The 57671-nt window shown below is 54.7% G+C and carries 47 protein-coding genes and 1 rRNA gene (1 of these 48 running past the window's edge); 31 read left to right on the top strand and 17 right to left on the bottom strand.

Annotation, left to right across the window (positions count from 1 at the left end; all coding sequences use genetic code 11):
• The 9 genes from AC6T8Q_RS03175 to AC6T8Q_RS03135 all read left to right on the top strand — a co-directional run.
• A protein-coding gene (locus AC6T8Q_RS03175; protein WP_500677699.1) for a COX15/CtaA family protein crosses the window boundary here: on the top strand, window positions 1-539 show its 3' portion. 469 nt of this gene lie to the left of the window's left edge; 539 of the gene's 1008 nt are visible here — the last part of the coding sequence; its start codon lies off the left edge, out of view; it ends in the stop codon at window positions 537-539.
• Entirely contained in the window at window positions 536-1444 is a 909-nt protein-coding gene (gene cyoE, locus AC6T8Q_RS03170) for a heme o synthase (RefSeq protein ID WP_500677698.1), read from the top strand. Before AC6T8Q_RS03175 ends, cyoE begins: the two co-directional genes overlap by 4 nt.
• Before the next feature lie 126 nt (window positions 1445-1570).
• Window positions 1571-2593 (top strand): cytochrome c oxidase subunit 3, encoded by a 1023-nt coding sequence (locus AC6T8Q_RS03165; RefSeq protein ID WP_500677697.1) that lies wholly within the window; start codon window positions 1571-1573, stop codon window positions 2591-2593.
• Window positions 2594-2630: 37 nt separating this feature from the next.
• Entirely contained in the window at window positions 2631-3098 is a 468-nt protein-coding gene (locus AC6T8Q_RS03160) for a cytochrome C oxidase subunit IV family protein (protein WP_500677696.1), read from the top strand.
• 56 nt (window positions 3099-3154) lie between these two features.
• The gene (locus tag AC6T8Q_RS03155) at window positions 3155-4096 is read left to right on the top strand and encodes an ABC transporter ATP-binding protein (protein WP_500677695.1); all 942 of its coding nucleotides are present in this window, start codon (window positions 3155-3157) and stop codon (window positions 4094-4096) included.
• Between the two features lie 100 nt (window positions 4097-4196).
• On the top strand, window positions 4197-5081 hold the full coding sequence (locus AC6T8Q_RS03150) for an ABC transporter permease (protein WP_500677694.1): 885 nt from the start codon (window positions 4197-4199) through the stop codon (window positions 5079-5081).
• On the top strand, window positions 5078-5716 hold the full coding sequence (locus AC6T8Q_RS03145) for an SCO family protein (protein ID WP_500677693.1): 639 nt from the start codon (window positions 5078-5080) through the stop codon (window positions 5714-5716). The genes AC6T8Q_RS03150 and AC6T8Q_RS03145 overlap by 4 nt, the downstream gene beginning before the upstream one ends.
• Before the next feature lies 1 nt (window position 5717).
• Entirely contained in the window at window positions 5718-6218 is a 501-nt protein-coding gene (locus tag AC6T8Q_RS03140; protein WP_500677692.1) for a DUF420 domain-containing protein, read from the top strand.
• Between the two features lie 15 nt (window positions 6219-6233).
• On the top strand, window positions 6234-6530 hold the full coding sequence (locus tag AC6T8Q_RS03135; protein WP_500677691.1) for a hypothetical protein: 297 nt from the start codon (window positions 6234-6236) through the stop codon (window positions 6528-6530).
• Here the strand turns inward: AC6T8Q_RS03135 and AC6T8Q_RS03130 are convergent.
• Window positions 6494-6931 carry a DUF983 domain-containing protein gene (locus tag AC6T8Q_RS03130; RefSeq protein WP_500677690.1) on the bottom strand — a complete coding sequence of 146 codons (438 nt, stop codon included), beginning with the start codon at window positions 6929-6931 and terminating at the stop codon, window positions 6494-6496. The two genes, AC6T8Q_RS03135 and AC6T8Q_RS03130, sit on opposite strands and share 37 nt — an antisense overlap.
• Window positions 6932-7031: 100 nt before the next feature.
• Here AC6T8Q_RS03130 and AC6T8Q_RS03125 point away from each other — a divergent pair, with 100 nt between their 5' ends.
• Window positions 7032-7199, top strand: a complete 168-nt coding sequence (locus AC6T8Q_RS03125; RefSeq protein ID WP_496921762.1) for a hypothetical protein — start codon at window positions 7032-7034, stop codon at window positions 7197-7199.
• 18 nt (window positions 7200-7217) lie between these two features.
• Here the strand turns inward: AC6T8Q_RS03125 and AC6T8Q_RS03120 are convergent, their stop codons facing one another.
• Complete coding sequence (locus AC6T8Q_RS03120; RefSeq protein WP_500677689.1) at window positions 7218-8585, bottom strand: HD-GYP domain-containing protein; 1368 nt, start codon at window positions 8583-8585, stop codon at window positions 7218-7220.
• Between the two features lie 565 nt (window positions 8586-9150).
• Here AC6T8Q_RS03120 and secA point away from each other — a divergent pair.
• Together secA and AC6T8Q_RS03110 are read left to right on the top strand one after the other, a co-directional pair.
• Window positions 9151-12831: a preprotein translocase subunit SecA gene (gene secA, locus AC6T8Q_RS03115; RefSeq protein WP_500677688.1), complete on the top strand. Its 3681-nt coding sequence runs from the start codon at window positions 9151-9153 to the stop codon at window positions 12829-12831.
• 37 nt (window positions 12832-12868) lie between these two features.
• Window positions 12869-14212: a 3-deoxy-D-manno-octulosonic acid transferase gene (locus AC6T8Q_RS03110; protein WP_500677687.1), complete on the top strand. Its 1344-nt coding sequence runs from the start codon at window positions 12869-12871 to the stop codon at window positions 14210-14212.
• Between the two features lie 183 nt (window positions 14213-14395).
• Here the strand turns inward: AC6T8Q_RS03110 and AC6T8Q_RS03105 are convergent, their stop codons facing one another.
• Window positions 14396-15262, bottom strand: coding sequence for a hypothetical protein (locus tag AC6T8Q_RS03105; RefSeq protein ID WP_500677686.1), 867 nt, complete (start codon window positions 15260-15262; stop codon window positions 14396-14398).
• Between the two features lie 179 nt (window positions 15263-15441).
• On the opposite strand from AC6T8Q_RS03105, the gene AC6T8Q_RS03100 reads away from it, so the two are divergent.
• The 5 genes from AC6T8Q_RS03100 (at window position 15442) to AC6T8Q_RS03080 (ending at window position 21067) form a co-directional block, all read left to right on the top strand.
• Window positions 15442-16464 carry an ABC transporter ATP-binding protein gene (locus AC6T8Q_RS03100; protein ID WP_500677685.1) on the top strand — a complete coding sequence of 341 codons (1023 nt, stop codon included), beginning with the start codon at window positions 15442-15444 and terminating at the stop codon, window positions 16462-16464.
• Window positions 16465-16528: 64 nt separating this feature from the next.
• Entirely contained in the window at window positions 16529-17344 is an 816-nt protein-coding gene (locus AC6T8Q_RS03095; protein WP_500677684.1) for an ABC transporter permease, read from the top strand.
• A gap of 4 nt (window positions 17345-17348) precedes the next feature.
• Window positions 17349-18170: an ABC transporter permease gene (locus AC6T8Q_RS03090; protein ID WP_500677683.1), complete on the top strand. Its 822-nt coding sequence runs from the start codon at window positions 17349-17351 to the stop codon at window positions 18168-18170.
• A gap of 8 nt (window positions 18171-18178) precedes the next feature.
• Window positions 18179-18841 carry a hypothetical protein gene (locus AC6T8Q_RS03085; RefSeq protein ID WP_500677682.1) on the top strand — a complete coding sequence of 221 codons (663 nt, stop codon included), beginning with the start codon at window positions 18179-18181 and terminating at the stop codon, window positions 18839-18841.
• A 165-nt stretch (window positions 18842-19006) separates the two neighbouring features.
• Window positions 19007-21067 (top strand): prolyl oligopeptidase family serine peptidase, encoded by a 2061-nt coding sequence (locus AC6T8Q_RS03080; RefSeq protein WP_500677681.1) that lies wholly within the window; start codon window positions 19007-19009, stop codon window positions 21065-21067.
• A 224-nt stretch (window positions 21068-21291) separates the two neighbouring features.
• Here AC6T8Q_RS03080 and AC6T8Q_RS03075 read toward each other — a convergent pair whose 3' ends face one another.
• The 3 genes from AC6T8Q_RS03075 to AC6T8Q_RS03065 all read right to left on the bottom strand — a co-directional run bounded on the left by AC6T8Q_RS03075 (window position 21292) and on the right by AC6T8Q_RS03065 (window position 25311).
• Complete coding sequence (locus AC6T8Q_RS03075) at window positions 21292-22659, bottom strand: purple acid phosphatase family protein (RefSeq protein WP_500677680.1); 1368 nt, start codon at window positions 22657-22659, stop codon at window positions 21292-21294.
• 294 nt (window positions 22660-22953) lie between these two features.
• Window positions 22954-23874, bottom strand: a complete 921-nt coding sequence (locus AC6T8Q_RS03070; RefSeq protein ID WP_500677679.1) for a PEP-CTERM sorting domain-containing protein — start codon at window positions 23872-23874, stop codon at window positions 22954-22956.
• A gap of 57 nt (window positions 23875-23931) precedes the next feature.
• Window positions 23932-25311: a PEP-CTERM sorting domain-containing protein gene (locus AC6T8Q_RS03065; protein WP_500677678.1), complete on the bottom strand. Its 1380-nt coding sequence runs from the start codon at window positions 25309-25311 to the stop codon at window positions 23932-23934.
• Between the two features lie 233 nt (window positions 25312-25544).
• On the opposite strand from AC6T8Q_RS03065, the gene AC6T8Q_RS03060 reads away from it, so the two are divergent.
• The 6 genes from AC6T8Q_RS03060 (at window position 25545) to AC6T8Q_RS03035 (ending at window position 31339) form a co-directional block, all read left to right on the top strand.
• Complete coding sequence (locus AC6T8Q_RS03060) at window positions 25545-26768, top strand: right-handed parallel beta-helix repeat-containing protein (protein WP_500677677.1); 1224 nt, start codon at window positions 25545-25547, stop codon at window positions 26766-26768.
• A gap of 38 nt (window positions 26769-26806) precedes the next feature.
• Complete coding sequence (locus AC6T8Q_RS03055; protein ID WP_500677676.1) at window positions 26807-27769, top strand: DUF1559 family PulG-like putative transporter; 963 nt, start codon at window positions 26807-26809, stop codon at window positions 27767-27769.
• A 114-nt stretch (window positions 27770-27883) separates the two neighbouring features.
• Complete coding sequence (locus tag AC6T8Q_RS03050) at window positions 27884-28210, top strand: hypothetical protein (protein ID WP_500677675.1); 327 nt, start codon at window positions 27884-27886, stop codon at window positions 28208-28210.
• A gap of 130 nt (window positions 28211-28340) precedes the next feature.
• The gene (locus tag AC6T8Q_RS03045; protein ID WP_500677674.1) at window positions 28341-29240 is read left to right on the top strand and encodes a hypothetical protein; all 900 of its coding nucleotides are present in this window, start codon (window positions 28341-28343) and stop codon (window positions 29238-29240) included.
• An 88-nt stretch (window positions 29241-29328) separates the two neighbouring features.
• Entirely contained in the window at window positions 29329-29754 is a 426-nt protein-coding gene (locus tag AC6T8Q_RS03040; protein ID WP_500677673.1) for an OsmC family protein, read from the top strand.
• 784 nt (window positions 29755-30538) lie between these two features.
• A complete protein-coding gene (locus AC6T8Q_RS03035) occupies window positions 30539-31339 on the top strand; it encodes a hypothetical protein (RefSeq protein WP_500677672.1) in 801 nt (266 codons plus the stop codon).
• Between the two features lie 104 nt (window positions 31340-31443).
• Here AC6T8Q_RS03035 and AC6T8Q_RS03030 read toward each other — a convergent pair whose 3' ends face one another.
• From AC6T8Q_RS03030 to holA, 8 genes are all read right to left on the bottom strand, one after another.
• On the bottom strand, window positions 31444-31716 hold the full coding sequence (locus AC6T8Q_RS03030) for a hypothetical protein (RefSeq protein ID WP_500677671.1): 273 nt from the start codon (window positions 31714-31716) through the stop codon (window positions 31444-31446).
• Window positions 31717-31826: 110 nt separating this feature from the next.
• Window positions 31827-33002 carry an ABC transporter permease gene (locus AC6T8Q_RS03025; RefSeq protein ID WP_500677670.1) on the bottom strand — a complete coding sequence of 392 codons (1176 nt, stop codon included), beginning with the start codon at window positions 33000-33002 and terminating at the stop codon, window positions 31827-31829.
• Between the two features lie 47 nt (window positions 33003-33049).
• The gene (locus tag AC6T8Q_RS03020; protein WP_500677669.1) at window positions 33050-34210 is read right to left on the bottom strand and encodes an ABC transporter permease; all 1161 of its coding nucleotides are present in this window, start codon (window positions 34208-34210) and stop codon (window positions 33050-33052) included.
• Window positions 34207-34926: an ABC transporter ATP-binding protein gene (locus tag AC6T8Q_RS03015; RefSeq protein WP_496921803.1), complete on the bottom strand. Its 720-nt coding sequence runs from the start codon at window positions 34924-34926 to the stop codon at window positions 34207-34209. The genes AC6T8Q_RS03020 and AC6T8Q_RS03015 overlap by 4 nt, the downstream gene beginning before the upstream one ends.
• A 24-nt stretch (window positions 34927-34950) precedes the next feature.
• Window positions 34951-36231: an efflux RND transporter periplasmic adaptor subunit gene (locus AC6T8Q_RS03010; RefSeq protein ID WP_500677668.1), complete on the bottom strand. Its 1281-nt coding sequence runs from the start codon at window positions 36229-36231 to the stop codon at window positions 34951-34953.
• A gap of 149 nt (window positions 36232-36380) precedes the next feature.
• Window positions 36381-37856, bottom strand: coding sequence for a Gfo/Idh/MocA family protein (locus AC6T8Q_RS03005; RefSeq protein WP_500677667.1), 1476 nt, complete (start codon window positions 37854-37856; stop codon window positions 36381-36383).
• A gap of 82 nt (window positions 37857-37938) precedes the next feature.
• Window positions 37939-39357, bottom strand: a complete 1419-nt coding sequence (locus AC6T8Q_RS03000) for a hypothetical protein (protein ID WP_500677666.1) — start codon at window positions 39355-39357, stop codon at window positions 37939-37941.
• A 106-nt stretch (window positions 39358-39463) separates the two neighbouring features.
• A complete protein-coding gene (holA, locus tag AC6T8Q_RS02995; RefSeq protein WP_500677665.1) occupies window positions 39464-40561 on the bottom strand; it encodes a DNA polymerase III subunit delta in 1098 nt (365 codons plus the stop codon).
• 431 nt (window positions 40562-40992) lie between these two features.
• Here holA and AC6T8Q_RS02990 point away from each other — a divergent pair, with 431 nt between their 5' ends.
• Window positions 40993-42336, top strand: coding sequence for a matrixin family metalloprotease (locus AC6T8Q_RS02990; RefSeq protein ID WP_500677664.1), 1344 nt, complete (start codon window positions 40993-40995; stop codon window positions 42334-42336).
• 413 nt (window positions 42337-42749) lie between these two features.
• Here AC6T8Q_RS02990 and AC6T8Q_RS02985 read toward each other — a convergent pair whose 3' ends face one another.
• Entirely contained in the window at window positions 42750-44417 is a 1668-nt protein-coding gene (locus tag AC6T8Q_RS02985) for a hypothetical protein (protein ID WP_500677663.1), read from the bottom strand.
• 377 nt (window positions 44418-44794) lie between these two features.
• On the opposite strand from AC6T8Q_RS02985, the gene AC6T8Q_RS02980 reads away from it, so the two are divergent.
• Complete coding sequence (locus tag AC6T8Q_RS02980) at window positions 44795-45079, top strand: hypothetical protein (RefSeq protein ID WP_500677662.1); 285 nt, start codon at window positions 44795-44797, stop codon at window positions 45077-45079.
• 410 nt (window positions 45080-45489) lie between these two features.
• Window positions 45490-46767 carry an ATP-dependent Clp protease ATP-binding subunit ClpX gene (gene clpX, locus AC6T8Q_RS02975; protein WP_500677661.1) on the top strand — a complete coding sequence of 426 codons (1278 nt, stop codon included), beginning with the start codon at window positions 45490-45492 and terminating at the stop codon, window positions 46765-46767.
• Window positions 46768-47090: 323 nt separating this feature from the next.
• Here clpX and AC6T8Q_RS02970 read toward each other — a convergent pair whose 3' ends face one another.
• Window positions 47091-48734 (bottom strand): NAD-dependent malic enzyme, encoded by a 1644-nt coding sequence (locus AC6T8Q_RS02970; RefSeq protein WP_500677660.1) that lies wholly within the window; start codon window positions 48732-48734, stop codon window positions 47091-47093.
• 280 nt (window positions 48735-49014) lie between these two features.
• On the opposite strand from AC6T8Q_RS02970, the gene AC6T8Q_RS02965 reads away from it, so the two are divergent.
• Window positions 49015-50310 (top strand): adenylate/guanylate cyclase domain-containing protein, encoded by a 1296-nt coding sequence (locus tag AC6T8Q_RS02965; RefSeq protein WP_500677659.1) that lies wholly within the window; start codon window positions 49015-49017, stop codon window positions 50308-50310.
• A 4-nt stretch (window positions 50311-50314) separates the two neighbouring features.
• Here AC6T8Q_RS02965 and AC6T8Q_RS02960 read toward each other — a convergent pair whose 3' ends face one another.
• Window positions 50315-50905, bottom strand: coding sequence for a type II secretion system protein (locus tag AC6T8Q_RS02960; protein ID WP_500677658.1), 591 nt, complete (start codon window positions 50903-50905; stop codon window positions 50315-50317).
• Window positions 50906-51075: 170 nt separating this feature from the next.
• Here AC6T8Q_RS02960 and AC6T8Q_RS02955 point away from each other — a divergent pair, with 170 nt between their 5' ends.
• From AC6T8Q_RS02955 to AC6T8Q_RS02940, 4 genes are all read left to right on the top strand, one after another.
• Window positions 51076-52182, top strand: a complete 1107-nt coding sequence (locus AC6T8Q_RS02955; protein ID WP_500677657.1) for a hypothetical protein — start codon at window positions 51076-51078, stop codon at window positions 52180-52182.
• A gap of 310 nt (window positions 52183-52492) precedes the next feature.
• Window positions 52493-53944 carry a diguanylate cyclase domain-containing protein gene (locus AC6T8Q_RS02950; RefSeq protein ID WP_500677656.1) on the top strand — a complete coding sequence of 484 codons (1452 nt, stop codon included), beginning with the start codon at window positions 52493-52495 and terminating at the stop codon, window positions 53942-53944.
• Window positions 53945-54039: 95 nt separating this feature from the next.
• On the top strand, window positions 54040-54450 hold the full coding sequence (locus AC6T8Q_RS02945; protein ID WP_500677655.1) for a hypothetical protein: 411 nt from the start codon (window positions 54040-54042) through the stop codon (window positions 54448-54450).
• A gap of 663 nt (window positions 54451-55113) precedes the next feature.
• Window positions 55114-57671, top strand: a 23S ribosomal RNA gene (locus AC6T8Q_RS02940); the annotation flags it as partial.

Raw genomic sequence — 57671 nt, 5'->3', positions numbered from 1 at the left:
ACGCTGGACAGATTGAAGCAACCCCTGGCAACAAGAAATTTTTAAGGCTGGCCGTGCTGACCACCGTGTTGGCTTATGCCCAACTAGTCGTCGGGGCCCTCGTGCGGCACAGTCCGCATTTGACGAATCCCTCTGCCGCGGTAGTTTTTCAAGCGGCTGTGTATTTTCATTTGCTGTTGGCACTGGCGATCACCGTCCACGTGGGAATGCTCGCTTGGCAGGCATTTCGCAATAGACTGGAACGTGGACGGAGTTTAACACTGGTCACGTTGATTCTGGTGCAGGTGCTACTTGGGGTTTCGACCTGGATGGTGAAATATGGTTTGCCACGCTGGGCTGCATCGCTGTTGGGTGATCCGCAGTTTGTGAACACGGCCGACAATGCTCATCAAGCGGGAATCGTTACGAGCCACGTGGCCGTGGGATCGTTGATCCTTGTGACGGCGCTGGCGATTGCCATACGGGCCGCGCGACAGCTTCGCGTGGGCTTGCCGAAATTATCGTCACCCGTGAATGCAACAATGGAGGTGGCGCTATGAGCAATCCTTCGATTCTTGTTGCCGAGCGTTCAGAAAACACATCGCTCGCGCGGTTGGCAGACTATCTGGAATTGACCAAGCCGCGGATCGTGTTGTTGGAATTAATCGTGGCGAGCGCAGCGGCTTGTTTGGCCGCGCCGCACGCCCTCGATATGCGTGTGTTGCTGTTCGCCTTGGCAGGGACGGGGTTGGTCGCCGCCAGTGCGAGTATCGCGAATCAATGGCTCGAGCGCGTGAATGATGCTCGCATGCCGCGGACAGCCAATCGGCCACTGCCCGCGGGCCGAGTCACAAGCCATGAAGCCATTGTGCTTTCGGTGTTATGTTTGCTGGCCGGGATGGGCTTATTGCTCTGGCAAGTGAATATGCTCACCGCCGTGTTGGGCTTGGCGAGTTGGATTCTCTATGTGCCGATTTACACTCCGCTCAAAACTCGCAGCACGTTTAATACAACCGTGGGGGCAGTAGCGGGGGCGATTCCGATTCTCATGGGTTGGACCGCCACGGGAGCACCGCTTAACCTGACGGCGTGGTCGTTGGTCGCCGTGCTGTTTTTATGGCAGTTTCCGCATTTCATGGCGATCGCGTGGTTGTATCGTCATGATTACGCCACCGCGGGTCACAAGATGCTCACGGTCGTTGATCCCACGGGGATGCGTGCCGGGGCGCAAGCCGTGATTGGTGCGGCGCTGTTGGTGCCAGTGAGCTTGATTCCCGCGATTGTTCCGACGGGGGGAAGCCCGCTGTTGTATTTGACTTGGACGTTCGCCCTGGGCGCGGTTCAAGCCGCCTTGGCGATTCGCTTTGCCATTTTTCGGGACACGCTATCCGCACGATTGTTGTTGCGGGCTTCGATATTATTTTTGCCGGCTTGGCTGGCGATGTTATTAGTGGTGACACTTTAGTAAGAACGGAATGGAACGCAGATAAACGCTGATTTGGCAGATTGTCGCAGATAAGAAAATGATTTTACTCAGTGACAATCTGCCAAATCTGCGTTCATCCGTGTTCTATGAATTGAGTAGCTAATTATGAGCGACGATCATCACGGGCATGGCCCGACATTCGACTATCAACCGGCGTTGCCGATTTCCAACGGCAAGACGTTCATGTGGTTGTTTTTGTCGACCGAAATTATGTTTTTCGCTGGGCTGATCGGCACGTATATCGTGCTGCGATTCGGTGCGATTTCTTGGCCGTCGACGCACGACGTGCATCTGGCGGAAATTTGGGGCGCGATCAACACGTTCGTGCTGATCTGTTCCAGCGTGACCGTTGTGCTTGCGTTTGAAGCCGCGAAGAAAGATCAATCTTCGACCGCCAAGGGATGGATGCTGCTGACGCTGCTGTTGGGATGCGTGTTTTTGGGCATCAAGATGTTTGAGTATAACGCGAAGTTTTCGCATGGTATTTATCCCATGAAGCCGCACAGCCAGATTTTTGAAAAGCCGGACGTTTACTACGCCCAGGCCGTCCGCGTGCGATTGACGGCGATGAAAACCGAGATTGAGAACAAGAAAGAACGCACCGACACGGATAAAGATCGCCTGGCGATCCTCGATGGTATTTTGCGGCAAGTGGACGACGCCGAGGTGACGTTGCGAGATAACCCGGATTCGCCGGAAGGCCGGATCAAGATTGGGAAACTCGCCGATGCGATTTATCCGCGGGCGAGCGTTCACGAACATCATCCGGGCGGCCATGTGTCGACTAATACTGAGTCACCGTTCCGGTTGGTTGCCACGGTGAGCGACGGAACGGGCGATGCTTATGAGCTGGGCGAAGGGGACGATCATCCCGTGGGCCTCAACGATCAGCATTACTGGTTGAAGCTGCCGATCATGATTCCCGGCGGCAACATGTGGGCGAGCACTTACTTTTTGCTCACGGGTTTTCACGCCTTGCACGTTGTGGTTGGTTTGATTGCCTTTGGGTTGGCACTGACGATGACGCTCAATCGGGCCTCTGCGGGAACAATCGAGAACATCGGCCTATATTGGCACTTCGTCGACTTGGTTTGGATTTTCTTGTTCCCATTACTTTATTTGTTTTAAATCCCGGCCGGTTTACGGCTCAGTGGAGATTGAATATATGTCCCACAACGATCAACAAACCCAGCACGCACATCATGGCGAGCACGAACACGAGCACCACGGCGGCAATGGAATTTACATTGCGGTCTTTCTGGCGCTGTGCGTGCTGACTTCATTTTCGTTCCTCACATACTTCGATTTCTGGCGGAGCAATGTCCCCACCGAGGTGAGCCGCGCGTTCATGATGGCCGTTTCGTGTACGAAGGCGATGCTGGTGATCATGTTCTTTATGCATCTCAAGTGGGAAGCCAACTGGAAATGGGTGCTGACCGTGCCAGCGAGCATCATGTCGGCGCTGTTGATTTTCGCCCTGATTCCCGATGTTGGCTTGCGGATGCGTTTTGCCTCGTTCGATCGCTTGCGATTCACGGCGGAACGACCGGCTCAAACTCAGAAGATTGAAGACGACGTGGATCTTCCCCTGGAAATGCAAAAAGAGGGGTACGAGATCAAGCCCACGACGTGAGTTGAATTTCCTTTCACCATCAAGAGCGGCCGGCAACTGCTCACAACTTTTAAACCATGCCAGCCGAAACCGCGATTGATGTCTCCGGAGTTTCGCACCGTTATGGATCGCGAACGGCGGTTGACGGCCTGTCACTTAGTGTGGCGAGCGGCGAAATCTTTGTCTTTTTAGGCCCCAACGGCAGCGGCAAGACAACCTTGTTTCGCGTGCTGTCGACTTTGATCCCCCTGCAAACGGGCGAGATCACGATGCTGGGCTACAACCTCCGCACCAACGCCGCGGCGATACGCAGTCGGCTCGGCGTTGTGTTTCAAGCGCCGAGCCTCGACAAGAAGCTGACCGTGGCGGAAAACCTGCACCATCAGGGGAAACTCTACGGAATGACCGGTGCGGCGTTGCGAAACCGTTCCGAAGAAATGCTCAACGCGCTGGGGATCGCCGACAGGGCAGGGGATCTCACCGAGACACTCTCCGGCGGCATGCGACGCCGAGTGGAACTTGCCAAGGGATTGTTGCACCGTCCGCAATTGTTGTTGCTCGATGAACCGTCGACAGGGCTTGATCCCGGGGCGCGCTCGGACTTGTGGAAGTATTTGCAGCAGATTCGCGCGACCGACGGCGTGACGATTGTGCTCACGACGCATTTGCTCGAAGAAGCCGATCGCGCGGATCGGATCGCAATCATGCACAATGGCAAGTTGGCCGCGCTCGATACGCCCACGGCACTGCAAGCCTCGGTGGGGGGCGATTCGATTACGATTCGCACGGCACAGCCAGCGGAACTCGCGGGGGCGATCAAGAATAAATTTGGTTGCGAAGTGATCGTGCTAGAGAACCAAGTCCGCTTGGAGCAACCCGACGGTCATCTGTGGATCGCGCGGTTGGTCGAGGCGTTTCCCCATGAGATTCAATCGATCACGCTCGGCAAGCCAACGCTTGAGGATGTGTTTATTGATCGCACGGGACATAAGTTTTGGAACATAGAGAATAACGAATGACGAAAGATCGACTTTTGCAGATTTTGAAACCACGAATCGGCACGAATAAGAATAAGAAAGACTAACCGCTCATGATCGCTAATAAAACGCTTATGAATCCATGAGCGGACATGAGCGTGGATCAGCGGTTTTAATTCTTTCTTCATTCGTGTCATTCGTTCTATTTGTGGTTAAAAATGCACCCGTTAAGATTTTAATTTCCATGAGCTACTCAGTAACAGTGCCGGCTTTGCCCGTGATTATGACGCTCGCGCAGCGTGAGCTGGTGCGGTTCTTCCGTCAGCGAAACCGCGTGATTGGTGCGCTTGTGCAGCCGGTCATGTTTTGGGCGCTATTCAGCTTGGGCCTGCGGAGCAACGATCTGGGGTTCGCGTTTTTCTTCCCCGGCACGATCACGATGATATTACTGTTCACGGCGATCTTTGCGACGATCTCGATCATTGAAGATCGCCGCGAGGGATTCATGCAATCGGTGCTGGTGTCGCCCGCGCCACGCTGGGCGATGGTGTTGGGGAAGATCGTCGGCGGGGCGGCCATTGCTACGTTGCAAGCGTTATTGTTTTTAGCGTTGGGGAGCGTGACGCTTGGTGCGCCGGGGTCATTGGCCGAAGTGCTGCAAGCGATCGCGCTGATGGCGGTGATTGCCGTGGCACTTACGGGCCTTGGTTTTTTTATCGCTTGGCGTATGGAATCTTCTCAGGGATTTCACGCGATCATGAGCGTGTTTCTGTTCCCCATGTGGCTGCTGTCGGGGTCATTGTTTCCCGATGATCCAACGAGCTGGATTACGTTTCTCTCGCGGTTTAACCCGCTCACGTACGGGGTTGCGGGTTTGCGACACTATTTGCACTTTGGCGATCAGAGTATGGTGGAAGTATTGCCAAGCTTGCCGGTCTGCTGGGCCGTGTCAGTGGCCTTTGCCGTGGTGACGGTCACGTTGTCGTGGAAAATCGCCGGCACGCGGACGACGGGAGATCTCTTATGAACAATTCGACGCTGCCGTATTGGCTGTCGGTGATGGTGCTGTTTTTGGGCGCTTATGGCGGTTGGAAATGGTATCAAGTCAACGAGCGAGTGCGCGAATTTGAAGCAAGCCGCGAGGTGGGCGGGATCACATTCGATGGCCCGCCGCTGGAAGAGTTTGAACTCACCGAGCGGAGCGGCGAGACATTTTTCTCGGCCGACATGAAGGGCCGAGTCTGGGTGGCGAGCTTCTTCTTCGCCAGCTGCCCTGGCCAATGCCCACGGCTGAACGCCAACATCAAGCAGCTTCACGATCTGCCCGAGCTAAAAGACGTTACGTGGGTGAGTATCACGGTCGACCCCGACAATGACACCGAGGAAGTACTGCAAGACTATGCTAACCGCTATCAAGCGGACCCCAAACGCTGGCTGTTTGTGCGCGGGCCGTTCGATTATATCAAACGGGTTGGCGAAGACATCATGAAGCTCGAAGTTACCTGGCGGGGGCATAAGGATTACGCCATCGTGATCGACCGCGAGGGCAAGGTGCGTGGGATGTTTGATGCCACGAGCATCAGCCAATCGAAGAAGTTGCGATTGCTGCTTTTGGATTGTTTGGCGGAAAAGGGCGCTAAGCCGCAAGCGGCTGAGAATTGAAATGGCGAACTTGATATTTGCTTTTGACGCGCATCCCCTTGTTCATTTGAACGCCGGGCTCAATGCGCTGGCGACTTGTTTGCTGGTCGCGGGTTACGTTTTGATCAAACGCGGGGCGAACCGGGCGCACGGCTGGGTGATGCTGTCGGCATTTGTCGTGTCGTGCGTGTTTCTGGTGAGTTATCTGACCTATCACTGGTTGGCGGGGAGCGTGAAATTTACGCATCCTGGCGTTGTGAAAGTGATTTATCTCGTGATTTTGCTCACCCATGTTGTGCTGGCGGCAGCAGTTCCTTTCCTGGCGATTGCTTCAATCAGCTACGCCCTGTTGGGGCACGGTTTTGGTGGTGCAGCGGAATTGCCTGCTGAGAAGCAATTGGGCTATCTCGCCCGCCACCGGCGGATTTCGCAGTGGACGTTCCCGATTTGGTTGTATGTTTCCATTACGGGGGTGGTGGTCTACGTGATGCTCTATCACATCTGGCCTCCCACGACCGGTTGAGGGTAGAATAGCAATATGAACTTACCTCGCACGAAAAAGCTGATTGCCCTGTTGCTGCTGTCAGGTTTTGTCATCGTGATAACGACAGGCGAAGCATGGGCTTGCCCCACGTGCAAAGACGGCATGTCGGGAAGCGATCCGGTGTCGGTGGCTCGCGCGACGGGCTACTTCTATAGCATTCTGTTTATGATGGCGATGCCCTTTGTGATTATCGGCACCTTTGGCGGAGCGGCGTACCTGTCGATCAAGCGTGCCCGCGAGCAACAGGCTCAAGCTCAAGACCGATCGTCGGCGAGCGTCACGCGCGGCTGAGCCTTGTCGGCCAACTGGCGGCGTTCTTCTTCATTAGGCCAGGGATCCCAGCGCTCGTCGAACGCAATCCACAGCGCGCGGCCATAGCGAAAAAACCAGATCGGAAACAGCAGGCTGAACGCCGTGAGAATCCACAGCAGTTCCCGGCTATTGAACGTTTTTGTTAAGTAAAGTGAGAAATAGATCACAACGACCAGCAGGGCGGTCACGCCGTAGTTGAAGTAGATCGACCCCAAGAGATAGCCAGGGGCACGGTCAAACTTGCGGCCACACTTGGGGCAGGGATCGTTCATGCTGATCCAATTGCGGAACAGCTTACCTTCGCCGCAGGCGGGGCAGCGCAGTCGCAAGGCACGGCCGATGAGAGTTGCGTAACTTGGTTTTTCGAATGGGTCTGACATTGTTTCCGCCATGATAATCACATCGTAAGCCATGCACAGTATTTATGCTATTGGCCTGTGGCTCCTTGCAGGAATTACTTCGGGTCGGTAGTTTCGGGTGATGCAACCACTGGCCCGATTCCTGCAGTTCATCGGCTTGACGATCCCGCCCTTGGCGATGATTGCGCAGCTGGGCAATCATATTAGTGCGGGGAAGATGTTGCAGTTTCTGCTCGTGGCGGTCGGCGTGTTCGTGCTGGGTTACACGCTGCAACGATTCAGCAAGTGACCTATTCCCAGAGCAGCTCTATTCCCAGAGCAGATCGGTCGTCGATGGGTCGGCAATTCGTTCTTCTTGCCGCGTGGGATGGGGCAGCGGCGCGGTGACTTTGAGTTCCGACTGCGAAAGATCGACAATCGACGAATGCCCCTTATCCATGCGCAGACGCCGGTCGGCACCGACGCGCTGTACGACCGGCGCGGTATACGGACCGTTGCCGCGGCGAATCACACGGGCCTCGGAACCATCGCTGAGTTGTACGTGGCTGCCAATCGGAAATAGGGCCACGACGTTGAGCAACGCCCGTACGGCATCGATGGAAATGCTTTTGGTTTTGACCTGGCTCAATAGGTACACCATCACATCGTAGGCAATAAAGGCGGGGCGGCCCCAGGTTTCTTCGGTGAGTGAAACATACGCATCGGCAACGTGCAGAATCTTGGCGTAAGGGTGAATCTGATTGTCTTTCAAACAACGCGGATAGCCGGAGCCGTCGAGTTTTTCGTGAACCTGCGCCGCCGCAATGCGAACGCTGTCGGAGAGTTCGTGCATCTTTTCGAGCATCTCGAACGTAAAGAGCGGATGCTGTGCCATTTGTTCACGGGCATCATTCGTGAGCGTTGAACGTTGGGAATGAATTTCTTTCTCTAGGCGGTACATGCCCCAATCGTGGACGAGCCCGCATTGCCCCACTTCGCGTACCAAGTGTTCATCCCAGCCCATTTCAATGGCAATCGCCATGGCCAGCACCGAAGTACGCACGGCGCGTTCCGTGATTTCAGGATTGCGAGAGACTTCGGCCGACGTGGCGATAGTGTGGTCGGGGTCGTGGATCAACTCCGCGGTGGCGCCATTGGCGACCACGCGGACTGCGCGGGTGTCTTGCGAGAGCCCCGCGATCGCGTGGCGGATCATCGTATCGAGCAGTTTCTTGGTCGTCGCGAATTGTTTGGTGAGGCGTTCGCGCTGTTGCGGATCATAGGGTTCGCTTGCCACGCGCCGCTGGCGATTCTTAAGCGGCGGATCCATGTTGCTAACGCTCAGCGAAACTCGCGAGGCCAAACGCGCAACCTGTTGGTTCAACTCGGCTACTGATTTGGTGGATGCCAAGGATGGTCTTGGCGAGACAGCGGAGGGCAGTGTGCCTTTGGGCTTTGAGGTCGCCGTAACATCAGATCGCTTAGGCTGAGGAGCAAGCATCCGTGCTGCGTCTTGCGGATGGAGATAAACCGCTTGGATGCCCCGGTCGATGAGCCGTTTCTTGATCGGATCGGTGATTTCCGTTCCAGCGGCCAGGAGCAGTAAGTCGTTGGCATCCAGAATCGAATGGGAGAGCCGGCTGCCGCTGCGAAGCTCGTCGATGCTCAGTTCTACTGAACCAGGAGAGGGCGGCATGGCGGATCACTTATTCAAGGCGAGAACTCCGGGGCGATATCGTGCACCCGTAAGAGTTTATCGGAAGCTATCAGCCTAAAAACAGAGAGATAAGTGTTAGGTTTCGAACTTGCGACTAACCACTGGCACGATGTGATGGGCTATTTTCGCGGGCCGAAAATACAGCTTGCTGGTCGACTTTCGACTGTTTCTGGCCTTAGCTCAGGGTCTTGTGTTTTTGACCTAAGTAGCCAACCTGTGCGTCGTTGACTCCCGCACTGAGAGTACTGAAGGATTTGTCATCCCTGGCGGGGCGGGTACGCGCCTTAACTTGTTGGGCGGATTGATATTAGGGATACGGGGGCCCTTTGTATCTGCCTTGACCCTTGGGCAAAATCGCAATAAACTTTTTGCTGCGAAAATCTTACGTAAATTGCCGTAACGTACCTAAGGGTGGCGGCGGTCGTTGTGTGCCGATTTGGCTGTCGTGAACAGGTCAGCCGGGCCTATCGAGTTGCCGGTGGAGCCGTCTTGGTGATCACCCGAGGTTATCTTTTGCCTGATTGAAGGGGTCGTGTAGTTAGCGATGGAAGTACTGGAAAGAATTTGGGAAATCCTGAGCGGGTTCGGTAACGGTATTCTTAGCCGCTTCGAACGTGCGATCACGGCGCTGTTTGGCTCGGCCAATGCTCGCTATCTCAAGAAGGCCCACCCCAAGGTGGCGGCGATCACCGCCCTCGAACCAACTTACCAAGCCCTGACCGACGAGGAACTGCGCGCGAAGACCGACGAATTTCGCGAGCGGCTCGCAGCCGGCGAAACGCTGGATGATTTGTTGGTCGAAGCCTTTGCCGCCGCGCGCGAGGCGGGGCGGCGTTTTTTGAGCATGCGTCATTACGACGTCCAGCTCATGGGCGGCATCATTCTGCACGGTGGCAACATCGCCGAAATGGTGACCGGTGAAGGCAAGACCTTGGTCGCCACGCTACCCGCTTACTTGAATGCCATTGAAGGTAAGGGCGTTCACGTTGTGACGGTCAACGATTATTTGGCCCGGCGCGACACGGAGTGGATGGCTCCGCTTTACAACGGTCTGGGGCTGACGGTCGATGCGATTTGGTCGGGTATGGATCCCAACGAACGCCAACATGCTTATGCATGTGATATCACATACGGCACGAACAACGAGTTTGGCTTCGACTACTTGCGCGACAATATGAAGCAGGCCGCGCGTGGGGATGATCGTTATCCCAAGCATCAGCAACAGGCGCAGGGCCGGCTCAACTACGCGATCGTCGACGAAGTCGATAACATCCTGATCGACGAAGCGCGGACGCCGTTGATTATTTCCGGACCCGCGCGGGACGACGTTTCCAAGTATCTTAAGGCTGACAAGATTGCCCGACAGTTAAAGCCAGGGATTCATTTCGAGGTCAAGGAAAAAGAGCATTCCGCACATTTGACTGACGAAGGGGTACGCGAAGCGGAACGGCTGGCTGGCGTGGAGAGCTTCTACACGGCCGGCAACATGCAGTGGCCTCACTTGATCGACAATTCGCTCAAGGCTCACAATCTCTACAAGCTCGACGTGAATTACGTGGTCCAACAAGGCCGCGTGATCATTGTCGACGAGTTCACGGGACGGTTGATGGAAGGTCGCCAATGGAGCGATGGCTTGCATCAGGCGGTTGAAGCGAAGGAAGGCGTGCAGATCAAGGAAGAGAATCAAACCCTCGCCACGATTACGCTGCAAAACTTCTTCAAGCTGTACAAAAAGATCTCCGGCATGACGGGGACCGCCCTCACCGAAGCAGGGGAATTCTGGAAGATTTACCAGCTTGAAGTGATCGGCGTGCCCACCAACCGCTCGATGCAGCGGCTCGAATTTCCTGACATGATCCTACGCACCGAGCGGGAAAAATACAATGTGATCGCCGACGAGATCGAACGGCTCAATCGCTACACGACGGTCGATACCAAAAACGGCTCGCGGTTCATCGGCAAGTTGGTCGCCGAGGACGAAAAATCGATCACGCTCGAACTGGTCGAAGAGCGAACCAAGGAAGTCATTCCTCGCGACAAGATCACAACCATTGAGCCGCCAGGACGCCCAATTCTGGTGGGCACCGTTTCCATCGAAAAGAGCGAACGGCTCTCGAGTTTGCTGAACAAGCGCGGCGTTGTTCATCAGGTGCTTAACGCCAAGCAACATAAACGCGAAGCGGAAATCGTGGCCCAGGCGGGCCGCTTGGGAGCGGTCACGATTGCCACGAATATGGCCGTTCGCGGTACCGACATTATTCTGGGCGGCAACGCCGACACGATGGCTTGGGCCGAGTTGCAAGATAAATATTCCTCGCGGCTTGAAGTCCCTCACGAAGAGTGGGAGCAACTGGTCACGAAGATCGAACGCCGCGAAAAGATGAAAGAGCAGGGCCAAGAAGTCAAAAAGATTGGCGGCTTGCACATCGTCGGCACCGAGCGTCACGAGTCGCGTCGTATCGATCTCCAGCTACGCGGTCGTTGCGGACGCCAAGGCGATCCGGGAAGCAGCCGTTTCTTTCTGTCGCTCGAAGACGATTTGATGCGGATCTTCGCCGGCGAGTGGGTGAAGAACATCCTTACGCGGCTTGGTATGCAAGAAGGCGAAGCAATTGAAAGCCGCATGGTGACCCGCCGAGTGGAAGGGGCCCAGCGCAAAGTTGAAGAACGTAACTTTGAAATACGAAAAAATCTGCTCGAGTATGACGAAGTCATGGACGAGCAGCGCAAGCGGGTTTATGGCTATCGTCAGCGGATTTTGGACGGCGACAATTGCCGCGAGTTGATCATGGAAATGATCGGCGAGCAGTTGGAAGAACACCTGCAGGCATTCTTGGATTCGGATTACGGTACGGAATCCTATGCCGCCGCGGCCGGCAATTTGCTTAACGTGCAGCTCGATCCGCGCGATTATCGCAATTCGAATGCCGATGATGCCGAGCGTCGCGCTCGCGACGAAGCGTATCGATTGGCCGAGACGCAGATTCACGACGCCATCGAAGAGAACCTACCCGACGAAGAAGAATCGGAATGGAACTGGGAAGCCTTGGCCAAATGGTCCAATATCCGATGGGGCACGAACTACCGCGATCGCGACCTTAAGAAGGTGGGCCGCGATCAGTTGAATGAGTTCATGATTGCTCAGGCGACTCAGGCCATCAGCCAGATCGACTTGAGCGAACTCGCTCGCTTGCTTGAAAGCGATTTTGGCATACGAACGGCTTGTGCCTGGTTGCACGAGAAATTCGGCGTTGAACTTACGCCCGATGAGGTGGCGAACCTGACTCCTCAAGCGTTCATCGAACTGGCGCGTGATCGGGCGCAGCAATCTTATGATGAACGTGAGTCGGAGTATCCCGTGTTGGCGGGGATGTATCGGTTTGCATCTCGTAACCAAGCTGGTCAGAAGCAAGGCTTGCAACGTGAAGAGCTTGTCGAATGGGCTAAAAAGCGATTTGGCGTGGAGCTTTCTCTCGACGATTTAAAAACCAAGCAGCGGGAAGAAATTCATGCGCTGCTGGTCGAACATAGTCGCAAGCACAACGCACGGGCGAACGAAGTTGCCGCTGAAGCTCAGAAACGAGTCGACGCGCTGTTTGCCGAGTCGGGCACGGCGGTGACGCTGGGACATGCCACTGGCAATAACGGCAAGCTCGATGATTTGAGCAAATGGTTACAAGCAGCTTGCGCTACGACGTTGACGAGCGAGGATTTGGCCAAGCTCGATTATAGCGCGGCCAAGCGACGAGTTTCTCAGGCTGTCGAAGATTACTATCATCCCGAGATGCGGCGGATGGAGCGTGCCGTGCTGTTGCAGATTCTCGATCAGGCGTGGAAAGAGCATCTGTTGAGCATGGATCATTTGCGTTCGAGCGTTGGTTTGCGTGGTTATGCCCAGATAGATCCTAAGGTCGAATACAAACGCGAAGGCATGCGGATGTTCGAGACCATGTGGAGCAGCGTGGCGAATTACGTGACGAACTTGATCTTCAAGATGGAGCAGTTGGACGAGAACTTCGTCGGCAGCACGTGGGTGGAATCGGCGGCGATTCACGAGTCGGCCCCCACCACTTCGGACATCGCGCAACAGCAGGATGCGGCGATTCAAGGTACCGACACCAAGCAGAAGCTCGAGCCGATCCGCAACCGCGACGAAAAGGTGGGCCGTAACCAACCCTGCCCGTGCGGCAGCGGCAAGAAATATAAGAACTGCCACGGCAAGTAAGATTTGCCGGGTAGCATAACAATGGGAAAGGATTCCCGTGTCACGACTATTTGCCTGGACGTTAAACGCCGCCTATTTGACGGTTGTTCTGTTGGCCTCGCCTTGGCTGCTGTGGTCGGCTTGGCGGCAGGGGAAATATCGTGAAGGCTTCGCCGAGAAGGTGCTGGGACACGTGCCTTTGCGCACCAGTCACCGTCCTTGCGTCTGGCTGCACGCGGTGAGCGTCGGTGAAGTGAATTTGGTTGCCACGACTCTCAAACAGATCATCGGCTGCCGTCCTGATTGGGAGGTGGTGATCTCCACGACGACCAAGGCGGGTTACGATCTGGCGAAAAAGAAATACGCCGACCACACGGTGTTCTATTGCCCGATCGATTTCAGTTGGGCGACGAAGCGCGCGATGCGGCAGGTGCGGCCCGATTTGTTGGTGCTGGCGGAATTGGAACTGTGGCCCAACCTGATTGCCGCGGCGAAAGACGAGGGGGCCCAAGTTGCGATCATCAATGGCCGGCTAAGCGATAAAAGTTTTCGCGGCTATTCACGCTTTCGGCCGTTAGTGTCCCGCGTGTTGTCGCGGATCGATCTGATTGCCGCGCAGAATGAAGAAACAGCCGAGCGGTTTCGTAAGCTGGGGGCACGGTCTGAGCGAGTTTACGCGACGGGCTCGTTGAAATTCGATGGGGCCATGACCGATCGCAATAATCCACGCACCAAGCAGCTACGCGAGTTGGTGGGCTTTAAGTCGGACGATATTGTTTTTCTTGTCGGGAGTACGCAATCGCCGGAAGAAGAAATTGGCGTGCGGATTTACGGGCAATTGGTGAAAGACTATCCGCATTTGAAATTGGTGATCGTACCACGGCATCCCCAGCGTTTTGTAGAAGTGGGCGAGTTGCTCACGCAATCGGGATTGCCTTGGATGCGACGTTCACAATTAGGCCAATCATGTTTAAGCACTGCTGGGCAAGCCAGCAGTGGCACCCCAGAACGCGGCTCGGTTCTGCTGGTGGATACGATTGGCGAACTGGGTGCCTGGTGGGGAACGGCAAGCATTGGGTTCGTCGGCGGGAGTTTCGGTGGCCGGGGCGGGCAGAACATGATCGAGCCGGCGGCTTACGGCGTGGCCACGTGTTTTGGACCGAACACTTGGAATTTCCGCGACATTGTTGCTCAATTGCTGCGTGTCGATGGCGCTCAAGTCGTGAAGAATGAAGCGGAACTGACCGAGTTTGTGAGAAATGTTCTGGCTGATCCCGTATGGGGAAGGGCGTTAGGCCAACGCGCACAGCAATTGGTGCTCGATCAGCAGGGAGCCACCAAGCGGACCGTCGACTTGCTACTTCCACTGATCAATGAAAAGCGACAATCGCGAGCTGCATAATTTAAGTGCGATACAAGCTTCTGAAAGCACGAATGACACGAATCAAAGATTAACCGCTCATGAACGCTAATAAAACGCTTATGAATTCATTAGCGGACATGAGCGTGGATGAGCGGTTTTAATTCGGTCTTCATTCGTGCTATTCGTTCAATTCGTGGTTAAAAAAAGAATGCGAACGTCAGGCTAAGATTCCGCAGCGGCTTCGTCGAGCACGTGTTCGTGGTTCTGGATATGCTCGGGACAGTAGCAACATTGCCCGGCACATTTTGAGCAGTAGCGGAAAGCCATCTTGGGTGATGCTTCGCTGTTGGCTCCGCAAACTCGGCAAGTGTGAACCGGCTTGCCCACCTTCTCGACCTTGGCCTGAAACGCAAGGCGACGTTGGCCTTGCTTGATCTCGCGCAAATGGTCACGGCCCAGAAACAGAAAATAGTTCAAGAGCGAGGCAACGATGAAAATTTTGACCGAAATGCCGCCCCGCAAGAAGGCATACCCATAGCCGAGCCAGGCAATCAACGCGAGCCAGCGAATTTGCATCGGCAGAATAAACATCATGTTGAGAGTAAAATTTGGGAACAAGCGAGCGAAGGCTAGGAATAAGGTGCCATAAATAAAGCCATTGATGTCGATAGTGCCTTGTGTGAATGACTTTACAGACAGTTGCGCGAGCATGACCGCACCGTCTCCCCCCAAGCCCCACACAATAAAGTGGGCGGCGATAACGGCCAAGAAGCCAATCAAGAGATAAAGGTTATAACGATAGGTGCCCCAGACGGTTTCGAGGGACGTACCATAACGATACATGAGCATCCAAAAGAAGATGATGAATAGAGGGGTCGTGGCCGGCGGGAAAAAAATGAAGGAAACTAATCGCCAAACTTCTCCCTGCAGAACCAGTCCAGGCAGCAGCATGATTCGAGATAAATCAAACTGCCCGACCTCGGGATTGCCAAGATGGCTGAGCAAATAGAAAAAGGCCTGTCCGGCGATAATGATGGCGGTGGGGTTGGGAATGGCCCAACGTCGCAACAAGTTTTCCAAGCGTTTCATAGGGTTTTTAATTCGCCGCCGGACAAAATGGCCGTGTTCGAGCGCGAAACTGCCGCGCTGCTGGCCCTGCATGACTACCCTTTCTGGGCGTGATGTTCAAGGGCTAATTGCATGTGACGCGTGGCTGCGGTTGCCCGGCTCTGTCCGCTCGTATTGAGCCTGCCTATAATCAGAGTTCTATGAACGCCGTCGAAATCCGCAACCTGCAAAAGTCCTACCGCGTCTATCAAAAACAAGAGGGCTTGCTCGCCTCGGTGCGTGGGTTGTTTCATCGCGAATATCGCGAAGTCGCCGCGGTGAAGGGGATTGATCTCGATGTGGCCCAAGGGGAGTTCGTGGCGTTTCTTGGCCCGAATGGTGCGGGCAAGACCACGACACTCAAATTGCTCTCGGGTGTCATCACGCCCAACGGGGGCGAAGCTCGCGTGTTGGGGCACGTGCCTTGGCTCCGCGAGAACGAGTACCGGCGACGCTTCGCCTTGGTGATGGGCCAAAAAAATCAACTCTGGTGGGACCTGCCCGCGCAAGAGTCGTTTCTTTTGCATCAAAAGATTTATCGCATCCCGCCCGATGAATTCGCCAGAACCCGCGACGAGTTGTGCGATTTGCTCGACGTCAGCCATCTGCTGGGGCGACCGGTGCGTGAATTGTCGTTGGGCGAGCGGATGAAGATGGAACTGACCGCCGCGCTACTGCATTCGCCCGACGTGCTGTTTCTGGATGAGCCAACGATCGGGCTCGACGTCATCGCCCAGCACAACATTCAAAAGTTTCTGAAGTATTATCAGCAAGAACGTAAGATCACGATTCTGCTGACGAGCCACTATATGAAAGACGTCGCGGCGTTGTGCCGGCGCGTTGTGATTATTGCTCAGGGGCAGATTATCTACGATGGTTCCTTGGCGGGAATTGTCGACCGCTTCAGCGGACACAAAGTGCTTTCGCTGCAATTTGCCAACGGTCGCATGCCGAGTGATTTGTCACGGTACGGTGAAGTACTAGAAATCGCCGAGCCCAAGGCGCGGTTGAAAGTGAATCGGAGTGATATTTCCAACGTGCTGGCGTCGGTACTCGCCGCTTACACGCTGGAAGATATTAGCGTGGAAGACCCGCCGCTTGAGGAAGTGATTGCCGAGTTATTCACGACTTCAGGGGGAAAAAAAGCCTCTGAGCCTGAAGTGGTGGCTGCTGAGATTAGTTAAACCGTTGGCTGCCGCCTGCGGCTACTAAGTAAGTTATGAAGTAAGTTAAGAGAATTTACGACGTATGCTGGCCCGTGCTGCAACTTGGTGGACGATTTTTAAGATCTGCGTTGAAGAACGCTTGGTCTACCGGGGCGATTTCGCGCTCGGCACGTTGATGCGCTTTTTGCCGATCGTGACCCAGATATTTCTTTGGACGGCCGTGTTCGCTTCGGCGGGGACGGGTAGCATTCAAGGTTTTACGCGGGAAGACGTCGTAGCGTATTATCTGCTCACGATGTTGGCTCGAGCTTTTTCCAGCATGCCGGGATTGGCGTCGGGGATCGCGCGGCAAGTTCGCGAGGGGGAAATCAAGAAGTTTTTGATTCAACCGATCGATCTGATTAGCTACTTGCTGCTGTCGCGGATCGCCCACAAAGTGGTGTATTACTTGATCGCCACGGCGCCATTCGCGCTCGTCTTTTATCTGTGCCGGGATTACTTTCCTGGCTGGCCACCGCTCGACATTTTTTTGGCGTTTGTGTATTCGCTGATGATGTCGTTTTTGCTGGGCTTCTTCATGGAAGCCACGATGGGGATGATTGCCTTCTGGTTTTTGGAAGTTTCCTCGCTGCTCTTTGTTCACATGCTGTTCGTGTTTTTCTTTTCGGGCCATATGTTCCCGCTTGAGTTTTTGCCCGAGCCTTGGAAAACGATCATCGATTACACGCCGTTTCCTTATTTGGCTTATTTTCCCTCGGTCGTGTTTCTGCAAAAGGTCGAAGGGGCTGCGCTAGTGCGCGGCTTGATTCTGCTGACGGCTTGGACGGTGGGATTCATGGTGCTCTGCCGACTGTCGATGAACGCTGGCTATCGCCGTTATAGCGGATATGGGGGCTGACACGATGTATCGATCACCTTCGTATCTCGGTGTGTTTCTCACCTTTGCCCGCAATAGCCTCGTGCGCGACATGACGTTTCGTGCGAATTTTATCATCGACACGATTTCGTCGATTTCGTGGATGATTATGAACTTGGGTTTCTATGCCCTGGTGTATCGCGAGACGACCTCGATTGCAGGCTGGGATAAGTACCAGTTCTTTGTGTTCATTAGCACGACCATGTTTGTAAACAGTCTGGTGCAGGCGTTTTTCATGCCCAATGCCGAAGAACTGAGCGAACAAGTACGCACGGGAGGTTTAGATTTTGCGTTGTTGAAGCCGATTGATACGCAGTTTCTGGTTTCGCTGCGTAAGGTCGCGTGGTCATCGTTCGGGAATTTTTTCGTCGCGCTGATCTTGTTGGCTTATTCCGTGCCGAGGATTCAGGGATTGGAGCTCACAGCTTGGCAATTTGTGCTCTATCCGCTGTATGTCGTGATGGGAGTCATGATTTTGTACAGCGTGATGATCGCCCTGGCGGCGACGAGCATCTGGTTGGGCAGGAATCAAACGTTGTATGATTTTTGGTTTTACATCACCAATTTTTCGCGCTACCCGATGGAAATTTACGATGGAACATGGGGTACCCCGCTACGGCAAGTGTTTACGTTTATCGTGCCGATTCTGGTCGTGATCAACGTGCCTGCGCGATTGATGGCCAAACCACTCACCCGCGAGAATCTTTGGATGGCTGGATTCGGATTGCTGGCCACCGTGGCGAGTGTGTTGGCCAGTCGTTGGATATTCAATCGCGCTCTTCTGAGTTATCGCAGCGCGAGCAGTTAGGCGAGGTCATGGACGACGAGCAACCGCGAATCGCGATTTTGGGGGCTGGCCCCGTTGGCTTGGAGGCCGCGCTCTATGCCCGCTATTTGGGTTATCCCACTGAGATTATTGAGCGTGGCGAACAACCCGGGGCAAGCGTTTTGGCTCACGATGAGCAATTGGGAAATTATCGCGAGCATGTGTCGAAGCTTGGCTTGGCGGCGCTTAAAGCTCAGGACGAAGCTTGGCAGCCCTTGGTGGGTTCGACATTACTAACAGGCCGTGAATGGCACGGTGCCTATCTCTTGCCACTTGCTCAGTCTGATTTGATCGCCGATTCGCTGCATCTTGGCACCGAAGTGGTTTCCGTCGATCGCCACGATGAAGACGACGATGTGTCGTTTCTGATTCATTGTCGCGATGCAGAAGGTAAAGACATTGTGTATTCAGCGGACATTGTGATCGACGCGGCAGGGAGTCTGAGTTCACGTGATTGGTTTGCGGCAACCGATGAAGAATCAGAGTTGACGTTCTTGAATCCTGATCCGGATTATTACATTCTCGGCAGCAAGAGCCGATCAGCGGGGGCCTTTCGTTTTGCCGAGGGTTTGCAGCAGATTCGCGAGCTGTTTGCAATTCTTGGTGAGCGAGACGATCTCGACGTGTATGCCACGCTGCCGCCGCTGGAATGATTCCTCTAGCCAAACCGGCAGCTAGCCTGCTAACGTGTTAGCAATCTTTTCGTACTCGAAATTGACAACCGCAACGGAGTTTTTGTCATGTTTCTCAATTGTCACCGTGCCCTACTCTTGATAGGCATTGTTCTTTGTCATGCCCCTTGTTCAGGAAAAGATGCCATGAGTTCCTATCCCGAAACGCGCCGCGTCGAGCAGGTCGACAAGTTTCATGGCGTCGACGTGGCGGATCCCTATCGGTGGCTGGAAGAGGATGTGCGCACGTCAAGCGAAGTCGAAAATTGGGTCAAGGCCCAGCACTCGTTCACCCGCGGGTATCTCGACTCGATTCCGCTGCGTAAGAAAATTCAGGAACGTTTGACCAAGCTATGGAACTTTGAACGTTATTCGGTGCCAACACACACGGCAGGCAAATACTTCTTTATGAAGAACAACGGTTTGCAGAACCAAGCCGTGTTGTATGTGGCCGATCGTTACGACGGCGCGGGTCGGGTGTTAATCGATCCCAATAAGTGGTCGGAAGATGGGACAATCGCCTTGGGCGAGATCAACGAAAGCGATGACGCGAAGTATCTCGCTTATTGCCGCAAGGAAGCTGGTTCCGATTGGTCGACCATTTATGTGATGGAAATCGAGTCGGGCAAGCAACTCGATGACAAGCTCGAATGGGTTCGCTGGGGGAATATCGTTTGGAACGCCGAAGGGACCGGCTTTTTCTACGCACGGTATCCTGAACCCAAAGAGGGAGAACAATTTCAGGCCCTCGCCACGAACCCCGCGATTCACTTTCACAAGTTGGGAACCGCCCAGGCCGACGATGTGCTCGTTTACAAACGCCCGGACAATCCGACATGGAGTTTTTGGCTTTCACGGAGCGACGACAACAAGTTCCTCGTTTTGAGCATTTCGCGGAGTACCGATCCTCAGAATCAAGTGCTGGTGCGGAATGTCGATGCGCCGCTCGATGGGGAGTTTAAGACTCTGATCGGTGATTTTGAGAATGAGTTTTCCTTCTTGGGGAATGTAGGAGAGTCCTTGTACTTTCTGACTGACTTCGAGGCACCGACCAAGCGGATTGTCTCGATGAATGTGAACAAGCCGGGGCGAGATGATCTTGCGGAAATCGTGGCGGCGGACAAAGCAACGCTCGACGGCGCTTGCCTGTTCAAGGAGAAGATCGTCGGCGTTTATCTTAAGGATGTTGTGACACAGGTGAAGACTTTCACGCTTGACGGGAAAGACGCCGCGGAAGTTGAACTGCCTGGCATCGGCACGGCCACGGGATTTGGGGGTCGGCAATTTGATACCGAAACATTCTTTTCGTTCACAAGCTACATTCGGCCTGCCAGCATTTTTCGACTCGATCTGGCCGACAATGCGATTCAAGTCATTCGCCAGCCGAAGGTGGATTTCAATCCCGATGACTACGAATCGCGGCAGGACTTTATCACAAGTAAAGACGGCACGCGCGTGCCGATTATCGTCTCGCATCGCAAAGGGCTGAAACGCGACGGTCAGAATCCGACGTTGCTGTATGGCTATGGGGGGTTCAGCATTTCGCTGACGCCGAACTTCTCGGTGGGTTTTGCCACTTGGATGGAAATGGGGGGCGTCTTGGCTGTTCCCAACTTGCGCGGCGGCGGCGAATACGGCGAGGAGTGGCATCAGGCGGGTAAGAAGGTCAACAAGCAAAATGTGTTCGACGATTTTATTGGCGCGGCGGAATGGTTGATTGCCGAGAAATATACTTCGACGAATCGACTCGCCATCATGGGAGGAAGCAACGGCGGCCTGCTGGTTGGTGCGGCGATGACTCAACGCCCCGACTTATTCGGCGCGTGCCTGCCGGAAGTGGGCGTGCTCGATATGCTGCGCTATCAAAACTTCACGGCAGGGCATTTCTGGCGTGATGAGTACGGGACGGTCGATGATCCCGAAGAGTTCAAGGCGTTGATCGCTTATTCACCGTATCACAACGTCAAAGAGGGAACAAAGTTTCCACCGACCATGGTTGTGACGGCCGACACCGATGACCGCGTGGTGCCGATGCACAGCTTTAAATTTGGCGCGGCGTTGCAACACGCCCAGTCGGGTGACGCGCCGATTCTGTTGCGGATCGAAACCCGCGCTGGCCACGGAGCGGGCACGCCCACCACCAAGCGAATCGAAGAAACAGCCGACCTGTGGGCGTTTCTGTGGAAGAACTTGGGGATGGGGGATTAGGGTCGAGTAATTTGTTGCCACATAGTTTTTGAATATAGTTGTACCACGACGGCATGTGAGCTGTTCAAGAACAACGTGTGTGCCGGGATGCATCGGACGAATTCATTTCCTCGGTGGTCAATTGTAAGTTTTATCCACGCGAGTTTACTTTCTATGCTTTAATCGGCAAGTTAGTAAGGCCTTGGCAGTAGTTGGCTCTCGAAGGTACACTTTTCTTGATTGATCTATTCGCTGCGTACCTCGGGAACGTCGTCGGGGATTTGCTCGATCAGCGTGTTCTTGCCATTGGCATCTTTCTCGATGGTGAAAGCATCATAGATCTCGCCGCTCGCGAGCCGAGCCTCGTAACGGAGCTTGTCGCCGTCGACTTTGACCACTTGAAATAACTGACGACCGTAGGCAATGCGACTTACTTCCCAGGATTCTTGTATTTCGTACATTTTCGGTCCGCTGACGCTGACTACGTAGACTGTGTTGCTACTCTTGTTACGTACCCCTTCTGGAATGTTCCGAGGACCACCGAGGCCTGAACGAGCGTATGTGTGATCATGACCTTGGAGCACGAGGTCGACGCCGTTGTCTTCCAGTATCGCTTGCCAGGCTTTACGAATTTCAGGGTTGTCGCGATCTTTGGCCGCCGAGAAGATGGGGTGATGGAATGTGACAAAGGTCCAAGTGGGCCGCGAGGCATCCTTAAGCACTTTTTGAAGCCATTCGCGTTGTTCTTCGATCTTCTCGTTGGAATTGAGCGAGACGATTCGAGCATTGTTGTAGTCGAACCAGTAGGCCGTCTCTTCCAACCCCGGAGGGCCATTGAGCGGAAATGAAAACTGCGGTCGCCAATGAGGGGATAAACCAATCTCATCGCCATACTCGTGATTTCCTGGTGAAGCAACGACAGGAATCATACCATTGAGCCAACCGCCGGCTTGAAACCACTCACCCCATTCGGCATCGTATTGCATGTCTCCCACGAGATCTCCGGCATGTAACATAAATGAGGCCCGCGGAGCATGCTGATTAGCCTCCCGAATGACCCGCGACCAGAGCGACAGAATCGAGTTTTGAGCGTCACCAAAGTAGACAAACGTAAATGGTTTGTCGTTTCCGCTCGCGGTCCGGAATTGAAACCATTCGCTAAAATGTTTTCCATCACCAACACGGTAGGCGTACATGGTGTCAGGCTTAAGTTCGGTCAGCCGCGCCGAATGGATCAAGCACTTGCCGAGGTCCGATTCAAAGCCGTTCGTTTTTCCTTGAAGTTGCGTGAACTCACGGGCCCCCTCCTTCATGTTGCCGACCATCTTGGCGGCGAGATTGTATTGAATCAGGGGTTGATCCACTGTCGTGTCGGTGCGCCAAGTGACATCCATCGTCGTGGCAGGGTCAGCACTCCAAGTGAGCACAACCCGATCTGGCAGCGGGGTCGGCTTGTGCTCTTCGACTTTCGTGAATTTACGTGGTTTGTCGTGATCCTCCGACTCATGGGTCCAAGCCTCGCTTGCATCCCACGCCACAAGCGACATAAGCCCAAGCAGGCAAACGATAAACTTAATCAGCTTCCCTTCAACTGTAACAAAAGTGTCTAGCATTGAGTCAATCCGAGAGAGCTTAAGATGTACGAAGCGAGAAGAGGCCGGTTTCGATCAGGCTACCCCTCCCAATCAAAACCGGGCTGAATTTCCAGTCAATTATAAATTACACACGGGTTGCGTGGACGTACTAACAACAGCAACCCCGAGAACAGCAAGTGCGAACATGTTCTTCGTTCAGGCACGCCCACCATCAAGTCTAACAAATCATTGATTCTTCAATGGGCATTGCCATTGAAAAGCCGTGGCGGAGTTTTCTTCCGCCACGGCATAGTTGTTTAGATCTACGAGTTGTTAGCTGGCACGACGGCGTGCTAAACCCAACAATCCGCAGAGCATGCCCAGGATAAGGGAAGAAGGCTCTGGGATTTGCACGTTGCCGGCACCTGGCGTCGCCCACAAAAACGTGGACGTGGGATTCACGACAATCTCTGTGCCGTCTTCAAAGCCAGCATCGCTGTCGCCGGGGCCCGAACCATCATTGGCGAAGAACGGACCGGGGTATCCGGCTGGTTCATCTTCACCGCTGCCGGAATCGAAGAACATCCACATTCCATCACTAGGACGGCGTTGAAACAGGTCCGCTCCGAACCACAAAAGCACGTCACTTCCGCCAAATTGCGAAGCGTATTGAAAACCAGCATCGCCATCTTCAGCTTCGCTGATGCCGTCGACAAAGCTGCTCCATGTGGCATCCAACACGCCATCGTCGTCGCTGTCGAGGTCGTCACCGACCGCACCGGTAAAACCTTGCACAAGCAAGAATGTGTGCACATTGTTTTCGTAGATCAGCTCTTCGCTAGGACCTTCCTCTTCATAACCAAAGATTTGGGTAAAGGGGGCACGATTGACGACAGTAGCCGCATCAGGTCCTTGCACTCCCACAGAAGCTGGTTCGATGTCAATGATTGTGTTGGAACTCTGCCAGAGGAACAAACCGTTGCTACCTGTGGAAAAGCTGCTCAAGTCAAAAGCGTTGAGCACTTGGCCAGGATTATCCAGTTGACCAGATTCGAGAGGAAAGTCTCCCTCGATTTCGAGGAACCAAAGATTGCTGAGGGAAGTCGCACCGGTGGTGCTGTAGATCTCGAAGAATTGGCGGTCTTCCTTGGGATCTTCGGGGCTGAAATAGATTTCGTTAATTTGCAGGTCGGCAAACGCCGCCTGACTGCCGAACGCGAGGGCCAGGGCAAGCAAACCAAAAATACGCTTCATTAGACATAGCTCCTAAGTAAAAGTTGATCGAAGCGGACAGGTAGACATGGGATATTTCTAAGCCAACGGCTTCCGCCGACGGCTAGCACAACTCGCAAGTAGCAGTGTCCCCCCCACAAGCAACAAACTTGAAGGTTCGGGGACTGAAGAAAAGGCCGTCAAAGCTCGGACAAAGCCGTACTTGTTTTGCCAAATCTGCAAATCCAGTTGATTGACGACGTCGTCGCCGTTGAAGTCGCCCAGGGCCCAGCCGCTATCAGCACTGGCACCTCTTTGCCATGCGAGAAAATCGCGACCATCGACGTCTCCGTCCAGATCGGCGTCTCCAAAGTCGGTGAAGAAAAGGTCTTCTGATCGTACACCGTTGTCACCTTGAACGAGGGCGTTAATATCGGTCAAGCTGGCGGCACCAAAATTCAACGCCACGTCGAAGCGTACACCGACGGTTCCCAGGTTGTCATAGAGGAAGTCGATGTCCGCTGCGTCGACATCGCCATCTTGGTCGACGTCGCCACGATACAAACCACCGACGCCGGTTGCGTTCTCGGCACCAGGGGTCGCGTAAAGAAAATCGGAGCTGGCAGAAACATAAATCGTGCGGCCATCTTGGTAGCCAGCGTCGTTCGAGCCGTAGAAACTGGAGCCATCGTTGGCAAAGAATGGCCCCACGTATCCGCCGTCTGCTTCGCCACTACCCGAATCAAAGAAAGCCCACATATTTTCCACGGGATCCCAGCTATAGATGTCGGAACCAAAACCACCGGTGAAGTTAATTCCACCTACACTTTGAGCGTATTGAAAACCAGGATCGACAGTCTCTTTCGCGCTGATGGCGTCATGTACGACGGTCCAGGGAGTGATGTTGAATGTTCCATTACCCTTGATCGCATTGGCTTCATTATCCAGATCAAGTCCCAAGGTGCCGGTGAAGTTTTCGACAAGCAGGAAATTGGAAATATCGTTCTCATAGATTTTGGTTCCCCCCCCCTCGTCGCCTTCGTAGCCGAGGTCGACGCGGCCAGGAAAAAGATCGAGCGCGAGTACCGTGGTCGCGCCAGGACCTTGGACGCCGGGGGCCTTAGAGTTATCGAGCACGATCGAGTTGGAATCGCGCCAGAGAAACAGGCCGTTGGAGCCGGTTGATAGGCCACTCAAATTGATGGCCGAAAGGATCGTGCCAGGATTGTCTTGTAAGCCGGGAACGTTGCCGGCATCGCCATCGATTTCCAATATCCACATGTTATTGAGTGATTCGACTCCACCAGTCGTGCTGCGTAACTCAATAAATTGACGGCCATCTTCCGGATCTTCGGGGCTGTAATAGATTTCATTGAAACGAATTGCCGCTTGCATTTGAGATGTGCTCAGCAAAAGCGTGGCTAAGTAGAATTGCCCTAACCATCTCAGTTTAACTCTCCAGCCCAGGTCGAAGTTCACGAGGCTCTCCTTAGGGGGGGGGGTATCGAATAGCACTTGTCAGTGAGGCCTCATTGTCCCGTAAGGTGTGAAGTTGCGATGAATCAATTGCGATGAATGTGTGAAAAGAATATGAAGGTATCGCCAGAGTTAAGAAGTTGTTTTTTGTTCTTTCATTTCTTAACGAGTTCTTAAAAGTCGTGGTTAGACTTATCTGCCATCGATCACAACTTCTTGTCTCCATGAAAGCCAACATGAAAATAAGCTTTTCAAGTAAGGTCGCCGTTCATTGGATGATGGCGATCGGTACGGTATTAATGGGTAGTCATGTCGTGGCTGCTGGTTTAGATGCGAACCAGAAATTTTTGAAGGTGCCCGAGGAATATCGCACGGTGCAAGCGGCCATCGACGCCGCGCAAGATGGCGACACGGTTCTTGTCTCGCCGGGCGTGTATCACGAAGCACTCACGATTCAAGGCAAGTCGATCACTCTGGCCTCGTGGTATCTGACGACTAAGGAAACTCGCTACATCAAGCAAACGGTTTTGGATGGCTCGATCATCCCAGATCCCGATCCTGAAGATGATATCGACGCGGTGGTGGATGCCGTGATTTCCATGCCGGAAAGTCCGGAGACGGAATCGACAATCTTGGGGCTGACGATTCGTGATGGCGATGACGGCCTCGCTTGCAGCAGTCGGGCGCGTGTGCTGTTCAATCATTTTGTGAACAACACCGATGCGATCGACTATGAAAATGGCAGCGGCGAATGTCGGTTCAACACGTTTGTGGCGAATGATGATGATGGGGTTGATATCGACAATTCTTCAGCCGTTTTGGTGGCCAACAATGAGATGCGCGATAACGACGACGACGGCATCGAAATGCGTCTGCATCCCCATGAAGGCGAAATGCTTAACACCGTAATTCGCGACAACATCATCACCGGCAACGGCGAAGACGGCATTCAGATTATCGATTATCCCGAAATGTCGAACCGCACGATCACGATCGAGCGCAATCTCATTGCCGAGAATGCCATGGCTGGCATCGGATTCATGAGCGATGCGGTCACGCTCGAAGACTATCGGGGGGCGCAAATCCCCGAGTCGATCACGATCATCAACAACACAATCTGCCGGAATCACTATGGCATGGTGGGCGGGGGCAATGCTCGGGTACTCAATAATGTCTTTGTCGAAAACCTGCACGCCCCCTTAAAAAATGTGAACGGCCAAAGTTTGCTGACGCACAATTTGCTGTGGCAGAACGGAGGGGAGCCGGTGAATAGCAATCTGACGAGTGGTGTCCTGCTTCGTAAGGACCCGCAGCTGGATGACAATTTTCGGCCGCTGGAAAGCAGTTTTTGCATAGATCAAGGAACAACACAACTAGATCTCGCATCGAACATCAGGTCCGTGCTTCCTGAGGCGTTTCATGGCCAAGCCCCCGACTTGGGTGCGTTTGAAATTCGCTAATTACACTTCGTGAATCACAAGGAAGCGACCCTATGAGGATGAGAACTCTACAACGCGGTTTTACTCTCGTTGAATTGCTGGTCGTCATTGCGATCATTGGGATGCTGGTGGCGCTGCTCTTGCCCGCGGTGCAGGCTGCCCGCGAATCGGCACGCCGGACGCAATGCGTCAACAATCTCAAGCAAATGGGACTCGCGCTGCAGAATTATCATGATGTCTATCGCCAATTTCCTTTAGGCGTAGCAGGTGCTGAGAAGAAAAGTATTATTGACGAAACTGGTCGACCTCGCGATGGGGATGAAGGATATGGTTGGGGGACGGCAATCCTTCCTTATTTGGAGCAAAAGCCCTTATACGATTCTTTCAAGCCTGATTGGAAGGCGAGTCCTTTCATGATTCATTACGTGGAAGAGGGAAAGATTCTCGAAGCCGGAGCCACGGAATTAAGTGTGTTTCGTTGTCCTTCTTCCGCGCTACCCTCTCATGTTCCTGAAGCGATCGGAACCATGACGTTGAATGAAGAATTTGTGATTGGTTACGCCACATCTGACTACAAGGCAAGCGGCGGTGTTCGAGATCAAGGCATGTTTTGTTCATTGCGGGACTGTTTACAAAGAAATTTAGGTAAAGATCCTAAACAACGCATTCGTATGCAAGATGTTACGGATGGATTGAGCAATACGATCGCTTTAGGCGAAGCCGCATATGCCTTGGAGCTTGTCAAATGGCCTTTTTGGATTGGCGGAGTGACCGAGGACGAATCTGTAATTTTTGAGACAGACGCACTCAATATCATTAACTGTGGTATCAGTCCCAAGCAATTAGAAAATTTCACGCAAGCGCTTGATGATGAATGTGCGTTTAGTTGGCATGAAGGAGGCGCATTTTTTTGCTTTGGGGATGCTTCGGTACATTTTCTAGATGAAACAATAGACTTTCAAGTTTATGGTTATCTCGGAACCATTGACGATGGTAACCTTACTACCGGCGTGCAGTTTTGAGATCGAGAGCCTTGCTTGTTAAACATGACTGACCTAAGTTTAGCCGGATGCATGAGGCTGTTTGCTTCTCTTCTCTGTATTTGTATTCTCGGCTGTGGGCAGTCTCATCCCCCCGTGGCGGAAGTGAAAGGCACGGTGACGTACCAGGGCAAGCCCGCAATTAGTGGTCGCGTGTTGTTCCTCCCCGATGGTGGGGGTAAGCAGGGACTGGGAACAATCCGGCCTGATGGCAGCTTTGAATTGGGAACGTTTAGTGCGGATGACGGAGCTTTAGTTGGCAAGCATCACGCCATGCTCGTTCGCGTTGCTTTTGATCCTAGCGGTAAAGATGAGCTAAGTTTCAGGCGAGCAGAACAACAATGGATCGTTGTCGAATCAGACAAGACCAACGAATTCGCGATTGAACTGGCTGGCCAAGAATGGCAAAAATTGTCTAATTAGCGAACCGCCGTGCGACACTTTTTGCACCTCGTGATCGAAATGCTTGACTTGGCTGTGGCAAGCTCGCAACATAAGTGGGTCAGCCAGCTGACTTACGCTTCTCGAATTTCTTTTTGGCGAGGTGTTGCTAATGAACTCGACCCAACTTTGGCATTTTCGCGCCTGGCTGGCGCTGGCGATCGCCGTGATCTTTTCACAGACATGCCATGCCGATCTATTTGCGTTGTTCACTACGGGTGATATCGCGCGGATCAATTCGACCACGGGTGCAATCATCGATAAATACTCTGGTATCGGCACTAGCTCTAGCAACTCAGGTTTGACGTTCGACGGGCAAAGGCTCTATCTGAATCGCCGTAGCAATTCGGTATGGGAAGAAATTTGGGCCTTTGAAATCGCGACCGAAACTTGGATGCCGTACGGTTCTCTCGACACGTTAAGTATTGATCCCGTGGGACCGAATTTTTTGTCCGGAATGGGTTATGCGCCCGGACCGTTTGGTGAAGGTTCGCTGGTGACGGTGTCGCGTCGTCAGACGGATCATCCTAGCTATATCACGGAATTCTTGTTCTTTCCGCCTTTTGGTGGTCCTCTGCTAGGTTTGCCATCCGCGCCGTTGCCGTCCGATATCGATGCGTTGGGCGCCGACTTTGATCCTGCCACCGGTGAATTTTGGATTAGTGCGGAACGAGTGGGAATGAGTACTCGCACGCCGGTCCTCCTTTGTGCTGACTTCATAGGCAACATCGAGCAAGAGTTGCTACCGAGCTTGGTGACTGCCGCCATGCCTCGCGGGTTGGCCTTCGACGACGGCGGGATGTTCATCGGTGTCAGGTATTTGCCAACGATGATGAACGAGATTAGTAAGATCGATCGCAGCACAGGAGCCGTTCTCGAATCGTTCCTGCTGACGGGCGACGGAATTATTGCTGCCTTGGCCGGGGGAGTGGTCATCCCCGAACCAGCGACGGCTTTGTTATGTGCCATGACAGTTCTCTTGGGAGTGAATCGCCGCCACGCCGTGCGTTGACAGGGCTCGGCTGCGTTGACAGGTCTCGTAGGAGGGAGACAATGGACGGTTCGATTTTGATCACTCACCGTCATCAAGGAGAACAATCATGGCGATTCGTAGCGCGGAAGCAGTCTGGCAAGGCGACCTTAAAGGTGGCAAGGGGAACGTCAAGTTTGGTAACGGCGCCTTCGACGGCCAGTATTCTTTTACCTCACGCTTTGAAGAAGGCACCGGCACGAATCCTGAAGAGCTGATTGCCGCCGCTCACGCCAGTTGTTTTTCGATGGCTCTTTCTAACGGCCTCTCACAAGCCGGTCATCCGCCAACCGAAGTGAAGACCACGGCCAATGTGCATCTTGTGAAGGGCGAAGCCGGTTTTGGAATCCCCAAGATCGATCTGGTGACCGTGGCCAAAGTGCCGGGTATTGATGCCGCGGCTTTCCAAGAGCAAGCCGAAAAGGCAAAAAAGAATTGCCCAATTTCAAAGTTGCTCGCCGCGGCGGAGATTACGCTTGATGCGAAGTTGGTGTAAACGCTGAGCAGCTGAGTTGAGAACAAGACCGCCGGGACCAGCCCGGCGGTTCGTTTTTTACACTTGATTGAGGATTTCAAATTCCTAATTCAGAAATTCTCAATGATAAATTTCAACTTTTCCAACGTGTCCAACTCTTCCAATTTGGCAGGGTATATTTGCGAAGTTGCGCGTCTCGGGTTTCATGACGCGAGTTGTGCTCTGCGCAGACATTCGGGTGCCACCGTTGGCTCGCCCAACAGTGTCTTAACGGCTTCGCCCTGACCCCCGACCTTCTGACCTCTGGCGTCTTCCTTCTGCTTTGCCAGGTTGGCGAGGTTTGCTTGGTTTGCAGGCTTCTGGTTGTCGCAAAGCTGAATTTGGGATTGGGTGTTAGGGACTTGGGGCTGGAGACGAACGAATTTCTCGCGCCTCGAAACGCATTATATGGAATTGCGCGGCCAATTTCGACAAAGAACTTTGTCCACTGAGCCGCAAGACGCTAGCCGCGGATTCTTGAAAGATGAGTAGCATGGCCGCCTCGGCCGTGGGAATTTTTCAAACACGGAGTGGAGGAGTTATGCTGCGAAGATTGCGCGCTCGTCTACGACGCGCTCTGCCTTGCGGCTAACAAATTTCTGTGTCTGAGGTCTGTGACCTAGGCTACAGTTGGCGAATCCAGCGATTTGTCAATCAACCAGAAAGACATTACCATGCTGAGATGAACTTCTCAGTTACTGCCCGCCGATTGGCCGTTGTCTTCTTTGTCTTGCCGAGTGCCTTTTATCTTCTTGCAGAATCGTGCATGGCGCAGACTCCGGCTTCCGTTGAGCGAATCGTTAAGCAGATCGATCACATCCTGATCGTCTCGCCCTCAGCCAAAGAGCTGTTTGAGTTGCTCTCGGAAACTTTTCAGTTGCCCGTCGCGTGGCCCATGACAGACTATGGCGGCTTCACTTGTGGAGGGGTCTCGCTGGGAAACGTGAATCTGGAAATCATTAGCGAGCAAGCGTCTGGCGAAAGCAGAGAGGCCCGTTGGACGGGCTTCGCGCTGGAGCCTTTGCCACTGGGAACGAGTCTACGCGAACTGGACGCACGCGGGATCGGACACGGATTGCCTGCCCCTTTTCGCGAATTTCAGTCAGACGGTTCGTTAAAAACGCGCTGGACGACGGTCGGATTGCCTGACGTTTCGTGTGACTCGACCCAGGTTTTTCTGTGTGAGTATGACGATGGCATAACCACGCGGAGAGATCGCCTGGCAGAAGAACTTCGTTCGCGAAACGGTGGCCCACTGTCACTTCATGCGGCGAAACAGATTGTCTATGGAACCCGTGATGTGAAGGACGCAAGGCGGCAGTGGCAAATGCTACTTAAACCGATTGAGTCTTCCTCTGAAGGTGCTTGGCCTGTGGGTGACGGTCCGGCGCTGCAAGTCGTCGGTGCGGATGCGAATGGAATCCGCAGCCTTATCCTCAGCGTCATGGACCTTGATCAGGCGAAGCGTTTCCTTAAGTCCAAGAATATGTATGAAAATGAATCCGACATTGTCAGGGTAGGTGGTCCGCTGCTGCGAGGGTTGAATTTCATTTTGGTTCAGAAATAAGAACGGTGGTTTGCGGAATTACGAGTCGGAGACTCGTACCACACTAGAGTAGATCGATACTCCGTATCGAATTATTAATCACGACATGGAACGTCGTGGCACTCTTAGTTGCAGGGTTTGCAATCGTCGATGTGACTGTCGTGCAATGGGGCAGACCAGTTGAGGCCGGTCTTTTCGATCACGCGGTGTTCGAAGTCGCCGAGCAGGCCGCCCAGGATTTGCCAGCCATCGGGCCGGCGTAATTCCAAATCGCCTTGCAGATTCACGCGGATGATGCTGTGGGCATGCACGCCCGCGGCTTCGAGTTCATGCAGCTTGAGTTCCTCAGGGAGCAGCACGGAGAAGAGTTGCTCGCCGGTCATTTCAATGAATTTCACGGGTCAGTACCGCCAAGTGGGGTGGAGTGTTGAAGTTTGTGAATGTGAATTAGCATAACTGCGGAAGGTTCAAATTTGAAGAAGCGGGGCCGCTAAGCCGCGAGCGGCGGTTAGACTTCGCGGAGGGCGTCGACGACTTTCATACGGACGGCACGGAGTGCGGGTAGGAATCCGCCGACGAGGCCCATGACGACGGCCAGGATGGCGCCTTGGGCTAGCACGCGGGGGCCAAAGTCGAACGAGAACGCAACTTCCGTGAAGGTGCCGGGGTTCATCGTGCCGGTTTGAATGCCGCCCAGGAAAAATGTGATTGCCAGCGCCCCCAGGCAACCAAGCACAGCACCGGCGAGACACAGCACCAAGGACTCGAGGACGAACGCGGTCAGGATACTCAGGCGGCCAAAGCCGAGGGCCCGCAGGGTGCCGATTTCTCGCGCGCGCGAAGCGATGGCTCCGTACATCGTGTTGGCGACGGCGAACATCGCGCCGATCGTGAGAAAGAACGCGATCATGTAACCGACGACTTTGATCAGGCTGCTTTGCTGGGCTTGCTCGGCATAGTAATTGACTTCGGTGGTGGCCTTGAGGTCGATCTGCTCGTCGTTTTGGATGCGATTGACGAGACGCTCTTGATCGGCCTGACTGGCGGCACGAAGTTGCAGGCTCGACATCGCGCCCGTGCGTTTGGCGAGTTGAGCCAGCACGGGTTGATCAGTCCAGACTTCGGACTCAACGGCCCCACCGCCGGCTTCAAAGATGCCGACGACTTCAAATTCACCCCCTTCGACCTTGAACTTGTCGCCGAGCCCCAGTCGTTGAAAACGCTGCGACATCGCGCTGCTGACGATGGCTTCGCGTACGCCCGGCGTGAAATCGCGGCCTTCAACGATTTCGAGTCCTTCACGCAAATTGCGCGACATAGGATCGACCCCGCGAACGGAAACATTCACGGGTTGAGTCGAACCGCGGCGCGGCAGATACGCGAACACAACTAGCTCGGAAGCCGCCAGGGGATTGCCATATTTATCAGTTTCGATGCCTGGGAGGGCCGTGATTTCGCGCGCGGCTGATTCGGTGACGGCGCTGACGGCCTCGGAGGTCGAGCCTTTGCGCAAGACGATCACGTCGAGCGGATCGGCGGCGATTTCGAGTGTTTTATCTAGCCCCGCCGAGAGGCCAAAGGCGAAGATGCTGGCCCAAACAACCATGCCGACGCCAAGGACGGTCATAAGCGAGCCGACTTTGCGAGCCATCAGGCTGCGGTAATTGTATTTGATGGGGATCATTGTTTATGAGAGGTCGGAGTTCGGAGGTCAGAGGTCGGAGGCCGGCATTAGACGACTTTGCGCAAGCCTTCGATGACGGAGACGTGGGCGGCGCGCCAGGCGGGGATGAGACCACTTAAAAGTCCCACCACGGCGGCGAGTGCTAAGCCCCATAATGCGGTTCGCCAGGGGATGTAAAACATTCCCAAGCCGGCGTCGATGCTGCTCAGGTCCACCGAGTAGAACAAAAGTTTCGCACCGAGGGCTCCAAGAATTCCACCGAGGACGCCGATGGTGACCGACTCGGCGAGAAACATGCCGAGGATGGTTGATTGGTTGAAGCCGATGGCTTTCAAAAGCGCGATCTCGCGGGTCCGTTCGCGAACCGACATGGCCATCGTGTTGGCGGCGACGCACAACAGGGCCAGCACCACTGCGGTGGAAGTCATGCGGATGAAGCCGCGGACGTTGCCCATCATTTCCATGAACGAGGCGGCGAAATCTTTCTCGGTCATCGGCTTCACGGGGGCGTCGGAGCTTTCGAACGCGGCCGTGATGGCCTGCATCACTTCGGGCATCTTAGCGGCGGATTCGGCGCGAATCATCACAAGACCCGCGTTGCCCGAATTGGGATAATTGAGTTTTTTAAGGGATTCATCGAAGTAATCGAAGTGGAACAAGACCCAGCCGCGGTCCATCGTCGGGGGGCCGTCGTAGATGCCGCGCACCGTGAGCTCAAGATTGGCGGGATAGATGTTGCCTTGCAGTGGAATCTTGCTGCCGATCTTCCAACCCTTGTTGCGGGCAATGAGTGCGCCGACCACGCAGCCCGTTTTGTCATTTTGCCAGGCTTCGAGCTCATCGGCGGGGATCGTGAGTTCGGGATAGACGTTGAAGAGTTCTTTGGCATCGGTCGCGAATTGAGGAAACTGAGTTGTTTCTTCGCGATAGTTGCCGCCAAACCACGACATGGGGATCGTGTGGATCACGCCCGGCACGCGGCTAATGCGATTCACATAGCTAATCGGCAAATTGCCGGCGAGGCCTGCCTCGTGCAGCACGGCCACGCGGTTGGCCTGGCTATTGGCATCGGTCGATTCTTCCTGGGCGGTGATCAGCGAGTAGAGCGTCACGACCAGAAACAAGCTCACCGCGATCGACGCCGCCGTGAAGAGCGAGCGGATCTTGTTGCGAAAGACATTGCGAAAAATCATCGGCAAAAATTTCATCGTGCATGTTCCAATTCATCGATGTCGGCTTGGACGAAGGTGCCTTTTTCGAGATGCAGCAAACGCTTCGCCCGGCGCGCGGCTTTGGGATCGTGGGTGACCATGATGATCGTCGTGCCGAATTGCTCGTTGAGTGAATCCAACAGATCGAGCACTTCCTGAGCACTGGTCGCATCGAGATTACCGGTCGGTTCGTCGGCCAAGAGGAGCACAGGATCGTTGGCAAGCGCGCGAGCGATGGCGACCCGTTGTTCCTGACCGCCGGAAAGCTGGCGGGGGTAGTGGTCGGCACGATCGGCGAGGCCCACGATGCGGAGCGACGTTTCCGCTTGCTTGCGACGTTCAGCACGCGACAGGGGCGTGAGCATCAAGGGCAGTTCGACGTTTTCTTGGGCCGTGAGGACCGGCATCAAGTTGAACATCTGAAAGATGAAGCCCAAGTTTTCGCTCCGCCAGCGCGAAAGGCCCGCTTCGGAAAGTTGACCGAGATCTTGGTCGTTGACGATCACTTTGCCGGTGGTGGGGCGATCAAGTCCGGCGCAAAGATTGAGGAGCGTCGACTTGCCGGAACCGGAGGGCCCCATCACGGCGACGAAGTCCCCTTTGGGAATATGGAGCGTTGTGTTGGTAAGCACGGGAATCTCTTGCGAGCCGCGCGTGAAACCTTTGCTGACGTTCAACAGTTGGACGACGGCATCGGTGTGGTTGTCGGACATGAAAACCTCAGGGAATAACGGATCTTATTCGGGGACTTGGACTTGCTCGCCTTCTTCCAGGCCGGGGGGAGGCTCGACAATCACGCGCTCACCGCCGGTGAGGCCGCTTTCGATGGCGACTAAACCTTCCTCGGATTTGCCAGCCGTTTTGATGGCTACTTTGCGAACGCGATCCTGGTCGAGCAGCCAGACGAACTGATCGTCGCCCGTTCCTTGCACCGCCGCCGCGGAAACGAAGACGCCTTTTTCTTGAGCCTGATTCGCTTCGGTGGCATCGGGGAGGAACAGAACCGTGGCACTCAATTCAGGAAACAAGCGATCATCGGGATCGAGAATTTCAACTTTCACTTTCACGATGCCCCGCGTGCGATCTCCCATCGGGATAATCTCGCGGAGTTTGGCTTTGTAGCGATGATTGGGCACGGCGTCGACGATCACTTGGGCAGGCTGACCTTTTCTGAGTTGGCTGAGGTAATCTTCTTTGACGTCGGTATCGACTTCGAGTTCATCGAGCTTGGCGAGTGTGATCACGGAACCACGGCCCGAGCTGGCACCCATGCCACCGGGCATGATCGATTCTCCTTGCTCGGCATCTTTGGTAACGACCGTGCCATCGAACGGGGCGTAAACAAACATATTGCGAATCGCTTCCTCGGCTTCGATCACGCTGCTTCTGGCGGAGGATAGCGAGGCTTTCCGCGCTTTGACGGTGGCTTCAGCCACTTGGTGGGCCGTCTCGGCTTGTTCGGCTGCTTCGACGGTCCCCGCGCTGCGCTCCAAGAGTTGTTGCTGCCGCTTCAAATTGCGTTCACTTTGTTTCAAATTGAATTCGGCTTCCGAAACTTGAGCTTGGGCCAATTCGACGGCGACTTTCTTGGAAGCGAGCATGGCATCGAGATCGGCGTGTTCGAGTTCCGCGAGGATATCGCCCGCTTGGACTTTGTCGCCTTCTTCCACGGGGATGTTCTGGATGCGACCGGGCACCTTGGCTCCCACGGCGGCTTGCCAACGCGATTCGAGGTAACCCGTGGCGGTGAGATACGCGGAGACTTGCCCCTTGGTCATGATGCGAGCGGCTTCGACTTTGACCATCGGCAGCGGGAAGAGTCGATCACGCAGCGCCCAATAGGCGGTGCCACCGATGCCGCCGATTAGGACTAAGCCCAGCAACAACCACAGCGCGCGGCCTACGACTGTGGGCTTACGTGTTTTAGAGCGGTCGATCTTGAGTGAGGAAAGCTCACCGCGGAGGTCGAGTTTTTTTCCGCCGACCGGGGTGGCCGGAGGACTATCAACGGGGGGCATAAGGGTAGGTCCGCACGGGGGCATTGCTCGTTAACCGAGCATGTTGCCCGGCTGGACAAAAGAACATCATACCAAGCGGAGTAGGGGGATGTCTTGTGCAAAAACTGGCGGGAGATTTGGTGGAAACTGTGAAGTTGGGGGATTAATGACTACGCGTTGCCGGATGCTCCTTCGCGTTCGATATCGGGGATGATGAACGGTGCGCGTTGTTTGCGGGTGCGCAGTTCGTTGGCGGCGTCGTTGCCGACGAACATTTCGCTTTGTGTGTCGAGTTCCAATTGCGCGCCGAGCGTGAGGAGCTCGGCGCCATCAATGTCGACATCGTTGGCGCGCAAGTGGCTGGCCATGCGGTCGAAGGAGTTGGCCAAGAGTTCGCGGCCCGCTACAACTTCGGCGATTTCGGCGGCATTTTTTTCTTGGCCCAATCGATGGGAAATGCTGCCCATAAAGCAGAGCGAGCTGGAAAGATGGCCTTCTTGAATCTCGGCGTTGAGCAAGGAATTATTCCGCGCGGCAACCGCGTTGAGCCAGTTGGCGTAGTGGGGAAGCTCTTTGTTCTTCCACCCTTTGATCAGTTTGCCAGTGTTGTCGTAAGCACTCGCGTCCATGTAGCTGTTGCCGACGAGAATATAACCCTTTTCGCATTGGACGACGTTGCCGACCTGACTGCCGCGATATTTGTCCATCGAGGCTTCCCAACGCTCTTGACCTGTTTTGGAATGGGGCAGGCCACGGGTTTCAAAAATCAACGGTGCGTCGGGGTAATCGAAATAAGCGATCTGCGTGTTGGGCGTGTTGCCGGCATCTTCGTAACCCAGGCGGCCACCGATGGAGAGCACTCGCGGCGCGAGTGTGTCGACACCGAGAAACCAACGAGCGACGTCCATTTGATGAATGCCTTGGTTGCCCATGTCGCCGTTGCCGGTGTTGAAATCCCAATGCCAATCGTAGTGGAGGCTGGGGCGGTAGATGTCTTTCATCTCGGCGGGACCGCACCAGAGGTCGTAGTTGATGGTGCTGGGGATTTCGAGCGCCGTGTCGAGCTTACCGATGCTGGGGCGAGGCTTGTAACACAACCCCACGACGTAGCGAAGGTTGCCGAGTTCACCACTCCGCACAAATTCGACGGCGGATTTGATGCTGTCGCTGGAGCGAGCTTGCGTACCGCATTGGATGATGCGGTCGTACTTACGCGCGGCGGCGACGACTTGCCGACTTTCCCAAATGGTTTGGGCAATCGGCTTTTCGCAATAAACATCTTTGCCCGCTTGAGCCGCGGCGACGGCGATCAGCGCGTGGGTGTGATTGGGCGTGGCGATTGTGACCGCATCGATGTCTTTGCGTTCGAGCAGCTTGCGATAGTCGCCGAGGCGTTCGACCTTGCGTTTGGTTTTCTCTTCAAACTTGTCGGCGCGTTGGTGGAGGATTTCTTCATCGACGTCGCAAATCGCCACGATGTTGTCGGCGAGACCATAAAGATGATTCTCGCCACGGCCGCGGACGCCGATGGTTGCCACGCGGATATCGGAAACGCCAGCAGCGAAAACTGATGTGCTGTTGAGCAACGTGAAGGATGCAGCCGTGGCGGCGGATGTGGCGAGAAAGTCGCGGCGCGAAAGGGGCATGATCGGAGCCTCGATGGGAGAAACGAGCGGAAGAGAAGAATTTATTCTACTCGGGGAAATCGCTAAGCTGCAAGCGGCTGGTTCATTCGACGATTTCGAAGGGGAGCGACGCCTGGCCGATCTTGTTGGACAGTTGGTCGGTAATGATTAGGCGGATCTCGTATTCGCCGGGATAGATGCGCGTGGGGAGGGCCACGCCATATTGCATGTGGAAATCATGGCGTTGATTGCGACAGACGTCTTCGACTTCGGGGAATTGCGCACCGTCGACGCGGCGGCCTTGGGGATCGACCACTTCGTAGCTCGTGGCAAGTGCCGTGCGATAGCCATCCTTGGTCGATTCACTGCGGAAGCTATCGACTTCGGCGTAGAGATTCACCTGATCGCCCGGCTTGAACTTCGCGCCTTCGTGGGGCTCGTACAATCCATAGCCGTCGACCTTATCAACGAAGGCGAGGTTGCGAACTTGCAGCGTGGCAAGTTCCGCCAGTTTGGCACGGGCCGCATCCAGATGAATCAGTGCCCCCGCGGCCCGTTGTTTGGTATCGATTTGGCGCGAGTTGTCGAAGTAGGTCGACAAAGCGAACAACTGCTTGGACCAATAGTCTTGTTCCGTCGGTGAAGCGCCGGGGATGGGGGCGAGAGAATCGGATTCGCGCCCCGCCATGAGCAGCAGCATGCGCAGCCGCATGTGTTCTTGCAATTCGTCAGTGCTGCCGGGATTGGCTTTCACTTCGTTTTGCATCGCCGTGATCGCGGCATCGAGTTGGGCTTGCCAATTGGTCGGTGTCGACACGCCGGTATCTGTGGCCACGACATGCGAGGCTTGCTGCACCGATTGTTGAGTCGTCGTTGCTTGTGGCTCGGAAACGTGATTGGCCAGCGTTGTGCCCCGCACGGGGAGCGATTGCTCGGTGGGGATGTTTGCTTGATCGGAGATGACTTGTGTTGTTGGGGAGGACAGTGGCGCTTTGTCCGCTTCAACGATTGTGGCGGGAACCGGCGGTGCACCAGGCGAAGTCGCTTTTTGAGTCACTGTCGGCTGGGGAAACGCCGAGAATTGACTGGCGGGCATTTGAGCGGCCAGTTCCTTTTGCTCACGTGCGATGAGTTGTTCGCTATAGGCGAGTGCCGAGCAGAATTGCTTGGCCACCAAAGACCATTCGTCCTGACGCGCGGCGCGGAGTTCGGTTCGCAGCTTATGTTCGGCGGCGGGACTGAGGGGCGTCGTGGAGCGAACTTCGGCAACCAAATTGTTAAGCGAGATCTCTTGTTCGGCGGTAAGTGGAACAGCTGTAGGGGCGGGCTGTGGTGTGGGAGTGACCGCCGAGGCGGGGGTGACGGTTGGTTCGGTAAGCAGTGGGGCATTGGCGAGCGAATCAGCAGCGGTGTGCGATACCGACAATGGTTCGGTGCTGCTCGCCGACCAAGGGCCGGTGCAACCCAGCGCGCATGCGACCACGGCTGAAGGGATGAATCGCAACAGTTGATTTGATGACAATAAGCGCATCTTGTGACACGTAATTGCGGGAAGGACGGTTCGAGAATGGCCGCGGATAGTAGAAAACCCGCCGCCAGCAGGCAAGATGAATGAGAAACCGGCGGTGCTAGCGCGAAGCGGGTCGATTGGGGGCGGCTTCTTTGGAGAGTCGCACGATTAGCGTTTCGATAACTCGCCGGGCACGGTCTTTGGTGGAATTGTGCCCTTTGAGTTCCAAGTCAGCTGCTAGCAGCCAGTGATAGAGTTCCTTGGCGCGTGGCCGACCGATCTGTTTAAGCTGGTTTTCGGCCGTGCTCATTTTGAACACGGGCATGCCGCTTTCTTCGAGGGCGGCGCGCAGAGAAATCGAGCGACGTTGCTGTTCGGCTTGTTCATAGCAACTGACCGCCGCGGCGAAGCGGCGCAACGTCGAAGCCATTTGCGGCAGCAGCGCGTGAGGTTCCTCGCCCGCGGCGAGCAGACGATCTAGTTGGTTGAGGGCTTCGGCGGCTTTGCCATCGGCCACCGCGTCGATCATGTCCCACGTTTTGCGAACCCGCCACCCGCCGACATGCTCGCGGACGAGATCGGCGTCGATGATTCCCTTCTTCTCAGTGAGCAACGCCAGGCGCGCGATCTCTTGAAACAGGATGCCCGGCTCGGGGGGAATTAAGTCGACAAGCAGGTCCACGGCGGGACGTTTCAATTCGACCTGATGCTCGCGCTTCGCGACTTCGATCAACCAATCCTTGAGCAGTTTCGTGAACGCGGTGAGCTCGGCCCCTTTCTCGGGGACTTGGCAGGTGACCGTCAGGCCGCTCTTGGCGACCGCTTTGGCCAGTCGTGTGTTGCCGGGCCAACTGGCGACTTCGAGAATCAGCACCGCGCCGGTGGGGGGCTTTTCGACAATCGCTTCGAGTTGCTCGCGGTATTGTTTAACAAACGAATCGGCTTCTTCGATGATCACGACCCGGTCGTCGCCCCCGAAAAGGGAGCGCTCGCTCAGCGCGTCGAGCACGTCTCGGAGCTCGGCCGATTTGCCTTCGAGGATTTCGGCACCCAACTCCGCATCGTCCCCCAAGAGCGCGCGAACCAGGGCCAGGCGGACTTCGTGCTTCAGAAAGGCGTCGTCCCCCACCACGGCGGTCACGCCGCTGGGCTTAAATTCGCCCGGTGACATGAGCACTTTGAGGGCGGGCAGGGTGGTATCAGCGGCTTTGGCCATGCTGACGTTATATCTCTTACGGGGAGAGAATGTTAGCAGTGACGGCACCGATTGGTGGGGGGGACCAAGTTATAGCGATTTTGCTTACCGAGTCTTGGCAGGGGAATCTGCCAAATACTTGTGGGGGTCGCGGTGGGCGACTATCCTAAAAGGTGCCCTGTGAAGAGGGAAGATTGGTCCTACCAACAGCGTTTTGGAACTTTGAGGCAAGTCTCGTGAACTGACAACGACCGCGTTTTAAGACCGGTCGCAATAACATCTACTCGTCCGTGGCGGCGCACCCTCTGTTGTCGCATGGTGTCAGGGAATGAGTGGCTGTAAGTTCTTCGCGCGGAATGATCCGACGCGTTGCCTTCTGAGTGGCGCACCGTTGAGCAGGACATGAATAGCTTGACTAATCATGCTCCTTTGATTTTCTAACGGATGATCTTATGCCATACGCCACAATTCGGGCTTTCTTTCTCACGCTCGCGCTCTTGGTCGCTGTCGGTCCGACAGCGGTATTGGCATGTGACCAATGCGGTATGCCTCAGACGGTCTCGTGCGTGCATCAGAATATTCTCGATTTCTTCCAGACGGGCGAAGGGGATGCCCCGGCAGCGTTTGTTGCAGGAAGCGGGTTCACGACGACTGCTTCTGGATCGCGACCCGCGGGTGAATCGGCGACGCTGACCTGGAGCCTTGTCGCCGATGGAACGGGGATGCCTACCGGGCAAGGCGAGCCTAATGCGCCGAGCAACCTGATTGCATTTCTCGACAACATTCATCACGGCGGGGCAGGGCCGGGTGGCAATGATTACACGCAGCGGGCGTGGTTCAACTTAATCAAGTCGGGACTCGATCGTTGGGATGCGATTTCGGGTTTGCGAGTTCGTTATGAACCCAACGACGATGGCGTAAATTTGGGCACACTCACAGGCAGCTTAGGACGGCGCGGTGATATTCGCATTGGTGGTCATTATATCGACGGCAACGTGCGGCCTTCGGTGTTGGCCTACAACTATTTTCCCAACAATTCCGACATGGTGATCGATACGTCGGAGGTGACACTGCTGGGCAATGCAGGGGGGAACTATCTGCGGTTTCGTAACACGATCATGCACGAGGTGGGGCACGGTTTAGGGTTAGACCACACGGCGTCTTCGGATAGCCGGTTTTTGATGGAAGCCAACTTGGACGTCAATATCGACGGTCCGCAGTTTGACGAAGTGTTAGGCGTGCATCATTTGTATGGAGATCGCTTTGAAGAATTGGGCGGCAACGACACGGTTGGTAATGCCACGAACTTAGGGCTGCTACCTAAGCATCAATCTTTCAAGCTTGGTGAAGATGCGGTCGATCGTACGATTGCCCCCACCGACATTGATTTTCTGAGCATCAACAAAAGTGCCGATGTCGATTATTTTAAATTTACGGTGGATAAGGAGGGGGTCCTCGATATCATGCTCACCCCCGTGGGACCCAGTTACATGGCAGGCTCACATGGCGGAACCCAAAGTTTGTTCAATGCCTCGGCACTGAATGACCTGACGTTGTTTCTTTACGACAGCGCGGGCGTAAACCTGTTGGCTTCGTCAATTGCGGGCGGCTTGGGGGTGGCCGAGAGCATTCTTGATTTTAACGTCGCAGGTGCGGGCAATTATTTCGTGCGAATTGGCGGCGCGATGAACGTCGCGCAAATGTATCAACTTGATATCGCTCTGATTCCCGAACCAGCGGGAGTGGTGTTGGTACTGGTGGGGATGGCGGCGGTGGGGTTGCGGCGACGGGCCTAGCGGATACTATCGTTTTACGATCCCAAAGGGATTACAGCGATTAGCCGGGGGTTGAGCACAGCGATACCGCCGGATTATGTCCTCATTTTCTCGTTCGAAGTTAAGGTGTGTACCGATGGCGCGCAGCTGAGGACGAAATCTACGCGGGTTCCTTTCGGCCTCGATAATATTCCACCGATACTCAGTGCGTGCTGCTCGGCCGACAGAAATCTTATCTGCGTACCCCGGGTAGCGTTGTCGCTCGCGGAACTCGTGTCACCGCAACCCGGGGCTAATTGCCGTAATCCCTTCGGGATACAAAAATCTGGCGTGAATCGCAGCATTTGAACTGGCTATGTATCACAATTCGATGCAGATCTCTGTGATTGCAAGATTAGCTATCGAGGAATTGGAACCAAAAGATCGGCTAACGCTCACTGACTCCACCCAACCGACGGTACATCCGTAATCGGCCGGATATTGCGGAGCGTGCCCGTGGGTTGTGGGCGGTCGAGGGCCAACGGTTCTGGCGTTTGATACGTTGCGACGTTGCCGGCGATGTCGCGGGCTTCGAGTCTTAGATAGAATCTGCCGGGTACGTGGCGTTCGATTCGCCAGACGTACGAGCCTGTGTTTTCCAATCCGGCGGCGACGGTTGACCAGGGGCCATTAGGAAACGAACTGTAGAACAACCCAATCGGACGGGCGTCGAGATTGTCGTCGTCGGCTTGCCAACGAATTCGCAGGTGATCGGAGAGATTTCCTTCGCCCGGTTCAGCAGCGAGGATTTTGGCGACCGGCGGTTGCAGGTCGACATTCACTATGAGTTCGGGCTCTGCGCCGGAGTGGGGCGGCGGAGCACTCACGCCGTTGGCCCCTTCGACCAAAATGCGAAACCCAAACGTGCCGCCGTTGGGTACCGTGACACGTACTGGCGTGCGATTATCGGGATCGACGCCGTAGCTTTGCCAGGTCTTGCCGTTGTCTTGCGTGCCCCAGAGTTCGACTTTCGCGACTCCCCAGGGGCCGACTTCTTGCAGGTCGTATTCGACATCGAAGGTCCGTGCGTTCACCAGCAAGGGCTCACCCGGGTTGCGACCTTTCGCTTCCCAGCTTTCGTCGTCGATCAGGGGCAAGGCTTTGGGAGCTTCCGCGGTAGGTTGATTCGCGTCGATCAAACTCGGAGCGAAGGTTTCTAATACGGACGAATTTTCCGAACCATCCACGGCAAACTTGGCCAACGTGCGGCGGGCCGTGTGAGAGTCGCTGGCGTTGGAATACGGATTGTCGGCGGGTGGTAAATCGGCGAGTGGCGCTGACGACGATTGGGCGTTTTCATTTCGATTTTTTTCAAGCAATTGATTGCTTGCGGGCCAATCTTGCGCGGCTCGGGCCGATGGCGAACCTGTCGAAGCGATGTTGGGAAGCATCGCCGCGGGTGACGTTGATTGCACAGGCGATGATGACGCGGAAACCAAGGTTGTCGCTTGCCCACGTTGGCCAGCGCCGTCGGCGATCGAGCCGCGTACTTCGATCGCGCCACTGTTTTCTGGCGGCGACCAACGCGCTGTGCCCGAGACGCGGCCTGCTTCTGAAATCTCGGGCGGTCCGACGTGCACGTTCGTCCATAAACCACCACCAACGCGAGCTTCAAGAATCAGCGAAGTCGTTTGGAGATTCGCATCCGAGGCATCATAGCGAATCGCGATTTGATGATCGTTTTCACGCGAAGCGGAGAGCGTGAGTTGCGGCTGGCTAGTGTCGATCACCAAGTTCAACTGAGGGATGACTTGCGCGCCACCGAGCACTTGGCCTTTTGCATCGAGATGCCGGAGGGCAAACCAATAGCGGCCATCCTCGGGGGCGTGATAACTGAAACCTTGGACATTGGGCTGCGCGGATTGCAGCACGCTCCAGTCATTGGCCCCCGTGCGCGAGAGCAGCAACTGGACCTGGGCGATCTCTTTGAACAGCGGATCTTGCTGGTTAACTTGATAGGGAATGAACAACGTGGGCTGCTGCCAGTAAATGGCTTGCAGTTGTGGCGTGACTTGAGCGATCGCGAAGCAAGGACTCAACAGGCAAACGGACAGACAGCTCAAAGCGCAGGCGATGCGCCTAAGCAGTGTTTGTAATTCGGATTGAGCTGTTGTCGTCTGCATATTCGATTAACAAAAGTCCTAGCCGGAGGGCCACGCCCTCCGGGGCTCGGGGCGGACACCGCGAGTGCGCAGTGTCCCCCATCTCCTGGTATCGGAGCGACGCGCCGAGGGCTTGAAGCGGGGCTAGACGCGTGAAATTAGGCGAACTTTTCATGCTTTTCCGGGAAATCGGGTTGCGTAAACTCTCGGGCCGACACACATTTCTGGACTCTAGCTAGCGAGTCGCTCATAATAGAAGAGCCAGAGAAATTCGGAATAGCGGGCAACAGAGGCAACTGGCTTACGAAGGTGGCACTCGCGTGGGTGCCTTGATTGTTATGAACAGTGAAGAACTTCAATCACTCACTCAAGCAGCGTTGTTGTTTGCGGCCGTGTTTGTCTTGACCGCGATTGGCGTCGCGATCGTTCGTCGATTTCGCAGCACCAAAACGGACGAGGTGGCCGAGAGCAGCGAACTGATGACCCGCTTTCGCGATTTGTACGACGAAGGTGGTTTGAGCGACGAAGAATTCCGAACAATCAAGAGTAAGCTAGCAACAAAACTACGATCAGAACTGAAGGAAGTTTCGGCGTCGACGGGAACGAAATCGGCAGGAGGTTAGGAATGCTAGCAGGCCGTGTTGATAGCGCTCGGCGCGAAGCTGAGCGCTGAATGCCGCGTGCGAAAACTCTGCGGGCCGTGCGGGTTATTTCCCTCACAACGGCTCGCAGTAAGAGTTGCCGACAAAAGCGCTTGCTACGGTTGTTCGGCAAGACTGCGTGCTAGTAAACCACCCCCCCACGGATGGCCGATGAACGAGTCACGTTGAAGCTGCGTATGATACCCCAGACTGACTTGCTCGGCTGAGCGGACACGGATGCCCCGCCAGGTATGATAAGGTAAGGTCCAGTTGCCAGCGTCATGTGACGTTGGACAATGGGCTGACTCCGCGAGCGACACCTTGATGCCACGCGCGAATCGCGTGGGCCGGTGATGCCCCATGCGGTGAGCACCCCTCGGAAGGAGACTTGCATGCCTGTGGGTAAAGACCTCGGCGGACGACGCGGAAGCACCTCAAAGAAGAATGCCTTCTGTTCGTTCTGTCGCAAAAGTTATCGTGACGTTGGACCCTTGGTCGAAGGACCGGGCGACGTCTACATCTGTGGCGAGTGTATTGAGCTCTGCCAATCGATTCTCGATCAAGAACGTAAGCGTCGTGGCTCGAGCAAGCAATTGTTCACCCGCGTCCCCAGCCCCCGCGAAATCGTCGCCGAGCTGGATGAATACGTCATTGGCCAAGAAGCCGCCAAGCGCGTGCTCGCCGTTGCGGTGCACAGCCACTACAAGCGGTTGATGGCGGCGGAAGAAGAATCCGATATCGAAATCGATAAGTCCAATATTTTGCTCGTGGGCCCCACGGGTTGCGGTAAGACTTTGCTCGCTCGCACCTTGGCCCGCAAGCTCAACGTGCCGTTCGCGATTGGCGATGCGACCACTTTGACCGAAGCCGGTTATGTGGGCGAAGACGTTGAGAACCTGTTGCTGAAACTCCTGCACGCGGCCGACTTCGACGTCGAAGCCGCCCAACGCGGGGTGCTCTACATCGACGAAATCGACAAGATTGGCAAGACGAGCCAGAACGTGTCGATCACTCGCGACGTGTCGGGCGAAGGCGTGCAGCAAGCTTTGCTCAAGATGCTCGAAGGGACCACAGCCAACGTGCCCCCGCAAGGTGGCCGGAAGCATCCCGAACAGCAGTACATTCAGATCGACACCACGAACATTCTGTTTATAGTCGGCGGTACGTTCGACGGCATCCAAGAAGTCATCCGCAAACGGATGGGTCGCCGCATGATGGGCTTCGGCCAGTCTGGCGATCACGCCCGCGAAATGGGCCTTGGCGAAACGCTCGCCAATGTCACGCCGGACGACTTGGTCGAATACGGCATGATTCCCGAACTCGTGGGACGCTTGCCCGTGGTGACCGCCTTGCAACCGCTTGACGAATCGTCACTGGTTCGCGTACTCACCGAACCTAAGAACGCCCTCACGAAGCAGTATCAGCATCTGTTCTCGATGGAAGAAGCTGATCTGAAGTTCACCGAAACGGCCTTGTCGGCGATTGCTCGCCGGGCGGCCGAGCGGCAGACGGGTGCTCGTGGTTTGCGTTCGATCATCGAGAACGTGATGCTCGACATCATGTTCGAGTTGCCCGACCAACCGCGTGGCAGCCGTTACACGATTACCGACGACATTGTCGATGGCCGCGAGAAGTTGTTCAGCGAGCCACCCCAAACCAAGATCGCCTAGATGCGTTTTAAGAGTGCGTGTCGTTCAATCCCGCGGATCGGCTGTCGTCTTGGATGACGAAGTTTGCTGCGGGGGTAAAGCACGCACTAACGGTTAACGGGCCCGGGTTTAATTACCCGGGCCCGTTTTTTTTGTTGGTAGAAGTTGATGAAATTGGGCGAGCCACCTACGTAAGTGGGTGGAATGATTGGCCACAGAGTTCACAGAGAAATTGGCCACGGATTGGCACGGATTAAACACGGATGAGATATTTGCATCCGTGAGCTTCCGTGTTTCATCCGTGGCTTATTCTCTCGCAACCAGCGGTCGCGGTTTTGTGGTGATCACGCCAGCTCACTGTAGCTCGCGTTGTACACCAGAGAGCGAATAAATGCTTCCATATCGTTCGGGCGCGCGATCCTTGCCAAATTCTGCTCGAACACCACTTCCGCCACGCGGGTTGCGATCTTGATCTCGACTTCGAGGATGTTGGCTTGTGGTGGGTAGAGTGTTCCTTGGGCGAGTTCCGCGGGGGTGACTTGGTCGGCCAGGGCGTGGGCGGCGGCGATGAACATTTCGTCAGTCACGCGCTGGGGGTTCGTGGCATAAATCGCCATTCCCACGGCGGGGAAGATGTAAAAATTGTTGGCCTGCCCCGGGACGAAGGTTTTGCCGTCGAGCGTCACCGGTGGAAACTGTACGCCCGCCGCGTAGATGGCTTTGCCTTTTGACCACTTGTACGCCGCCTCGGGGGTACATTCGGCATGCTCGGTGGGATTGGAAAGGGCCAAAATGACGGGGCGATCATTCAACCGGGCCATCGCTTCGATCACTGGCTGCGTGAAGGTGTTGCCGACCGTGCTGACGCCGATGAGCACCGTGGGTTGAACGGATTCGATCGCCGCGACCAAATCACGACACGGCGCATGAGGATGCGCGTAGGGCTGCTGGAAATCGAACAGGTCGTTGCGGCTTGGTTCGAGCAGTCCGTTGACGTCGAACATTGATATTCTGGCCTGGGCCTCGGCGAGCGTGAGGCCTTCGGCAACGGCGGCGGAGGCGATGAGTCCCGCGAGTCCGATAGCCGCGGAACCGGCACCGAGGAACAGAATGCGTTGGTCGCGAACTTTGCCCCCTTTGATTTTGAGCGCGGCGAGCAATCCGGCGAGCGTGACGCTGCCTGTCCCTTGGATGTCGTCGTTGTAGCAGGAGACTTTGTCGCGATAACGCGCGAGCAAGTGGACGGCATCGCTGCCGGTCCAGTCTTCAAAATGGATGCAGCAGTGGGGAAAGACTTCTTGCACGGCGTCGACAAACTCGTCGACGAATTCGACTAGCTTTTCTGTCGTGGGACGCGGCTGCTTGAGACCAAGGTAGAGCGGGTCGTTGAGATACGCTTGATTGTTCGTGCCGGCATCGAGGTACATCGGCAGCAGCCCTTGCGGGGGGACGCCGGCGCAGGCGGTGTAGAGTTGCAACTTACCAATCGGAATGCCCATGCCGTTGGCACCCAAGTCGCCGAGGCCCAATATGCGACCGCCGTCGGTCACGCAGATCACGCGGATGTCCTTCACAGGCCAATTCCGGAGCACTTCTTTGACGCGGCCTTTGTGTGTGATGGACAGGTACATTCCCCGTGTGCGACGGTAGATGTGGCCGAACTTCAAGCAGGCTTCGCCAATCGTGGGATCGTAGACGATGGGCAGGAAACGCTCGGGGTCGGACATCACGGTCCGATAAAAGAGTGTTTCATTGTGATCAAGCAGCCCAGCCAGATAGATATAGCGATCCAGGTCCGTCGTCTTGTGGCCGAGCTGTTGTAGGACCCGGTTAAGCTGCAAGTCCTCGGATTCGGTCACTTCGGGAATTAGTCCGGTGAGTCCAAGGGACTCGCGCTCGGCTGCGCTGTAGGCCGTGGCTTTATTGAGCGTGGGATCGTGGAGGAGTTCGATGCCGCGTTTACTGCTCTTGGAGGGATTGGTTGGCATGACGAAGTCCTTTTCCGTGCTTGGCAACAAATTGTCAGATGAGGTGATCAGAATTTAACCACACAGCCGAATCGTTTGAAATGCCAACCCTGAACTGACTGTGATGACCCCCCGTTTGTCATCCAGCGTGCTCAGATTTTTCCAAATTGGAATAATCGGGACCAATTCTGGCGGCATAGTTGAGTCTCGGAAAAAATCGCTAGAGTTTTCGTGTGTCGCATCTGCTATCATGGGGAGATCGCCTGCTCGACAATTCGCCGCTCTTCCACTCAGGTACAGCATGCCGTTGCTTCCGCCTAGGTTTTCCAATTGGATCAAAGCGAAACTGGACAATTGTTTCGCGTTGCCTCCCAATATCGAGCGCTATGATCAGCGCAAGTACTACTCGATGCTGATCGCCAACTTTATGGCGTTCGTGTTGCACTTTGCTTGGATATTCGTTTTCGCGTCGTTGGGTTTCACCCTGTTGAGCGGTATCAACATTGTCAGCACGCTCATCTTCCTGTTCTGCATCGTCTTCCTGCGCTCCACAGGCATGATCCTGTTAGCAGTGCTGATCGGCATGACCGAGGTGGTGGTTCACCAGGGAATCGCCATCTATTACCTGGGTTGGGACTATGGCTTTCAATACTTTCTACTCGTCATCGTGGCCTTTGCCTTCATGATGAATTTCCAGCCCATGTCGATTCCTATCGGTATGTTTTTGGTATCACTCTTTTCATTCCTCGGATACTATTACCATGTTCAATATTGGCTCGTTCCGCACGTCGATCTAGGTGAGGTTACCCAGGAAGTCTTCCTGATGGCCAATGTCACCACGGCGTTCACCATTCTAGCCATCATGTCGTACGTCTACAGCGAGGCCGCACGCAAGGCCGAAGCAGCCCTCGACATTGAGAAACAAAAGTCGGAAAAGCTGCTGCTGAATATCTTGCCGGCTCCGATTGCCCAACGGCTCAAGGAAGACAATTGCATTATCGCCGATCATTTCGATTCGGCGACCGTCATGTTTTCCGATATCGTTGGCTTCACGGCGATGTCGGAGAAGGTTTCGCCGACCGAGTTGGTCAGTTATCTCAATCGCATGTTCTCGGCGTTTGACGATCTGGCGGCAAAGCATGATTTGGAAAAGATTAAGACCATCGGCGATGCCTACATGGTGGCGGGGGGATTCCCCGAGAAGCGAGCCTGTCATGCCAAGGACGTTTCGCGGATGGCACTCGAGATGCTCGAAGTTGTCGAAAAGTTCAACGAGGGGGCTGAGTATCCCGTGAGCATCCGGATCGGCATTCACACCGGGCCTGCGGTCGCTGGGGTGATCGGCATCAAGAAGTTCGCCTACGACGTATGGGGCGACACGGTGAATACGGCCAGCCGGATGGAATCGAGTGGCATGCCAGGGCGAATCCAACTTTCCGAGTACGCAGCATCACAATTAGAAAATGACTTTGTGATCGAAGAGCGTGGGCTGGTCGAACTCAAAGGTAAGTGCCAGATGAAGACGTACTGGCTCATAGGCGAGCGTAAAAAGGTGCATAGCCCGGAGCTTGTGGCTCATCAGAGGACCATGGTTTAACCCGTTACTTGGGAAAGTAACCCATACTCGTATCGAATCGCCCGCCTATGTGTGGCCCTTCTTCATTGGCGAACATGCCTTGCTGAGCCAGGTGCGACATCTCGGGGCCAACGTACCAAGGTTCTTGCGGCATGCTTTCGTCGAGCAGTTTGCGGTCGCCGAGATTCCAACCGTATTCCAGGAGCGGTCTGCCGTTCTCATCGCGATCGACCGTGAGGACGTAATGGCAATAGCCGATTTGCGGGAAGCGGCTGTCGAAGTCTTGCTGGAAGGGACAATTCATAAGCGGCGGGCGGGGAAAGTTATCGCCGACTTTGAAGCCACTTTTCATGATATCGGATAGCGGTCGCTGTTCGATCCAGGGGAGCAGGTCGACGGTCCAATAGTGAGGAAGGGGAAAGCGTTCCTTGCTGCTGATAAATTGCGAGAGTGCCATTTGGAGCTGACGGATGTTGTTATCGCAAACGGTTTCATCGGCACGCGCGCGGGCACGCTGCAGGGCTGGCAAGAGAAGACCCATCATGATTCCCATGATGAAAATCACGACCAAGAGTTCGATCAGCGATGCTGCGAGTCTGTGATTCGAAACATGCATGACTGGCCGCCTAATTTTCCGCAAAAACGAGCTAAAAATCGCCGTTCCGTGAGAATCCGTACAGCAAGATGATCGTGCCGAGCGCTTTTGTTCACCAAAAAATGCAGTCGCTGGCTAAAATAGAACTTTGGCCAGTCGGCCTTTCTCGGAACAGCGAATTTAAGAGTGCCATGTCTTTTCGTGGGTCGATCCTCGTGTGTGCCTTTGTGTGGCTGTGGGCCAGCTGCGCGCAGGCGTTGACCATCGATGTGCGACTGATGTGCCAAGCGACGGGTGGGTGTGGACCGGGTGACTTTTTTATCGATCAGCCCGAGGCACTTACGGCTTTGCAGTTCGCTGTGAAGGCATTCGAGCCATTTGCGGATTCGCTCTCAACAATTCCGGCAAGCCCCGCTTGGACAGCGAGTTTTAGTGATCCCGACACAGGCAACGGTACGACGTTGAGTAATCTGAATATCCCGGCGAACTCGTTGGTGCTGTACGCCGGTGGCTACGACATGCCGGGCAATCAAGTGGGGGAGGCCGGGCCGGGTTTAGGAACGGTTTCGCTTAGCCGAGGGCAGGGGACTGTGATTGGGGCGGGCGCTTTCGACTTTGCCACGTGGGGTGGATCGATTGCTTTTGACACGCTCAACAATGGTTCGCCGCGGAATTGGCACTTTGGGATCGACACACAGCCTGGACCGGGGCAGGTCGATTTTCTGACGATTGCCTTTCACGAACTGGCACATGTATTTGGGTTTGGCACTGCGCCGTCTTTTGACAATCTGGTTTCCAATCATCGCTTCGACGGTGCATCGGTAATTTCGCTTATGGGCGCGGGGGTTGCCTTAACGACCGATGACAATCATTGGGCCTCCGGCACGACAAATCCTTCTATTCTTGGTGAACAAACCACGGCCATGACGGCATCGTTGTTTTTGGGACGAAGGCAAGTTTTCACGCCGCTCGATTACGCGGCACTTAAGGATTTGGGGTGGCAAGTTTCGAATAAACTCTTGGGTTTGCACGGCGACATGGACGGCGATGGCGACGTTGATGGTCGCGATTTTCTCGCCTGGCAGCAGGGCGTGGGCGATGCCGACGGCAATCTAATTGCCAATGATTATGATCTTTGGTTGTGGCGGCAGAACAATGGGCGTAGCCTTGCCGCGAGCTTGTTGACGGGGAGTTTTCACGTACCCGAGCCGAGCGGGATGGTTATAAGTTTTGTAGCTTTCTTATTCTGTCAGTGTCATCGCTCCACGGCATCGAGACGATGCCGGCTAACGTGTTGATTAGCTTCTTTTTGCGCAGCGGAACCTCGGTTTTTTCGCAGTCGCTTGCGGTGTGATAACCCCCGCAATCGTTTCAACCCTTCCAATTTGGTCGGGGGTTTACCTTTAGTACAGTTACGCGCAATTGATGGGGGATTAACCACGGATATGGTTCGCAAGCACTCAATAATTGGTTTGACTCGAATCAAGACCAACCTATTTTAGTGCGGGGCAGGAACTGAAAATGTTCTAAAAGAAGCGAAAAACAGCGACCCCGTCTGGTTCGCCACGAGCCAGCGCTGTCAAGTAGCCATTTGCCTGGAGTACTAAGATGTTGCTACCGTTGGGAGTTTCGCTCCAATATGTTTTGATGGACGCATCGCTGGCTTTTACGGCGTTTTGCGTCGGTTTCATCGGTGCTTACTGGTATCTTCGCAATCATTGTGAAGCCAACACCGATTCTACCGATCATGCCAATACAATTAATCAGGAGCAGAGAATCCTGGATGCCGAGCGCGCCGACATGGCCGTGCAGCAGTTGAAAGACTTGGCTGCTCACGTGGCTTCGGACGTCGGTGCCCACAACCAGATCGTCACGGTTCTTTCTGACCGTTTGGAGGCGATTCGCCCTGAATCGATTAACGCCTCGTCGGAGGTGACCGCGGCACTTGCGGAGATTTTGCAGGCCAATCAAAAGCTGCAGGTACGTCTCGTCGACGCCGAAAAGAAAATTCAATCGCAAGCGGAAGAGCTGAGAACACAACAGACAGAAGCGCGGACTGATTCGCTCACGAAGCTGGCGAATCGCCGCGCATTCGACGACGCCTTGGACCGTGGTGTAAACCGCTTCCGCAAAGATGGTCGGCCCATGTGCTTGTTGCTGTTCGACGTCGATCACTTCAAGAAGTTTAACGACACCTATGGCCATCAAGCCGGTGACGAAGTGTTGCGACAAGTGGCCAACACGCTTAGTAAGAATGCCAAATCCACCGATCTGGCCTGTCGCTATGGTGGCGAGGAATTTGGCCTCGTGATGCCCAATACGACGATCACCCAAGCCCGGATCGCTGCCGAGCGAATCCGCGAAGCCATCCAGGCTACGCGGGTCAAATTCGATGGGAAATCCCTGAACGTAACCGCCAGTATGGGGGTCGCGGAGATCACCAAGAGCGACGATGCAGCACGCTTAGTTCGTCGTTCTGACGAAGCGATTTATTGTGCGAAAGATAACGGCCGCAACCGTGGCTATTGGCACGACGGCGACAGCAGCCTGCCGCTGGATAATCCTGGCCAACCCAAAATCGCGAATGAAAAGTTTGCCGCATACAAGCAGTTGCCTGATCAAATCGCCTTCGCGATGGAACTCCAGCGTCGCGTTTCAGAAAGCCAGCGCTACGCCCAGCCCCTGACAGTCATGTATCTCAAGGTGGTGGGATTTAATGCTTTGGAACGAGAATTCGGCGATGCCTTGAGCGACTTGCTGCTCGACAGCGTGAGCCAATTCGTCGGTGGTGCTTTGCGTGAGATGGATCTGCTTGGCCGAATGTTGCCGGGTGAATTCATAGTTATGCTCCCAGGAAGTCAAGAACGGGAAGCCACGGTCGTGGGCAATCGAATTCAATCGGCACTGGCTGGCTGTTCGATTCCCTTGGGAGCCACGAAGATCACGCTGCAAGTGAGCGTGGGAATCGCTGCCCTGGAAGCAGCCGACAATGCCGAAACATTCATGGATCGCGCGAAAGAAATGGTTGGTACGAGCCAGAAACTCGTGACGGTCGGTTAAGTTTTGGTACAAGATTTCAGTAAGCCGCGCCGTCTTGTAACCGATTTCTGATCGGGGCCAAGGTGGCGCGGCTTTTTTCATGTTACGATAGAAGCGTGCCCGCAACTTCTCCAGATTTTCGATTCAGCCTGGGTTCGCTCTTTGCGGCGATGACTCTCTTCGCTCTGTTGTGCGGCGTGGCCGTTTTTGTGCCCATCGAGATTAGCCATCTGCTCATCGGACTGTTCTGGTTAATTGCAATTAGCCTGCTTCTTTTGGGCATTATCATGGGACGCGGTGATCGCCGCGCGTTTTGTGTTGGGGCATTCGTGGTATCTGCTTCGGTGTGGACCGATCTTGGCGGCCGTTTCATGTTGGGCGTTCACTATTTTTACGACATCCTTTCGCTGGGCCAGGGCGTGCCGCTCGCCGCGATGCTGTGGCTCGATCTGGCTGTGCTAGCGGGAACTGCCGCTGCCGTTGGCTGGCTCTGTGCGCGAGCGCGGACGTTTTTCGAGGCCGGATAATCGGCAGCTTTTATCAAGTCTCTTCCCCTGGCGAGGCCAGCTGCGGGAAAATGATTTCTGGGCCCCCTTGCCAGCCGGCGTCGTATCACTAGAATTCTCGTTCCGCCGCTCAAGTGCGGTCGGAAACAGGACGACAAAAGGGGAAAATTTCGACAGAATACCCCTTTGACAGACTCTCGGAACTTGCTACTATTTGAAGTTCCCCATGAGTGGGCGGGAGACAGTAAGGTGAGCCATCTTGCTGTCTCCTGTTCATTCAACAGCCAAGTTTCTTGGCGGTTGGTGAAAAGGGTTGGCCGATAGGGCCACGGTTGCTGAAGAGTTCCCTTAGCTGGGGAGCTTGGAAGCGGCCGAATGATCTTTGACAATTTGGTGAATTTGAATTGTAAGAGTGGCATCTGATTTTCGAATCAGGCCCGCTTGCTGGATGTGTACCCTTTTGCAGGGAGTGCATGGCGGCAGGCAGTAGGGGTCTGAATCGAATCTCCTTTGTCCTTAGATTACAAGATTTTTTTCGAGCGTTACTCCCAGACACGCAGCCACACGGAGACTGTATGTCCGTGAAAAGTGTGATCTGGAAATAAATGTAGTTCAAATCGCAATTTATCTTGAGTTTCAGATTTTAAAGACAAATGTCTTTGGATGAGAGCTTTGGATAAATGTGGTCAAGCTATTAAGAGCGTATGGGGGATGTCTTGGCATCAGAAGGCGATGAAGGGCGTGGAAGTCTGCGAAAAGCCCGGGGGAGTTGACAAACAAATGTTGATCCCGGGATTCCCGAATTAGCGTGTAGTGAATTCATAGCTATACGTGGCAAACGTGGGGAACTGAAACATCTAAGTACCCACAGGAGTAGAAAGAAAAATCGATTTCGTCAGTAGCGGCGAGCGAAAGCGAAACAGCCCAAACCGCGAGGGTTTCCCTCGCGGGGTTGTAGGGCCTCTCAAATGGGAGTAAGAAAATTGCCGGCTAGTAGAATCTTCTGGAAAGAAGAACCGTAGAGGGTGACAGTCCCGTACACGAAAGCTAGCGATCTCCCGAGGGGTACCTGAGTAAATCGGATCACGTGAAACTCCGATTGAATCCACGGGGACCATCCCGTAAGGCTAAATACTCTCTGATGACCGATAGTGAACTCAGTATGGCGACTGAAAGATGAGAAGAACCCCTTTTAGGGGAGGAATGTGAACCTGAAACCATACGCTTACAAGCGGTCGGAGGACTATGCCCCGCAAGGGGAATGTCTGACGGCGTGCCTTTTGCATAATGATCCGGCGAGTTACCGTTTGCGGCTTGGTTAAGGCCTTCCGGGCCGAAGCCTCAGGGAAACCAAGTCTGAATAGGGCGACAATTGGTCGCGGGCGGTAGACGCGAACCCAGTGTGAACTACCCATGAGCAGGTTGAAGAGCGGGTCAAACCGCTTGGAGGACCGAACCCACTTGGGTTGAAAACCGAGGGGATGACTTGTGGGGAGGAGTGAAAGTCTAATCAAACTTGGAGATAGCTCGTTCTCTCCGAAATAGCTTTAGGGCTAGCCTTGAGCCACTACGCAGTGGGGGTAGAGATACTGATTTGGTTTGGGGCCCTTCCAAGGGTACCCTGCTGAACCAAACTCCGAATACCATTGCGATTATCTCAGGAGTCAGTCCGCGAGGGATAAGCTTCGCGGTCGAGAGGGAAACAACCCAGACTATCTGCTAAGGTCCCCAAGTAATACTCAGTCACTAAGGAAGTTGAATTGCTGTGACAACCAGGATGTTGGCTTAGAAGCAGCCACCATTTAAAAAGTGCGTAACAGCTTACTGGTCGAGCAATTCTGCGCCGATAATGAACGGGAGTAAGTATTACACCGAAGCAGTAGAATTAGTGATTCTGCGGATGATCTAATTGGTAGGAGAGCGCTGTACGTCAGATACAAGCGGTACCGTAAGGAGCCGTGTCGGGGCGTACAGGTGCTTATGCCGGAATGAGTAACGATAAGGCAGGTGAGAATCCTGCCCGCCGAAAACCTAAGGTTTCCTGGGGAAGGTAAATCCGCCCAGGGTTAGCCGGTGCCTTAGTCGAGGCCGAAAGGCGTAGACGATGGACAGCAGGTCAACATTCCTGCGCTAGCTATGTGGACCGATGGAGGGACAGCGTCCGAATGGTGAGCGGTACGACTAGAAATGTCCGTCACCCCTTGCAAGATGTCCGGTAGGTAAATCCGCCGGAGGAATTCAAGCGTGGGGTGCGAGCGCGTTTATGTTCGCGAAGTCATCGGAAGGACGTTCAAGAAAAGCTTCTAAGGGTTGAAGCATAGCTAACCGTACTAAAACTGACACAGGTAGGTGAGACGAGTAGTCTAAGGCGCTCGGGAGAATACTGGTTAAGGAACTCTGCAAAATGGCCCCGTAAGTTCGCGATAAGGGGTGCCTCCGGCGGTGCAAGCTGCTAGAGGCCACAGTAAATCGATTCCTCCAACTGTTTATCAAAAACACAGGTCTCTGCTAACTCGCAAGAGGATGTATAGAGACTGACGCCTGCCCGGTGTCGGTAGGTTAAGGGAGTAGGTTAGCCGTAAGGCGAAGCTTGCGACCGAAGCCCCGATAAACGGCGGCCGTAACTATGACGGTCCTAAGGTAGCGAAGTTCCTTGTCGGGTAAGTTCCGACGTGCATGAAAGGCGTAATGAGAGGAAGACTGTCTCAACCAGTAACCCGGTGAAATTGTAGTCGTGGTGAAGATGCCACGTTCCCGCAGCTAGACGGAAAGACCCCGTGAACCTTGACTGTAGGCTGATATTGGGCTCGTGTATTGACTGTGTAGGATAGGTGGGAGGCTATGAACCTTGGGCGCAAGCTTGAGGGGAGCCATTGGTGAAATACCACCCTTTTAATGCATAAGTTCTAACGCTGATTCCTGTGAAACCAGGCAGCGGACAGTGTCAGTTGGGCAGTTTGACTGGGGCGGTCTCCTCCTAAAGAGTAACGGAGGAGCCCAATTGGTACCCTCAGCCTGGTTGGCAATCAGGCATCGAGCGTAAAGGTAGAAGGTTGCTAAACTGCGAGACCCATGAGTCGAGCAGATGTGAAAGCAGGGCTTAGTGATCCGGTAGTCCCGTATGGAAGGGCTATCGCTCAACAGATAAAAGGTACTCCGGGGATAACAGGCTTATCGCTCCCGAGCGTCCATAGCGGCGGAGCGGTTTGGCACCTCGATGTCGGCTCATCACATCCTGGGGG

Source organism: Bythopirellula sp., from assembly GCF_041737835.1.
Taxonomy (GTDB): domain Bacteria; phylum Planctomycetota; class Planctomycetia; order Pirellulales; family Lacipirellulaceae; genus Bythopirellula.
This window is presented reverse-complemented; position numbering and strand designations above follow the sequence as displayed.

What these genes read in the sequence shown, in the direction of transcription:
- cyoE (WP_500677698.1), top strand. Translation starts at nt 536, where the DNA reads ATGAGCAATCCTTCGATTCTTGTTGCCGAGCGTTCAGAAAACACATCG.
- AC6T8Q_RS03165 (WP_500677697.1), top strand. Translation starts at nt 1,571, where the DNA reads ATGAGCGACGATCATCACGGGCATGGCCCGACATTCGACTATCAACCG.
- AC6T8Q_RS03160 (WP_500677696.1), top strand. Translation starts at nt 2,631, where the DNA reads ATGTCCCACAACGATCAACAAACCCAGCACGCACATCATGGCGAGCAC.
- AC6T8Q_RS03155 (WP_500677695.1), top strand. Translation starts at nt 3,155, where the DNA reads ATGCCAGCCGAAACCGCGATTGATGTCTCCGGAGTTTCGCACCGTTAT.
- AC6T8Q_RS03150 (WP_500677694.1), top strand. Translation starts at nt 4,197, where the DNA reads ATGAGCGGACATGAGCGTGGATCAGCGGTTTTAATTCTTTCTTCATTC.
- AC6T8Q_RS03145 (WP_500677693.1), top strand. Translation starts at nt 5,078, where the DNA reads ATGAACAATTCGACGCTGCCGTATTGGCTGTCGGTGATGGTGCTGTTT.
- AC6T8Q_RS03140 (WP_500677692.1), top strand. Translation starts at nt 5,718, where the DNA reads ATGGCGAACTTGATATTTGCTTTTGACGCGCATCCCCTTGTTCATTTG.
- AC6T8Q_RS03135 (WP_500677691.1), top strand. Translation starts at nt 6,234, where the DNA reads ATGAACTTACCTCGCACGAAAAAGCTGATTGCCCTGTTGCTGCTGTCA.
- AC6T8Q_RS03130 (WP_500677690.1), bottom strand. Translation starts at nt 6,931, where the DNA reads ATGTCAGACCCATTCGAAAAACCAAGTTACGCAACTCTCATCGGCCGT.
- AC6T8Q_RS03125 (WP_496921762.1), top strand. Translation starts at nt 7,032, where the DNA reads ATGCAACCACTGGCCCGATTCCTGCAGTTCATCGGCTTGACGATCCCG.
- AC6T8Q_RS03120 (WP_500677689.1), bottom strand. Translation starts at nt 8,585, where the DNA reads ATGCCGCCCTCTCCTGGTTCAGTAGAACTGAGCATCGACGAGCTTCGC.
- secA (WP_500677688.1), top strand. Translation starts at nt 9,151, where the DNA reads ATGGAAGTACTGGAAAGAATTTGGGAAATCCTGAGCGGGTTCGGTAAC.
- AC6T8Q_RS03105 (WP_500677686.1), bottom strand. Translation starts at nt 15,262, where the DNA reads ATGAAACGCTTGGAAAACTTGTTGCGACGTTGGGCCATTCCCAACCCC.
- AC6T8Q_RS03100 (WP_500677685.1), top strand. Translation starts at nt 15,442, where the DNA reads ATGAACGCCGTCGAAATCCGCAACCTGCAAAAGTCCTACCGCGTCTAT.
- AC6T8Q_RS03095 (WP_500677684.1), top strand. Translation starts at nt 16,529, where the DNA reads ATGCTGGCCCGTGCTGCAACTTGGTGGACGATTTTTAAGATCTGCGTT.
- AC6T8Q_RS03090 (WP_500677683.1), top strand. Translation starts at nt 17,349, where the DNA reads ATGTATCGATCACCTTCGTATCTCGGTGTGTTTCTCACCTTTGCCCGC.
- AC6T8Q_RS03085 (WP_500677682.1), top strand. Translation starts at nt 18,179, where the DNA reads ATGGACGACGAGCAACCGCGAATCGCGATTTTGGGGGCTGGCCCCGTT.
- AC6T8Q_RS03080 (WP_500677681.1), top strand. Translation starts at nt 19,007, where the DNA reads ATGAGTTCCTATCCCGAAACGCGCCGCGTCGAGCAGGTCGACAAGTTT.
- AC6T8Q_RS03075 (WP_500677680.1), bottom strand. Translation starts at nt 22,659, where the DNA reads ATGCTAGACACTTTTGTTACAGTTGAAGGGAAGCTGATTAAGTTTATC.
- AC6T8Q_RS03070 (WP_500677679.1), bottom strand. Translation starts at nt 23,874, where the DNA reads ATGAAGCGTATTTTTGGTTTGCTTGCCCTGGCCCTCGCGTTCGGCAGT.
- AC6T8Q_RS03060 (WP_500677677.1), top strand. Translation starts at nt 25,545, where the DNA reads ATGAAAATAAGCTTTTCAAGTAAGGTCGCCGTTCATTGGATGATGGCG.
- AC6T8Q_RS03055 (WP_500677676.1), top strand. Translation starts at nt 26,807, where the DNA reads ATGAGAACTCTACAACGCGGTTTTACTCTCGTTGAATTGCTGGTCGTC.
- AC6T8Q_RS03045 (WP_500677674.1), top strand. Translation starts at nt 28,341, where the DNA reads ATGAACTCGACCCAACTTTGGCATTTTCGCGCCTGGCTGGCGCTGGCG.
- AC6T8Q_RS03040 (WP_500677673.1), top strand. Translation starts at nt 29,329, where the DNA reads ATGGCGATTCGTAGCGCGGAAGCAGTCTGGCAAGGCGACCTTAAAGGT.
- AC6T8Q_RS03035 (WP_500677672.1), top strand. Translation starts at nt 30,539, where the DNA reads ATGGCGCAGACTCCGGCTTCCGTTGAGCGAATCGTTAAGCAGATCGAT.
- AC6T8Q_RS03025 (WP_500677670.1), bottom strand. Translation starts at nt 33,002, where the DNA reads ATGATCCCCATCAAATACAATTACCGCAGCCTGATGGCTCGCAAAGTC.
- AC6T8Q_RS03020 (WP_500677669.1), bottom strand. Translation starts at nt 34,210, where the DNA reads ATGAAATTTTTGCCGATGATTTTTCGCAATGTCTTTCGCAACAAGATC.
- AC6T8Q_RS03015 (WP_496921803.1), bottom strand. Translation starts at nt 34,926, where the DNA reads ATGTCCGACAACCACACCGATGCCGTCGTCCAACTGTTGAACGTCAGC.
- AC6T8Q_RS03010 (WP_500677668.1), bottom strand. Translation starts at nt 36,231, where the DNA reads ATGCCCCCCGTTGATAGTCCTCCGGCCACCCCGGTCGGCGGAAAAAAA.
- AC6T8Q_RS03005 (WP_500677667.1), bottom strand. Translation starts at nt 37,856, where the DNA reads ATGCCCCTTTCGCGCCGCGACTTTCTCGCCACATCCGCCGCCACGGCT.
- holA (WP_500677665.1), bottom strand. Translation starts at nt 40,561, where the DNA reads ATGGCCAAAGCCGCTGATACCACCCTGCCCGCCCTCAAAGTGCTCATG.
- AC6T8Q_RS02990 (WP_500677664.1), top strand. Translation starts at nt 40,993, where the DNA reads ATGCCATACGCCACAATTCGGGCTTTCTTTCTCACGCTCGCGCTCTTG.
- AC6T8Q_RS02980 (WP_500677662.1), top strand. Translation starts at nt 44,795, where the DNA reads ATGAACAGTGAAGAACTTCAATCACTCACTCAAGCAGCGTTGTTGTTT.
- clpX (WP_500677661.1), top strand. Translation starts at nt 45,490, where the DNA reads ATGCCTGTGGGTAAAGACCTCGGCGGACGACGCGGAAGCACCTCAAAG.
- AC6T8Q_RS02970 (WP_500677660.1), bottom strand. Translation starts at nt 48,734, where the DNA reads ATGCCAACCAATCCCTCCAAGAGCAGTAAACGCGGCATCGAACTCCTC.
- AC6T8Q_RS02965 (WP_500677659.1), top strand. Translation starts at nt 49,015, where the DNA reads ATGCCGTTGCTTCCGCCTAGGTTTTCCAATTGGATCAAAGCGAAACTG.
- AC6T8Q_RS02960 (WP_500677658.1), bottom strand. Translation starts at nt 50,905, where the DNA reads ATGCATGTTTCGAATCACAGACTCGCAGCATCGCTGATCGAACTCTTG.
- AC6T8Q_RS02955 (WP_500677657.1), top strand. Translation starts at nt 51,076, where the DNA reads ATGTCTTTTCGTGGGTCGATCCTCGTGTGTGCCTTTGTGTGGCTGTGG.
- AC6T8Q_RS02950 (WP_500677656.1), top strand. Translation starts at nt 52,493, where the DNA reads ATGTTGCTACCGTTGGGAGTTTCGCTCCAATATGTTTTGATGGACGCA.